We start from the raw sequence: 57,671 nt of genomic DNA, 5'->3' as shown, positions 1-57,671 counted from the left end.
AGTTCCTTGGCTTTGGCTTCCGCACCGACCGCCTCGGCCTTGAAGAAGGGGTTGTCATGCGACGGGGTGATGATTGCAATAAGGTCGGCCGCATAGGCCGGAATAGCGGAACCTGCCGCCAGGAAGGCCGCAAAAGCGGCCACGGTCATTCTGCGTGTCAGTTTCATCAGTTACTCTCCTCCCAGGTTGAATGGTGACCGGAGCCGCCTCACCGGCTCCGGTATGTGCCGCCCGCATCAGGTAATGCGACGGATGCTGTCGGTGATCTCTTGTGGTTCGAAGACGCGCTTCCAGTCGTCGCGCATCAGCATCGGCTTGCCGAATTCAATCGCCTTGTTGCAGGCGTCGGAAAAGACGCCCTCGACTTCGTCGAAGATCACGGCGCCAAGTACGTTCATGTGGCCGAGCAGGAAATCGCGGGCGGCCTCCTTCGGCACGCCGCGAGCAACGCACTCGTCCATCGCCTCACGCATGACGACGAGCAGCGATGCGCAGACCGTTTCCGACAGACCAGGCTCGAGCAGAGCCATCTGCTCGACGGTGACCCGGTGCGAGCGCATGACCGGAGCCCAGATGATCTTGGCGATCTCCTCGCCCCTGGCGTAATCCGCCTCCGGCCCTTGCATCAGCGCGGAAACGATGTGCTGCTTGGCAGCGACGCCGCCGAAATGATCCTTGCGCGCGGCAGGCTCGGTCTCGTCGTTAAAGATCGGCGGATGGCAGGGATGCGTCACGAAATAGGTAAGATCGTCGCGCCTCGGCAAATGACCGGCAAAGGGGGCCGCGGCGTCGAGAACCATGACTATCGTGCCCGCCTTCAGCCTGTCGGCGATCGCCGCCGCGACCTTGCCGATGACTGTGTCCGGCACGGCGAGGATGACCACATCCGCGCCGTCGAGCGCCTTCTCGGCCGAGACGGTCGCTAGCCCAAGCTCGTGTGCAAGGCGAGCCTTGCCGGCCTCGCTCACCTCCACGTGGCGCACATCGAAACGCGAGCCTTTGAGGTTCTTGGCCAGGCGGCAGCCCATTTTTCCGCCGGCGCCGAACAGGGCAATCGAAGTCATTCGCGTCTCCTTCAGATATCGTTGAGCCACGGATAGCCGAACTGGTATGATGAGTCAATGAGCATAACAGCAGAACGGTCACTGGGGAGGAGCGGGAGGAAAACAGCGGCGGCGCAATCCCGGGCTAGCGCGTACCGAAACTGGCTCAGAACTCAAGGACGGCGGAAATCATGGTGCCCAGGGTCTCTTGCCTGATCCTGTCAACATCAAAAAAATGTGATAAGAACTTCGCATCCGAACAGAGGACGGCCAAGAGGATTGGAAATGAGAGAAACCATGTTCCAGCGACGGGACCTGATCGAGGAGACTGCATCCCTTCGCGCACGAATTCTCGATAAACTCTCGCAACTGCCGTGGGACGGCCTCCGGTTCGGGCACGCCATTCCGGGGCTTTCGCTCTATCGCGTAGTCGAGCCGGCCGGCCCCTTTTCCGCTGTCTATGAACCGAGCCTGTCGCTGATCATCAAGGGAAGCAAGCGTGTCCATGTCGGCAACGAGACGCTCATCTACGATGAGTCCTGCTTCTTCCTGACCGCGATCGGCCTGCCCATGACCGGCCAGATCTGCGAGGCGAGCGAGCGCGAGCCTTACGTGGCTGCGATGCTGCGCCTCGACCTGGAGAAACTGCGGCGAATCATCGCCGATAACGATATACACCAGACCGATCTGTCCGAGCGCGACCTTGGCGTCGTTGTCGGCGCCGCCAAGCCGGAACTGTTCGACGCGCTTTTGCGACTGATTTCCCTTACGGACTCGCCGGCGGACATCCCGTTTCTGGCCAATCATATCCAGAATGAGATCCTCTATCGACTGCTTACCGGCGAGCAAGGCGCACGGCTGCGGCGCTTCGCACTCGCTGGCACGAACAGCAACCGGGTAGCAAAGGCGGTCGCCTGGCTGAAGGAAAACTATGCCCGGCCGCTACGCGTCGAAGAACTGGCGGAGGTCGCGAATATGGGGGTATCGACGCTGCACCACCATTTCCGCGCGATGACCGCGATGAGCCCGCTGCAGTTCCAAAAGCACTTGCGGCTGCATCACGCACGGGAACTGATGCTTTCGGAGTCGCTCGACGCGGCAACGGCCGCGCTGCGCGTCGGCTACGAGAGCCCGACACAGTTCAGCCGGGAATATCGACGCGCGTTCGGCCATCCACCGGTGCGCGACATCAGGGAAATCTTGAATTCCAACGATACGACGAGGCGTGATTCCGTGGGTTAGCGCCGGCGCTGCCGAACACAGGAAAGCGGCAGTCGGGCGGCCGTCACGACTCTGCGATGTTCACAATCGCGTCATATCGACAGGAATAGGCAATAATCCGACAGGATTGAATCTACCGGGCTGCCGAATGGTCTTCTAAGCTGCGGTCGCAGTCTGGCGAATGGCTGCGGCGCGTGAAGCGGCATGTCCGGAACGCGCATCCGACACCACGCGCCTCAAACGCGAGGAGAGCATCATGGTAACTGTTACGATCAACGGCGTCGAACATGCGGTCGAAGCCGAGGCGGATATGCCGCTTCTTTGGGTGATCCGCGATCTTGTCGGACTGACCGGTACGAAGTTCGGCTGCGGCATGGCGCAGTGCGGCGCCTGCACCGTTTATGTCGACGGCGCGCCGGTACGGTCCTGTCAGACCCTTGTCGGCGACATTGAGGGCGCACAGGTGACCACCGTCGAGGGGCTGAAAGGCGAGGTCGCGGAAACGGTCCAGGCCGTCTGGGCCGATCTTGACGTCCCTCAGTGCGGCTACTGTCAGTCGGGACAGATCATGTCGGCGACAGACCTCTTGACGAACAATCCGAAGCCCAGCGACGCGGATATCGACACGGCGATGTCCGGCAATCTCTGTCGTTGCGCCACCTATCAGCGAATCCGTGCCGGCATTCACGAAGCCGCTAAGCGCCTGGAGGCCTAAGTCATGATCCCCAAACTGATGCAATCGATTGCCCTTCCCGCCACACGGGTCCAGGCGTCCCGGCGGCAGTTCCTGCTCGGAGCGCTCGCCGCCGGCACCGGAATAGCAGTCGGCTTTCACCTCCTGTCCGCATCGCCGGCGTCCGCCACCGAGACAACGGCGGCGAAGGGCGAGCATTCCTTTTCGCCCTACCTTACGATCGACGGCGACGGAAAAGTGACCATCCTCTCGTCACAGTTCGAGATGGGCCAGGGTTCCTATAACGGTGTCGCCACTTTGGTGGCAGAAGAACTCGACGCGGACTGGTCGGCGATCGACGTGAAGGGGGCCGCTGGCAATATCAAGGCCTACGGCAACATCGCCTTCGGCGGCACCATGCAGGGAACCGGAGGCTCGACCTCCATGGCGACCTCATGGGAACGTTATCGCAAGGCGGGCGCTGCGGCCCGCGCCATGCTTGTCGCCGCTGCTGCGTCCGAATGGGGCGTCGATGCGGCGGAGATCACCGTGGAGAGCGGCATTCTCGCCCATCCTTCCGGCAAGAGCGGCGGCTTCGGCGATTTTGCCGCCAAGGCGGCGGCGATGCCGGTACCGACTGATGTGGCGCTTAAGCAGCCCGGCGACTGGAAGCTAATTGGTAATGCCGGGCTGAAGCGTTTCGACAGCGCCCGCAAGGCGAACGGGACCGAGCAATACACGATCGATGTCAAACTTCCCGGCATGCTGACGGCGGTGATGATCCATCCACCCCTGTTCGGTGCGAAGGCGAAATCCTTCGATGCCTCGGCGGCACGCGCCGTCAAGGGCGTCGTCGACGTGGTCGAAACGCCGCGCGGCATCGCCGTGATAGGCGAGCATATGTGGGCAGCGACCAAGGGGCGCGAAGCGGTCACCGTCGAGTGGGACGAGGCGGCGGCGGAAAAGCGCGGAACGCCTCAGTTGATGTCCATGTATCGCGATCTTGCAAAGAAAACCCCGGCCGCGGTCGCGCGCAACGACGGTGACGCCGAGGCTGCCTTCGCAAGCTCTGCAAAGGTCATCGAGGCAGGGTTCGAGTTCCCTTATCTGGCGCATGCCGCCATGGAACCGCTGAACGCAGTCGCCCGCATGAACGACGACGGCACGCTCGAGGTCTGGGGCGGGCATCAACTCCCGGACGTATACCAGATGCTCGCCGGCGAGGCCGCCGGCGTGACCCCGGAAAAGGTGCGCCTGCACGTGATGAAAACCGGTGGCAGCTTTGGCCGGCGGGCCGTCTTCGACGGCGATGTCGTCGTCGAGGCGGTGCACGCGGCGCGGGCGATCAATTTCCGCGCGCCGGTCAAGGTGCAGTGGACGCGGGAGGACGACATGCGCGCGGGCCGCTATCGCCCGGCCTATGCGCATAGTCTCAAGGCCGGCATCGACGAGAACGGCAAGCTTGTGGCGTGGAGCAATCACGTGGTCGGCCAGTCCATCATGGCGAAGACTGCATGGGAAGGAATGGTCAAGAATGGGGTCGACCCGACCTCCGTCGAGGGGGCAAACAACCTGCCCTATGCCATTCCAAACCAGACGGTCGGCCTGACGTCCACGGAGGTGGGCGTTCCCGTTCTATGGTGGCGCTCGGTCGGCTCGACGCACACGGCCTTTGCAGCCGAAGTCTTCATGGATGAAGTTGCGGAGGCGGCAGGACGAGATCCGATAGAATTTCGTCTCTCCATGCTCGAGCCGGAATCCCGCCACGCAACCGTCCTCAAGCTCGCGGCAGAAAAGGCAGAGTGGAAAAAGCCGCTGCCCGAAGGCCGGTTCCGGGGTGTCGCCATCGCCGAGAGCTTCGGCTCTGTGGTGGCGCAGATCGCCGAGATTTCGACCGACGGGAATGGCCAGATCAGGGTCGAACGCGTCGTCGCTGCGGTGGATTGCGGTCTGGCGATCAACCCGGACCAGGTCCGCGCCCAGGTAGAGGGCGGGATCGGCTTCGGGCTGAGCGCGATACTCGCCGAAGAAATCACGCTCACCGACGGCCGGGTCGATCAGGGCAACTTCGACATGTATACGCCGCTGAGGATCGATGCGATGCCGAAGGTCGAGGTTCACATCGTCGCCTCTGCCAACCCGCCTTCCGGCATCGGCGAGCCCGGCGTTCCGCCCATCGGCCCTGCAGTTGCCAATGCCGCCTACAGGGCGCTCGGCAAGCGCATCCGCGTCATGCCGTTCGCGAGATCGCTCAACGCATAATTCGCGTCCCCGGCCGGCCGCATGGCCGCCCGGGGATCGAGCCGAATGCGCCTTATCAAGCGCAGATCGCAGGGTCCTTCACCTTTGCGCCGATAGAAAAGGCGAGCAGCGCGGAGACGAGCATCGATCCCCCAGCGACAAACATCGGAAGCTCGTAGAACCCGGTCGCGTCCTTAACCACGCCAGTGATGTACGGAGTGGCGAAACCGGCGATATTGCCGATCGTATTGATCAGCGCGATTCCGCCCGTCGCGCCCGCTAGAACTCGGAAACTCGCCGGATTCAGCGAAAGCCAAGTCAAACATGTATGGGCGCGATATCAACGCGATAGTGCAACGGCTGGAATCAATGCATCCTAGTCCGCGCAAAGTGACATAGCTCGCCATATTGAAAGCGGCCGCAAAATCGGCATTAGAAGCGCGCAAGTAACGCGGAAAATTGAACAGCCTTCTCATCCCGCACCGAGGGGGTCCGGTCTTCCCGAGTGCAGTCGACCGCGGCAATCTTAATGGAGCAAAATAGACCGACGCTAGTGCAAGGTCTGCGGGAATTCATGATCCGCCTTCTCCAGAAGGACCATCCTACGTGGTGTTCTGAAAACTGAAGGAGCATCGTACAACGGCGCATCCAGGGGGATATCTAGAAACCGCTTTGCGGGCGGCTCCGCATCGCGCGTAGTATATTTCCATAGGCGTTTAAGGGCACGCTTCGCTTTGCCTATCGGTCTGCGGATCAGGATGAAAAGGATAGCAGAACCAAGCAAAGCGTCGCATCCTAGTATGGCCGCTAAGGACTTCAGAAGGGGCACGAGTTTTCGGGCCTCGAGAAAATTGAAGATGGCATAGACATGGGCTGAGAGCAGTGCATTGCGCACGACGATATCAGGCAACGGTCCGGTTCGTGCGATGCATCTCCTGGTGACTTCGATCGCGGCCTTCGCCATTCTTTCCCGGTTGGACGACATGCTACCGGCATGGATGCGGTAACCGACCAGACCTAGAGGAACTACCTCTACGTTGAAGTGCCGGGCGATCCTGATCTCCAGGTCAAAGTCTTCACAACCCTCAAGATTTTGCGCTGCATAGGAAGGATCGTATCCGCCTATTTTTTCGATGACTCGCCGGCGAACCATAAGACCGCTTCCGTTGCCAACGAATTTAAAAGCCAAGTGGCGTGCAAAAATATACCCACGGGCATGGACAGCGGGACCAGAGCCGAAGCATCGTCCATGAGCATCAATCAGACGGTAAAGGGCGTAAACGGCCCCCCATTCCGGCGGTAGTTCATGTAGGGCGCTCAATTGCCGGTCGATATAAGTGGGATGCCAAATATCGTCTGCATCGAGAAATGCGATATACTCAGCGCTTGTCTCTTTGATGCCCCGATTTCTTGCAGCGGCAACGCCGTGGTTTGAAGTTGATATAACCTTTACACGTCCATCCGAGGCGGTGAAAGCACGACAAATTGTGGGTGTGCTGTCGGTCGATCCGTCATCAACGATCATGATTTCTAGATTCTGGTGCGTTTGCTCCGCGACGCTTTTCAGGGTCTCGCTAATATAAAGTTCGGCATTGTATGCAGGAATTACCACGGCCACGCGGATATTATCAAGGTTGTGGTCTTCACCCATTTCATGACCCTCACTAAGGGCGCAAACTCATAAACCGCGTTTCTTGCATGGTAAGATGGTGATTCAATGAGGCTTTTATTTGGAGGCCTCGCGTGACCCGTCGTCGTGGGCGATTATTCAGCCCCTGTTGCCGAACAAGAGCCGCGGCGTGCCGCGGGTCGATGACCGACGGGTGATCAACGGCGTTTTGCGGCGGTTCCGCACTGGTTCACCTTGGGCGGACGTGCCGGAGCGATATGGACTTTACAGCAATTCCACAACGGTTTTGTACGATGGAGGAAGGCGGGTGTTTGGTTGTTTGGGATCTGTCTCGCGCCCGATTGCAAAGGCCCTCGAGGGCGCCGTCGTCATGATCGACAGTTCCTGTGTCCGCGCTCATCAGCATACGGCCACGGGAAAAAGGCGGATCGAGAGGATGTCGCGAAATATGTTCCCACCAGCAAGGCGTGGAAATGACTAAGCGCGATGTCAGGCGTGGCCAAGCTACGCCATATCGCGGACGATTTCACATCGAAATAAGCAATCACGCGCTCGCCGCCACTTGACCTCGAAGCAGAGTAGGGCGACGTCCTCACCGGATACACTCAACCGGGATGGCCACCGAGATTGATCCTGTTTGTCATCAGCGCGGCAACCTTTTGGCGATGGCTGATGACGACCACAGTCTTCTCTTTGTATTCATCCAGGATGCGGGTGAGCACGCGCATCTCTGTTTCTTCATCCAGCGCGTTCGTGGCTTCATCCAGAAAGAGTGTATTCTTGCGCCCGACCAGGGCGCGGGCAAGGCCAATACGTTGCCTCTGGCCAACAGACAGTTTGACCGCTTCGTCACCCAGCCATTCCTCATAGCCGTAAGAGAGTTCATCGATGAATTCAGCGGCGCCCGCCAGCTCCGCAGCCCATCGCACATCCTCATCGGGGAAGTCCCTGTAGAAAAGGATGTTCTCGCGAACGGTTCCCTCCATCAGCTCCACATCCTGCCCCGCAATTGCCAACTGCTGAAGCCAGCTGCTGCGTTGGATGTTCTGGAGACTCGTACCGTCGACGACAATGCTTCCTGAGGTGGGCTCAGCCAGGCGAAGGATCAAATTCATGATGGTCGTTTTGCCAGCGCCGCTCGGCCCGACAAGCGCGGTTTTTTCACCAGACTTGATGAAGAAGCTGATGCTCTCAATCGCGGGGCGTGGGGTGTCGGGGTAGCGGAAGGTCACGTTCTTGAACTCTATCGCGCGCTCCACCCCGCGCGAGGGAAAACCCCTCGTGTTCAAATGCCGTTCGCCCGGCTGTGCCAGCAGAGTGAAAACACGCTGAAGCGGAGTTTCCATCTCATGAAGGTGCAGGATTTGTTGGTCGAGCTCGTTGATATGCGGCTGAAGGCGATAGAGGAGCACTGTGGCCGAAAGGGCGGCGGGAAAATCCACCGCGAGGAAACTGGAAAAGAGCATAATGCCCAGGAGAACGCCGAAAATGAGAGCTTCGCTGAGAATGGACGTAATCGCACCCAGTTGCTCCGACCGTCTCAACTTTCGTGCAACCTCATGCGACAGGTTGGCGAACAGAGAACGCTGCTTGTCCTCAAGGCCAAAACTTCGAACGGCCTTCAGCGTTAGTAGCGTGGTCCAGCTCAGTTGGGTCAGGTCCTCGAGGGAGCCACTGAGGGCCTTGCCCAGCCGCCTGTAGGAAGTGGCGAACAGCCTCATCGTCGCATTGTGAACGACCCCGAAGGCGAGGCCGACCAGGGCAATTGGCCAGGCAATGCCCAGCATGCCGATGCCGAATATCACGATTGTACCTATATTCACGCCGAGGCGAACCAGGCTCGCATGGGCGCCGGCGACGGTGTAGGACTCGGTGGAAAGGATCGTAATCAGCTCGCCCCTGTCATGCCGGCCAATGTCCTGGAACGCCAGATCCAGTATTTTATCGTAGAGTTTTCCACGAATTCGCTCGCTGATGTGGTGGGCGACGAAACTTCCGATCAGGCCATTCGCAAGGCCCAGCAGCAGCCGCAATACGATGGCTCCCGCGAGAATGCCGATGACGACCCCCTTTGGCAGGCTAACATCGAAATCGCTAATTATCCTAGGTAGCCAAGCTAGGGGCTGATCAACTGTGGGGGCATCCTGGGCGATGAGGAATATGAGGCTGATGAGCAAGGTAATTCCGACCATCTCCGCAAGGCCAGACAGGATACCAGTCGCCACCATCAATCCGGTAACGAGATAAAGGGACGGAATAAACTCACGCAGCTGGTGCACTATCCCGAAGACTACGCGATGGCGGCGCTTGCCATCTCTCCCAAACGTCAGTGCATCCGCTTTGCTCATCTTCGCCAAAGCCCCGGTTGAGAACCAGAGTTAGATTTGATGGCATCAGGACTCATTTCGCGGCTTGAAGAATACGGGATGCCCATTTCAGGAGTCGGAAATGCGGTCTGGCTTACCAGTTTTTGCCGGAAGACGCATCGGCCAATCGCCTTCAGACTGCGCCAGCCGACGCGGATCCCATGCTTTGCTAAACGAGCCGGGTGGTTGGCAACCATGAGCGGGACCAGCTTCGTGATCTGCTTATGATCTCGAGCCCGGAATGCTATTTGGAAGTACCAGCGGGCTGTAAAAAAGCTCGCCTCGTCGATGAGCGATGCAAGTTCCGGCCTGCGCGCCCGAATAGGCGATACGACCATGTCGTATGACCGCACCATGCTACAGGCATTGCTGGACAAGTTGCCGTTGCTAAAGCGGTAGCCGGTCAGATAGTCGGGCACCAGCTCGAAAGGCAGCCGTTCCGCCAGAGCGAGATATAGCTTCAGGTCCTCGCAACCCTCCGCCCCGCGCTCGCGCAAAGAGGGGTCATAACCGCCGCAGGCGATTAAATCGACACGGGGCATTAGCGGCGTGCTGCCATTTCCGATGAAATTATGCCTTAGCAGTTCTTCAAAAACCTGTCCTCTAGAGAAATTTGGGCCGGAATAGCCAACGACAATGCTGTCCTCGTCAATTGCCGCATACCAGTTATAAACGACGCCATGGCCTTCCGCCATTTGCAGCATCACCTGCACCTGGCGCTCGATCTTGCAATGATCCCAAAGGTCATCTGCATCGACGGGGGCGATATATTGTCCCTTCGCCAGAGCGATCCCGGCATTGCGCGCCTTGGCTACGCCCCCATTGGCCCGCCGGTGGATGAGGATGCGCGCATCAGCCTTGGCATGCTTTTGCGCCAACTCGAATGTACTGTCTTTCGAGCCATCATCGACAACAATGATCTCAAGATTGCGATAGGTTTGATTCCGGACGCTGATCAGGGTCTCCTCGAGCGTCCTTGCCGCGTTGTACGCTGGAATGATGACGCTAACGAGAGGACCGTTCCGAACAATACCAGGTTCAACCGACAAACGCGCCTCCCAACCCGAGGAGAGTTGCGAATTCCGCCAACGGCCGGTCGCCCCTTACTTCAAGGCGGGGAAGGCTTAGGCGGTTGTCTTGCAAGGAGACCTTCGCCTGCCGTGTCGTAAACGCGATCTCGTATCCGCATTTCTCCAGCGTGGAGGGCACTCGGAAGTCCGCAATGCCGTAAGGGAGAGCTATCGAATTTACCGCTGCTCCCAGTTTCCGTTCGAGGATGCATCGGGATTCCAGGGCCTCTATCGCCAGCATGTCCCCCCCTAGGGAGCTTGCCGGTCTATGGGTGGCCAAGTGAGAGCCGAAAGAAACGCCCTTTGAGTGTAGCGCCCTTATCTGATCCCAGTCCATTAGCTTAGCCGGTTCCCCGTAGGTCCGATCCCAATCCGAATGCCCGCCAACCTTTGCCGTTACAACGAACACATCGGCAGAAAAATCATTATCTTCGAGGATTGGGTAGGCATCGGTCGCAAAATCTGCGTAAGCATCGTCGAAGGTAACGAGAACTGGCCGCCCTCGTACCGGCTTGCCGTCTTTCAGAAGGGCGCCAAGCTGAACTGAATTCAACCCGTAGAACCCCTGACGATGAAGGAACTGCAATTGCTTGCGGAAATCTTCAGCGGTTGTGCGGTACCGAAGGAGGGTGGCCGGGCCCTCCTCGGCGATACGATGATACATCAGAACAGGTATTTCGGTCGTAGTCTCGGTTTCCCAAGCTGCGGCTCGTCCCATACCTCCGGGCCCCCATACGATAAACTTCGCCACGGTGGGCTGAAGAGGGCGGCCGTATTCTTCACGGGAGACAGATGTTCTCTTGGCCTCGCCTTTTCGGAAAAGGTGTATTGCGTAGAGCTCGGTCTCAATCGTCTTTTCCAGAGCCAACCCAGGGACGCTCTCGAATGTTTGCTTGATTGTCGCAACGCCGAAGGGGCGGGACCAATCAAAGCCGGTGCGGTCCGGCTCATCGCCGCGAAGGTGAGCATGCGCAGTGAGGATATATCCGTTTGGTTTAAGCGCCGCGGCCATCTTTTCGCAAACCAAAGTGAGTTGTGAAATGTCGTCCATGGATCGCCCTTCCAAATAATCAAACAGGGCAGCGACAGGAACGATCCAATCATCAATGCATTCGAGGACCTCGCCCTCATCCGCAACCATCAGTCCGGTTCTCAAGCCATGCAAGGTCACCTCCGCCAGAAATGCTTCATAGCCGGCGACATTTGGAAAGATCGGCAAGAGTGCGGCCAGCGATGGCAAATCCGTTGCGCCTCCCGCATTGACCGAAGCAACCCAGGCAAGCATTCGGACCTGGCTGATTTCCGGGCCGAGGTGATGTGGATCCGCCGCAGCGGAAGCGTCGCCTTGCCGCAAGCTGGCTGCGCGGGTTATGACAGCAACCGCGTCGCGGACCAATTTCATGGGATCCCTTGACAAGGATCCGCTCCTCATCCGGTAATTGGCCAGGCACTTGGGCACGGGACGAAACTTTGCACCGCAGAAGGCCATGCGAAGCCAGAGGTCCCACTCCTCGCAGGTGGCCAACCGTGTATCCATTCCACCAAGCTCGTCGAACAGAGAGCGAGGGAAGACAGCGGTGTGGATCGCCAAGGCGCAATAGGATGAAAATTCCCTCTTGGCCGCATCCCCCGTCAGGTCAGGCGCTTTCTCGACCGGCAGCGCCACGCCTGCCGCGGTCACCCTGCGGTAAAAGCAATGCGCTATGATGGGGCTATGGCCGCCAGAGGCGTGGGGAAGCATGCAATCGACGAAATCGGACTCGATCCAATCATCGGCATCGAGCATGCAGAGGAAAGGCGCCTCAGCCATTGAAGCGGCGTGGTTTCGCGCGGCAGCAGCTCCCGCGTTGTCCTGCCTGAAGACGGCAATACGCGCATCCGCTGCGCTGAGTCTCTTCGCAACCTCGAATGTGTCGTCGATGGAGCCATCGTCAACGATGACGGCCTGCCAGTTGGCAAAGGTTTGATCACGCAGGCTACCGATGCATTGTGCCAATGTGCCGGATGCATTGTAAGCCGGAATCAGAAATGTAATTGCGGGGAGCGTCATCTCTGGTACCTCGGCTCGTTCCAACGGCGAAGCAGACGGTGGACGCCATATAGGCAACCTGCGAGCTCCGATTTCAGGCTGCCGGATTCGTCGCCCTACGGGGCAAATCGCGCTCGGTCTATTATCGAAGCCTAGGGTAGTGCCTCCGAGCTACCTCTCCGGCGAAAAGACGTATTAGTGGTACGATCGCAAAGACATAGCGTCGCCACAACCTTTTCGGATCCGACGCAAGCCGGTGTAGCCATTCAATCCCTGCCCGGCGCATCCAAGCGGGCGCGCGCTTCTTGCTTCCTATGAGAAATTCTAAACTAGCGCCTACGCAGAAGCCGATGCCCTGCGCTTCGGGATGAGTTAACATCGCATGTGCAATCTTCTCCGACTGCGGTGAACCAATCGCGATAAAGATGAAGCGTGCCCCCTCCCGTATGGCGAAATCCACACAGTCCTCTAAGGCTGCAGGGTCCGACCCTACCGCATCGGGAGGTACAAGACCCCGAAAACAAACGCCCGGATACGCCAGCTCAAGAGCGCGAACAATGGTCGCATTCGCCGCGATCAACGTGATACGGTCGCCATTTTGGATCACCGAGCTGAAAAGAACGGCTGTAAGGTCTGAACCGGTCACAAGAGGCAAATCCAGCGATAGAATCTTTGCCAACCTTGCGATCGGCTGACTATCGCAAAGTGATAACCAAGCATGATCATAGCACGGAGCGAGCATCGTGTTTTTATTCAGCCTTACGACATGGTCGACATTGGGTGTAACTACGTAGCGAAAGCGCGCGTCGGAGCCGCAGTTGTTGACGAGATCCACGACTGTTTTTTTGGCTATACAGTCAAACGGCGCGCCCAAAAAATAATGCCTTCGCCTTGCGTCGTATACCTCCACAGGGGACAAGAGAGCTGAACCCGCCATCGACGTTCCTCGTTCTCCTCGCGATAGGTGGCTGCAAAGTCAGGTCTATTTTCCAAACACTTCGCGTGATCTGTTTTGGTACGTCGAATTTTAACATTTCAATACCGTGGCTCAATCAGCCGGGACGACATCAATTGACGTAGGCAAGAGTGCCCTTTTTGCTGTATTTACGACAAATATTATCCACCCTTGCACGAAGGAGGTATTTACAAGTCCTGAGAGATATATTGACCGCCTGCATTGTTATTGTGTCATGCTCGAAATGTTATCGTTAGCAAGGAGGGCAAATGCTGAGCACCTTTTTGTGCTACGCAGTCTTCGGCGTGTCTGCGGCCCTTTCAATACCGAGTGCACTTTACGCGATGGAGTGCCTGATCGGCAGTCTGCCGCTACGAACGAGGCGTCTCGCCGGACTGGGACGGAAAGGCGACGCCGCTGTATCCGTCCTAGTGCCTGCACACAACGAAGAAAATGGCATCGCAACGACCCTCGCCAGTATCGGTCGTCAGTTGGGCGACCGAGATCGGTTGGTCGTGGTGGCCGATAACTGTTCAGACCGAACCGCTGCGGTCGCACGGGCGGCAGGAGCGGAAGTTATTGAACGGTTTGACGCGCAGCGCCGAGGCAAAGGTTTTGCACTCGACGCAGGCCTTCGTTACCTGGAGAAGGCGCCGCCAGACATTGTGATGTTGGTAGATGCGGACTGCGATCTTGGAGCGAACGCGCTGGAGAGCCTTGTTGCAGCGGTTGTTGACAGCGGCAGGCCGGCTCAGTCGCGGAACCTGATGACAGCGCCTGCTGCAGCTGGGCTCAATTTTTCGGTCGCCGAATTTGCGTTCCTCGTCAAAAACTATGTGAGACCGCTCGGACTCACCCGTTTGGGCCTACCGTGCCAAGCTACCGGCACGGGGTTTGCGATCCCTTGGCAGGCTTTACGCTGTGTGGATGTCGCTCATGCAAGCCGAGTTGAAGATATGAAGCTCGGACTGGATCTCGCGAGCGCTGGATACGCGCCACGGTTCTGTGAGCACGCGCTTGTTACCAGCCAATTTCCTTTTTCTAAGGAGGGAGCTAACTCGCAACGCCGTCGCTGGGAAGGAGGCCATCTGGACATGATTCGAACGGAGTTGCGATCTCTGGTGGATCCTCTGATACTTCGAAATCTGGCCCGCCTCGCGCTTACGTTGGACCTGATGGTGCCGCCTTTGACACTGCTCGGGCTTCTCCTCGTATCAATGATGCTCGTAGCTGGAGTGATCGCCGCAGCGGATGTGTCGGTGTGGCCCTTGGTGATCGGTGCAACAAACCTGCTTCTGGTATTACTCGCAACAGTGGTTGCCTGGCTTGTCCATGGGCGCAAGGCACTCCCTGCGAGCGCAATAGGTAAGATTCCACGTTACGTCTTGTGGAAACTAAAACTCTATCCGACTGCCTTGCTTGGCGGCACCAAGGAAGGCTGGATCAGGACTGACCGCAAGAAAAAGATCTCAGGAGAAAACCGAACGTAGGCAGTTGGGCGTCAACCTGCTTTCGATCGGACCGTCGGCGTAGACAGAAGGCTCACAGTCAGCGCTTCCAGAACGGGGCCGTGCATTGCCACGCGCCAGGATCGACACCGTTGTGTCATCCCATGCAGGGGCTGCGTGGGAACATGGCCATCAGGGGACATATTTCATGATGTGCCTCCCGAAAATCGGATCGCTCTAAACTGGAATTTTCCGATTATGCTCCCGGTATTGGGCAAAAAGAGTTCCATTAAGACGTCGAAGTTCACGGAGGCACATATCGCCTTCATTCTGCGCTAAGCGGAGGAAGGCACACCTATAGCTGAGGTCTGCCGGAAGGCAGGGATATCGGATGCCACGTTCTACAACTGGCGCAAGCGCTATAGTGGGATGATGCCATCCGAGGTGAAGCGCAGTAAGCAGTGTTTTGACCCCACCTTCCGGTTCAGGTTTGATCGTTGATGGTCGGGCCAAAGAGGGCTTCGACATATGACGATCACAGAGTTTATGCATAGCACCAAGGCCGGATCGCGGCGAGATGTCGGTCTGCGCGGATGCTCGCCGCCATGGGGAAGAGGAAGCTCGCCGAGGCAATCCGCTATGCGCTCTCGCGCTGGGACGGGTTGCCCCGCTTCATCGACGACGGTCTGGCCGACGTCCTCAGCAGGATCGTCAACGGCCATCCGAACAGCCAACTCGATGACCTGCTGCCTGGGCTTAGGCTGCAAGCACGACGCCCAAGGCCGTGGCCTGAGAGCGCCGCTTATTCGAGCCGAATTATGACGGCCGTCACCTGGGTCGCAGACGTTACTCCTATAACGTGTGCGCATTCTTCCCGGCGAGGCGATGATGCTGTAGAGTGATCGAACGTGCACCACACCATCCCACCCGGAGGCCTGTATGGCTGAGGTCTTGCTGTTCCACCACGCACAGGGGCTGACCCCGGGTGTGCGCGCGTTCGCCGACGACGTGCGGGCCAGCGGTCACATCGTGCACACGCCGGACCTGTTCGACGGACGCACGTTCCAGAGTATCGATGAGGGTCTCGCCTATATCGGTGAAATCGGATTCGACGAAATGCGGGAGCGCGGCGTCCGCGTCGCCGACGAACTGCCTCCCGAGCTCGTCTACGCCGGGTTCTCGTTCGGTGTGCTGCCGGCACAGAAGCTGGCACAGACACGGCCCGGAGCCCGCGGAGCCCTGCTCTTCCACTCTTGCCTGCCGATCAGTGGCGAGTGGGCCTTCGGCCCCTGGCCGGACGGCGTCGCGGTCCAAATCCACGGTATGGACAACGACCCGATCTTCGTCGGCGAGGGCGACATCGACGCCGCCCGCGAGATTGTCGAGAAGGTCGAGGACGCGGAGCTTTTCCTGTACCCCGGCGATCAGCACTACTTCGCCGACAGCTCGCTCCCGTCGTACGACGCCGATGCGACCGCGCTACTCACCATCCGAGTGCTTGAGTTCCTGGACCGCGTCTGATCATGTCGGCGTCTTGGCTTGCGCTCAGTCCCGAAAGATGGTCCCGCAACAGCGCCTGCGAAGCACATGCGTCAGTCCGACGAGGAAAAAACGGGCGTCGCCGACCTGACGCTCACAAGCCGATGCTGCAGGCTCTAAGGCCCCGTCCGCCGCCGACAGCTTGTCGATGAGGTCCGCAAGGACTCGCGAAGGCTGGAGGTCAATGCCAATCGAACTACCGCCTTTACAACATTATAGCGGCATATTTAGTGCCATCAGACATCAGATGATGGCTCAGCCTTATTCACTCCTTCCAAACTCGTCGGAGATGCGAATGATGTCGTCCTCGCCGAGATAGGAACCGGTCTGTATCTCAATAACTTCGAGCACTGTTCTGCCGGGATTTGCAAGCCGATGCGCTTCGCCAAGCGGAATACAGACTGATTCATTCTCCCGCAGCAGTTGCACATTTTCGCCAACGGTCACTTCTGCAGTTCCTTTGACGACGATCCAATGCTCGGAATGATGATGGTGCCGCTGGAGTGACAGCCTCTTTCCTTGTGTGACAAAGATGCGTCTTACTTGAAAACGGTCGCCATTTAAGACGGTCGTACAACCGCCCCAGGGCCGATAAGTAGTCGGATGCGTTTCGGTAAGCTTCGCGGTAGCAGGCATGGATGCAAGGATTCTCACAACCTTGCCGACGTCTTGGCTATCCCTAAGACGACCGACATAAACGGCATCCTCGCTGGCGATTACGGCAACGCCTTCAAGCCCATGTACGGCGAGATGTGCGCCATGGGTCATAATCAACGAGCTTTTGGTATTTGTTAACGTTGTGTTTGCGGAAGCGACATTGTCGTTCTTATCGTGTGTGCTCGCCTTCCAGACCGAATCCCAGCTCCCAAGGTCGGACCATTCGAAAACAGAAGGCACAACCACTGCCCTCGATGTCTTTTCCATGATCGCGTAATCGATAGATATGTCGGGGCATTTTCCGAAGGCGTCACCGTCAAGACGCACGAAATCGAGATCGCTTACCGCTTTCGATACCGCCAAATTCGTAGCCTTTAGTACCTCCGGGGCATGCTCGGCAAGCTCATTTAGCAATGTCGATATTGAGAACATAAACATGCCGGAATTCCAATAAAAGCCGCCCGTTGACAACATCTCGAGCGCTCTTTGGAAAGCCGGCTTTTCAACAAAACGACGGACGGAATAGGCTCCACTCGAAAGCGCTGCGCCGACCTCGATGTAGCCATAGCCAGTTGCCGGCTCGGTAGGCGTAATACCGAACGTCACCAATTTCCCGTTTGCAGCCTCCACGCGCGCGATTGAATTTGCCTCGAGATAAGACTGGTCGACGGTGATCTCGTGATCGGAGGCTAATACGTGAATGATACATTCTTCACCGAAGAGGTGCGATGCCACGGCGGCAGCCGCGGCAACTGCCGCGGCTGTGTTACGCGCCATTGGTTCAAGTACAATCGTGCTCAAACCAACACCTATCTTGCGTGCCTGTTCTGCTGCAAGGAAGCGGAACTCTTCATTGGTAACAACGACGGCGGCTTCGTAGATGTCCGAGTTGGAGATGCGCAAAAGCGTCTTTTGGAAGAGCGTTCGATCGCCAATAAGCTGGATGAATTGCTTCGGCGACGCTGAACGAGAGAGCGGCCATAGCCGTGTACCCTTGCCGCCTGCCATTATCACCGGAACAATTTTCCCGGGCAAGTAAAGGGCTTCCTGGTGAGCAGGAGGTTCCATGCTACATGCCTGTTGCCCAAAGCCTCAGCCGGGTAAGTCCAGCATTCAACAATTCCAATGCGGCGGTCTCAGTCGCAGCCTCGGCGTAGCAGCGCAGCTCGGGCGCATTGCCTGAAGGCCGGAAATGGATAGTGCGTCCTTCCGCCAACGTAACGCGAATACCGTCGATGTCGTTCGTTGATGTGACCTGACCGATTTCCCGTAAAAAGGCTGACAGATTAGCACCAGAAGCACGGAGATAGCTCAGCAAGCCCGCGCTGGTCTCGACAGGGAAATTTTCCAGACGGTCCGCAACAGCGACAGGCAATTGGTACGACTGCGCGATAACTGAAAGCGGTCTTTTTTGCGCTTTCACTAGCGAGAGTACGGCGAGAATCGGCAGGATGCAGTCGCGGGTAGGCAGTGCCTCCAGGCGATATCCGCCAACGTCAAAAGCATCGCCGGTTAGCACTCCGCCATTGGCCTCGAAGCCTAAAACCCGATCCTTGGAAGCAGCCAGAGCCTCTTCCATTCCAACGATTACGAAGGGAGAACCGACCTTGGTCCGCGTGACGGTGAAGAGGCCTAGCGCTTCGATCCCCGAATTGGATGTGACGGGCGTAACAATCGTCTTTGCACCGAGGAATTGAGCAGTCATTACTCCTATAAGGTCGCCGCGAAGCGGCGTGCCCGTTTCGTCCGTGATGAGTGGTCTGTCGCCGTCACCATCTGCGGAAACGATCGCGTCAACCCTATGCGAGAAAGCCCACGTTTTAAGAAGCATGATTGTCTTATGTGAGATGGCTTCGGTATCAACAGGTATGAATACTTCTGAACGCGCGAGAGGCAGAACATGCGCCCCATATTTTGAAAGGAGCGCCGCGATCAGATCACGAGCAACGCTGCTGTGTTGATAGATGCCGATCTTAAGACCCGCCAGCGCGCCATCGCCAAGCAGCTTTGCATTCCGCTGGCGAAAGAGATTAAGGCATCTATCCGAATGATCTTCGGCCGAGACCCTGCGCCCGACTGGTGCGTCATCGGTGGCTGAGATGATAGCCGCCAAGTCGGCTATTGCCGCTTCATCCGCTTTGTCAATTTCACCGTCGGCACCATAAAATTTAATTCCGTTGCGGTCAGCCGGAATGTGCGAGCCGGTCACCATCAAGCTGGCAACTTTCAATTTTGAGCCGTAGAACGCCAGTGCAGGCGTGGGAACCGTGCCGCAGTCAAGTATCCTGAAGCAAAGTCTTTCCAAAACAGAGCCACAGATATTCTTGATCTCAGGACTCGATTCGCGGAGATCCCCACCGATCAAAACCGGATCCCCCGCCTGAGCTTTTCCGGTCTCAAGCAGGTACCGACCGAATGCTGTCGCATAGGTTTTAGCGCCAATTTCGACCAGATCAACGGTCGGCCCGCGAAGGCCGCTGGTACCAAATTTCATAGCGTTCAACTGCTTGGTCACGAGCGTTTGCGTCATATGCCGCACTTCACGTGCTTCTGTCTCAAGAGTTACAGTAAAGTCATCCTGAGTATAATCTGAACCTTGGAGGTCTCTCTGCCGCCCATATTCTCAGATTGTCTACAAAACTACTCCGGGAAATATAAGAAGCTTAAGTAAAATAGTCGTTTGGTCGCCCCAGATCGCCGTATGGCCTTTAAGATTATACGTCTAAAGAACTATAGGGCGGCTCCGGGCAGCGTACCGTCGGAGCATCCGCCGCGGCGGGCACAGCGAATCTAACTGGAGGTAGGTTCGGCGGGCGGGTTGAAAACGGCGCGGGCCGCGCGCGTTGTGTCGCCTCACGCCGACGAATACGAGCCTTAGCGAGCCCCTGGCGCCACTGCGGTTCCTCAAAAGCATGTCGTCCCGGCTCGTCTAGGCCTGCAGCCGTGCTGTCGCTCCTCACAATCTCGAAGAACCAGGCGCCGCCCATCATGAACAAAAATCATACATGTATGGCAGCCCTAGTGGCCCCAAAGGACTGCTCTTGAAGTGTCTTAGTAGTTTCCAGCAGATCAGTGCGCCCTGTAGGACGTATCTTGCGACGGCCGCCGACGACATTGAGAGGACTGCCGCTCTAGCCACGACGGCAGTCAAGCCTCTCCGGAATGCGCCAACACACTCATGCTTCCGCAAAAGGGGCCGAACATGAGTCTATGCCCTAGCAGCGCGATTGATCCAGTGCGCGTACTGGCTCATCCGAACGGAGAAGCCTATCTCACCTTTCCTTACCCCCGCTCGTGCCGGTAGGATGAATCCGGGTTGATCGGGCTCGGGGCATGGTCGATCAACGTCAAGTGTAATGTCGTGACTGCTTGGGGCTCCAATCGGCAGACTAGACACCGACGGCGAAACAATCGGCCTGCGCACCCAACTCCACAACACCGAAGACGGCGGCTGATCAACCGGTCATCTGGAACAGCTACATGAGCGTTGGTCTCAACCACATTCTGCTCACTCGTTTTAATTTACCCTCGCGCGGCGTGGAGAGCTTGATCCGGGCCAAGGATGGGTGGCTGCGCGACCGCATCGATCTCTTCGAGCAATACTGTCTGCCATCCGTGTCCGCCCAGACGAACCAGAACTTCAACTGGATTGTTTACTTCGACCCAGCAAGCCCGGAATGGTTGAAAAACTGGATCGCTGGTCATGCCAAGGCCGGATTGTACACGCCGATCTTCCGGGAGTCGGTGTCCCGTGAGGAAATGATTGGCGATATCCGGGGCGTAATCGAGCACGAAGGCAAAGTGCTCGTCACCACTAACCTGGACAATGACGACGGCATCGCGAGCGATTTCGTAGATAGGGTGCAGTCGGTCGTCACCCCTCACGAACGCGTGGCCATCTATGTTGTGAACGGACTGATCAGGCGAGCGGACCGAGTGTACTTGCACCGCGACATCAGAAACGCTTTCAACTCGGTGAGAGAGTCGTGGTCTTCGCCTGTCACCAGTTGGTCCGCGTGGCATACCGAGTTGGGCGAGCACATGCCTGTTGTCGAGATCGACGGTCAACCCGGCTGGCTGCAAGTCGTGCACGGCTCGAATGTCAGCAACCGTGTGAAGGGTCGGCTCGTTTCCCCTATGTTTTTTAAAAATCGCTTCGGTCGACTGCTTGATGGCGTCCATGAGCCCCGTAAATTGGATCTCGGGCGCGACCGTTTGGTGTCGCTGCCGGCCCGCTTCGTCCTCGAGTCCGCCAGGGCGCTGGCAAAGCGCGTCGTACTGAGAATTCTCGGCCGGGAAGGTCTCGGCAGCGTCAAAGCTCTCTGGAGATCGCGACTGGGATTGTGGCAATCGTGAGCATGGAGTTCCATGTCATCATCGTCAGCGGGTCGGCTATCTACAGGAGCAATGCCTAGAGAGCGTGTCGCATTCAATCGGCATCTCCGACAGCATTGAAGTAGTGTCTGCAATCTGTGGCGGAGAAGGAATTGCAGATGTCGCCGAGGGCATCGGCAATGGAGTCGGAACTGCGAGCGGCCCGCTTGCGCTGGAGCGCCTTGAGCGTCGAGCAGGTAATCGCGATCGGATTGAGATCAGGCGATAGAGCGGCAGGAAGTAAATTTAAGACATTCGAAACCAACAAATTTCGAATATTTAGTGGATAACATCTTTTCGGCAGAAATTATGAGCGAATCTAGGGATCATATAGGTAACTCTAGAACAGAAATTATACTCTGCACTCGAAATAGCGCAAAATTTCTAGATAAATTTCTGGAATCAATTGCATCTCAGACCAACGATGATTTCCATCTCGTTGTCAGCGATGACTGCTCCACGGATGAGACGATTGATATAGTCAAGGCGCATCAGACGCGCTTTCGCCATCCTGTCCAACTGACCTGCCGCACGCAACCGTCAGGCGGCGCGAGAAATCATTACGCCGAACTGCTCCTTCGCTCTAAGGCTGATTATGTGTTCATCGCGGATCATGACGATATTTGGCTGCCACACAAGATAGAGAACGGCCTTTCGCGCCTACGCAGACTGGAGTCCATTCATGGCGTGAATAAACCGATCCTAGCGCACGGCGATCTTAGGGTGATAGACGGCGCGGACCGCATTACTCATCCCTCATTCTGGGCATTCAAGGCTATTGACCCCGCCTACGGCCTGCATATCGAGACCGCCCTGATGCACGCTTCGGTAGTGGGCTGCACAGTCGGTGTGAACCGGGCACTCCTCGCACGCATTGGAGAGATCCCACCTGCAGCCATCATGCATGATTGGTGGATCAATCTCATTGCTGCCGCGATGGGTATCGTTGACTACGATTCCGAACCACACATTCTTTATCGCATTTATGGGCAGAACGCGTCGCAGCCTAAACGCGCATCGTTAGGCAGAGCTCTTTCAAATTGGAATAATCTCCGGGAAGGACGCCTCTGGATCAAGCGCCGGCTCGATCAAGGGAAAGCATTCCGCGAGGCTTATCGTGACGAATGCCCGGCGGAAGTGCGTCGCGCGCTGGACAGCTTCTTACTGATGGCACAGGCGGGACCGATACGTAGACGCTACCTGTTTAGCAGGAGTCGTTTCAGATCGCCGGACAGATGGCGCAATGTGGCCGCGCTAATCTTCATTTGAATGGGGTTATTATTTGGAGCGGTTAGCGGCAGATCGCATCATGATGATGCCGCACAGGACCAGACACATAGTCCGGGATGCGTGTCGCTGATCGCCTCGATCTTCTTGCCGATCGGGTTGAATCGGCGCTCAGCAATTTGCAACGACGATACCGTAGCCGAACACGGGAAAGCCAGCGGCGGCCGATATAAATCTTAAATACCGCGACGTGCTTTAATCATCGGCACACCGCAGGGCCGCGCACGACGGCCATCGGCTCGAGTCAACCCTGGGCAGCAAGATGTCCTGACGACGTGGCTGAAGCGCTCCGACATTTGCCGCCACGAGCATTACTTCGAAATCAATTCGGCAGCGGCAAATCCCCTTCTGCATTCGTATGGAGCGAAGCGGAGGCTGTATAAACCCCAGGGCGAATAGGTCAGTTCAGCAGCATCATCTGAAAGGTTCAAGATGATCTTGTATTCGCCGTCATCGGTTCGAATCTGGCAGCCTTCAAAAGGGTGCGGCAAGCCCGGCGCAAGTTGCGTTTCCGAGCCACGAACTGATCTTAGAAGAAATGACGGTCGACGACCGCCCCTCCCAACATCCATGAGGATGTCGCTTATCTCGTCGATCTGCGAATGGAGGACTGCCAGTTCAGATGCCAGCTCTGGCGGCGTGGCATCATATGAAAATTCGGGAGAAAACTTGAAGCTAAAGTAGATGAGTCCAGTTGCCCCGTGGATGATCGATGACCATGCCTGGGCGCGGAATTCTGATGGAGTCGTTTCTCGACCAACCTGTCCATTAAATTGCGTCAGTGCGATAAAGGAGAACTGCGGTTTGCCGGCGCTCCAACGTGACATTCGATCGATGGCATGGCCCTGATGCGTGGACGTGTAGCCATCAAGTTCCAGAGTTAACGCATCGCCCGAGGCGATCGGATAGCAATCATGGCTTAGCCAATCGATATACCGGCTGTCGGCATAGTCAGACATTATCTTATCGAGATATACATTGTTGACATGGGCGCCGACGTGGTTGATCCACAGAGGCTTTCCACTAACAGACCAATCGCGGGCGATCACATCGATTTCGTCGGGCCGCAACCAGACTTCTTCGTAGGTGATATCCTTTCCACCGGGTTTCGGGTTTGAAGGTTCGTCCATCAACGCAAGGGCCAGCAATCTTGGCTCGTGCAGGTCCTGCTCGAAGGCGGCGCGATCAATGACCAAAAAACTCGGTTTCGGAGCCGAATAGCTGATTCCGACCGGCTCGCGCACCATGTATAGGTCTTGCTTGTTCGCCTCTTTTGTCCACAGGCCAACATCCCCGCCGCCATTCACCGCGAAAAGCGTGTTGATACCGCGCGCTTTCCACAGGGCCATTTTCTCAGCAGGTTGCTGCCAGACGCCTTTGATGAAGGTTGGGGGTCCGTTTCCATCGGAAGACTTCGCTTGCGCCGTCCGCGCACAAGCGTTGCTCAATGCCGATGCGAAGCCGATGACTGGCAGCCGGGATGCCAAGCGCAGTAAATGACGGCGACTGATCCCCTTCACGCGGCTTCTCCTGGTGTGCGATTTCGAGCAATGCCACAGATAGATCATACCGGTATCTTCCGCCGGGTAAGATTCCCTAGTTATGAGTATCTTCTTACGCCAAAAGGACTGACGAGCCCGCGCGCGATTCTAGGCGATGAGTACTGCAGGCCGGGTTGACCTGTGTAGCACCAGGAAACTAGCGCCTACTGAAAGCCTTCGAAGTGCCAGCGGGTGGCTGACGGCACTCGCGGCGGTCTCCCCGCGCCGCAAGTCAAGGACGGCGGGATCATCGAATTCGCTGGCATCGTGGGATTGCCGCAATTGCTGGAGGAGTGAATGGCTATCAAGCTAGTATCCACTCAGATGCACGTTGCTGGTAAGCTATTTTGGCGGGCCACGGCCACGGCATCTCGTGCCCTGCTGCAGCGCCGCGGCCTTCACACCGGCTCTTTCATTCTGTCGTGTCAGGCCGCAGTTGCTCGCTCCCTCGAGCAAAGAACTTCGTTTTGAAGCCCAGATAAGTGAGCGGTGCGGTGGGTGACCCGATCATCGCGATCGTTGTTGTTTCGACAACGAATCTCAAAGCATGCGGCTTTGCCGGGCAATGCGACATGACACCGGACAGATAGGCACATCAATGGCTAGGCGCGCTGTTTTCCGTGGACTTCGGCAGCCAAGAGGTCGATCGCAGCGAACACATCCATCGGCTCCCAGTTTGAAGGATTGCGATAGCTTGGATAAGCGTCCAGCGCGGCTGCTGCGAGTTGATCGACGGAGGGCCTGGCTGTCGAGCGACGAACCAGTGCAGCCTTCGCGCCGCTGCCCGTCCGGTCTTCAGTCAATCCCCATCCGGCGTAGAATGGCACCGCGTAGCAGCGCACAGGTACTTCACGCAGCAAGGCGTCGAAACCGACCTGACTGGATACAGTCCAGACCTCATCGACGACATCGAGAATGGAAGCGACCGATACTTTGTCGACTAGCAGAACGACGCCGGCGGTCCTTGCTGCGCGCTCCGTGATATAACCCTTGCGATAACCCGCCATCACGTCCGGGTGGGTGCGTACCACGCATTGCGCGCCGCTCGCGAGCGCGTCAGTCAGCATCCGGTCGAAAGAGTGACGACTCCCAAGCGCCCGTTCGACGGAGACATCGCCGAGAACCTGATCGACGAGGAGGATTCGCCGCCGGTTGCTTGCCTCGATCGAGGGCTGGCGATGCGGCAGATTGTTGTATTTCGACAGCTTGTATCGAACCATCCGTTCGCGGATGTGCTTTCCCGAAATGTCCTGAGCACCGCCTGCGGCTTGCGCGATCAAGAGTTCCAGGCGCGAGGGCGTGCTGGCGTCAACAGGCAGTGCCAGATCGTCAACGACAATCGAGAGGGACGGCGCGCCGTCCTTGCCGAGCCCGACCGAGCGCAGAAAGCCATCCTCCAGATGCCAATGGGGCAGCCGTCGCAAACGGGCAATTGCCATCGCGCTCTTTGCGGGAAGACGCCCGCCCCAGGAAACGATGCCCTCGATCCCGGGCGCAAGCGTCGAGGTGAGTGGTTGATCACCGAAATAGTGATCGAGCCATGGCAAGGCCTGACGGACGAAGAACGTCGCGCCGAGACTGGCTCCCCGCCTTGGCCACCAGGCTTTGCCGGCCACCTGGGGCAAATGATCCATAGCTCGCAACAGGCTTGCACCTCATCCTCGAGCGTCTCTACGCCGATCGCCCAACCAACTTAGGGCCAAAAATCAGTTTGGGCGGGAAAATGCAATCGCCAATGCGTGGAACCGCCCGTTTCGCTTCACAACCAACTTGGCCACGATTAGCTGTCAGCCGTGCTCCTCGAGCTCGAGGAGAAAGTATGTAGTCGGCCCGTAGGCCGTGTCATTGGAGAGTCGGAATGACACACTTCCTGTTCCACTCTCGACCGGCGGATAAACGGTGCCGTCGAGGCCGATGGGCGATATTCTCCAAGTGGCGGCTGTCCTGGAGAGCGTTAAATCGGCATAGTTCTTCCGGATCAGGACCGGAAGGCTGCCGAAATCCTCGATGATTCTCTCTTCGCTATCACGAAAGACCATCCCGGTATTTTGGGCGTCGGTGGCGAAGATCAGCAGCATGCGCCGGCTCTGCGAGAGCGGGGCTCCCACGTCGAGCGTCGATAGAGCGACAAGACCGTCTCCGTCTGTCTGCTCGATGCGCAGGACACCAAGATCGATGGGTTGCCGCAGCGAGGAGAATGCCGCCGCCTCTGTCGAGCGCGTTAAGACCCGCAACTGTCCGGCGTGGCGGTCCAGCAGGATTTCCCCGGTATCGCTCTGGTAAAACCCTCTTGCGACGTCGGTGCGATTTTCCGGGTCGATCACGCCGCCTTCACGCAGCGTGGCCAGAACATCCTCACTGTCTTGGACACGCGGCTGCATGACGCCGATTTCACCGTCGAAGAGGTCGGCATGCTGCAGTCCGATGCGCCCGACCAGAGCAAGGTCTGTCAGCCGCTCCGGCTCGCGCGCCTGCATGTCCTCGCCCAGATCCTCCTCGCCGCGAACCGCAAAGGGGATCGTAATGCCGGAAATCGCCACATCACCGCGTCGATAGAGGAGTGCGGCGAGTGTTTCGCCTGCCCGCGCTACCGGATCAAGGGCGATTGCATAAGGAAGCATCGCGTTCTTGTGGGGGTAAGGTTCGCCATAGCTGAGCACGATCGGACCATGGCCGTGCCGGCAGAGCACGTCGAAGCCCTGAAGTGCCGCATAGGCCGGCATAACGAGCCCGCCCTCGTAGCGATAACGGTTCCAGAAGAGATGATCGTATTCGCTGACGATAAATGGCTTTTCGAGCCAGCGCGCGGCAGCGATCATCCGCATGTAATTGGCACCATCAGCGATCGAACTCACCTGCAGGAGTGCGCTGCCGGGAGAATAGCCGCCCACCCAATCATGGTAGGTGTTCATGGTGACGGCCTCGAGGTCGCTCCGGCTAAGCGCAGTCTGCATCGTCGGCCAGTTGTTATAGGTACTGATCAGTCCCTTATACCCGAGATCCCGCAACGCCTCTGTCAGCCGCTCGGCGGACGCGCGTTCGATCTCCGCGAAGAACGCCTGAACATCTCGCATCCGTGGACTGTCGGAATAGCGCTCGGCAGGAAGCTTCACCGAACCCCTTTCGAGCCGCTCGTCGTCATCGAGATCTCCCCAACTCTTCATCAGCATCTCGGTGGACCGATAGCGCTTTGCAAGCCAATTGTTAAAGGGGGCGGCAAGCCGCGCGTCATAGGAAGGTTCGCCCGCGCGCTCATGCACGACGCTGTCGAACTCGATGCCGTTCTCGTTTGCGAGGATCACAAGCGCCAATGCGTCGTCCCGGATTGGCGCAACACCGGTATAGGGATTGACCCGGGAGAGGAACGTCTCTTGCAGCGTTCTCCAGTGTTGGAATGCCTTTTCGTCCAGATGCAGCGCGAGCTTGAGATTGCCGTTGGCTTCCCAACGGTCGTCGTAGCCGCCATACGCGCCGCGGGGCGACGACAATCCCTCGATAATCCAATAGATGCCATTCCGCTTCAGGGCTGAGAGCAGATAGTGAATGCGATCAAGCGTCTGAGGATCGAAGTCGAAATCGGCCTGCCTGCCGAACATCAGGCTCGCGTCAACGAAGTGCAGCCGTGCGATGTTGTATCCGTGAAGAGCAAGCTGGCGAGCGTAGCGGTCCGCATCGTCGTGATCCGGAAACCCGCCTGACGCGGGACTCCAGGCAAGCGAGGCACATAGCATTCTGACCGGCGTTTCAGGCGAGCTCGCGAATCCCAGGCGTCCGTGCGTGCCGGCAACAAGGCGATGTTCCGCATCGATCGGCCCGTTTGGAAGAAAAGACGAAAAATCGAGCGGGCTTCCGGCACGGACTTCGAGCGAGACCTCCCGAACCGGCACCCATTGATCTGATCCGCTTGCGGGCGGAGCCGAACAGCCGAAAAATAGCGTTGCTGCGGCAAGCAATGAACCTATGTTCATGCAGGCTTTCCGAAGATTCTGCTTTCGATCGGTTCGGCGGGCCGTCTGCGCCTTCTCAGCAATCCGATGGGCAGAGCGGCGGCATGGAAGAACCAGGCAACGACCGTATAGAGCCCCATGCTCAGGCTGCGCTTCTTGGCGCTGACCAGCAGGATGACACCGACGAGCACCGCGCAGATTGCGGCAATTGCCGTGGCCTTGTCCGGCAGGAACACGATCAACAGAAGGGAAAATAGCCACCAAAGATAGACGAGGCCCCAAAGCTTCAGTTCGGGCAGCTCGCGAATGACTTGCAGGAAATAAGGCTTGCCGACAGAGGCGCGCAAGAGCTCTCCGATCCCGTAGAGGTATTTGCTCTTCCAGCGGCGAACCAGGAGCCGGTAGGAATTGACCGTGTGACCGAAGTGCTGGACGAAGCGACGGTCGAGGCGATAAAGCCCCCAACCGGCGCTTCTCAGGCGGATACCGAGGTCGAACTCCTCGTAGCCGTGGAGGTTACGGTCGGAAAGATAACCCACTTCTTCGATTGCACTGCGTCTGTACAGCCCGCCGCCATTCATACGATCGACGGGCCCTGTACGATTTTCCGGCGCATTGCGCTTGGTGCGGCGCGCGAATTCGAGATTGGAAACGAGCATCTCCTCTACATGCCCGGTCACGCCAGCAATGGAAGGATTGTCGGCAAGGAATGCGACGGCCGTGTCGAGAAAGCTGCCGTCCAGCAGCATGTCTCCGTCAATGATGCAGATGTACTCGTAGCGGGAATATTGGAACCCAAGCTGCGGCCCGATACCGCAGCTCGGAAGCGCCGGCGGGGCAATTTGCGCAATAATGACAGGATACTGTGAGGCGATCTCGACCGTGCGGTCTGATGATCCGCTGTCGGCGACAATGATCTCGCCCTGTCTGCCCTGAAGCGCGGAAAGTGCGCTCTCTATCGTTGCGGCAATCCGCTGCTCTTCATTCAAGGTCTTGATGATAACGGATATAGTCAAAAGAGCCCCCAATATCGGCAGGGAAGGCGCGCAGTTATTCCATCCCAGAAATCGGCGCGGCCAGCCACGCATCCGAGTCCCTGCCGTTCTACCTTCGATAGTTTGCGTTTTGGTTTACCCAGGCCATCGCATGGCGAAAGCGATGGCGACTGTATGTAACGAACCAACCGGCAACAACGCCGCACGCTCCTCCGATCGCCTTGACAGCGATGTCGACGAGGCGTGCATGCCGGTCCGTTGACAGCATCTGCAGCAATTCGAGCCCGATCGCGGTTGCCATGACGACGGCCAGAACGAGCAAGAACCGCCTTGGATAGGCCGTCGCGAACAGGAGCCCCAGGAGCCCGAAGGCACCGAACCGTTCCACATGCACCCAAGCGCCCATGCGCGGACGCATATCGAGCGGCGACAGCGTCGAATAGGCGATAAGGCCAAGCAGGAGCCATGCAAGGATGGACGCTGCGAGCTTGAAGTTCATCGATGACTTGCCTTCCTGCATCTCGCGGTCTCGCGGCTCGTCGTTCCCGCACATAAGTCAGGCGAGCCAGCCGGCGGCAGAGTTATTTCGTGAGCGCTCCATAGACCTCGAGCGTTTTCAGCGCGACGCCTGTCCAGCTGTGGGTTAATTCGACATGCTCGATCTGCGAAAGAACTTCGTCTTCGCTCGGGGGATTCGCGATCTTCAGGTCGATGGCTGCCGCGAGGGCGTCGATGTCGCCAAGGGGAAAATAGTCTTCGGCTGGCAAACCGAGCTCGCGGTTTGCGACGATGTCGCTCGCCAGAACCGGCAGACCATAGGCTAGCGCCTCTAAAAGAGCGATCGGCATGCCTTCATGGCTTGAGGGAAGGACGAAGAGCGCTGCGTTGGCGAAGAGTTCCGCTAGCCTGTCGCCCGATTGGAACCCGGTCAGAACGACGCCAGGGACGCTGCCGGCGATCGCCCTGACCTGTTGGGCATACGGCGTCTCGAATTCCGCGCCCCCGGCAAGCACCAGCCTGAATTCGGAATTGCCGAGTTTGGCAAATGCCTGGATCAAATCAATCTGCCGCTTTTCCGGCACCAGCCGCGCAGCAAGAAGAATGTATCGGCGTCGCTTCAGTCCGAACTCCGCCAGAATGCCGGTTGCTCCGACAGAAGAAGGAACGGCAACCCCGTTTGGCACGAAGGCGACGGGCACATTGTAGCGCTCGCCCATCGTCTCAACGATCTCCTTCGAAATCGCTATGCGACCATGAGAAAGGCGCATGCCAAAGCGTTCGCCGAGCTTCAGCATGTTCTTGGCGAAGGTGTTCCATTTCTGCCGGTCGTAATCATAGCCGTGATGGGTAACGACGACCTTCATGCGCAGAAGACGGGCGAAGGGCACCAGGAGTGCCGGCCCGACTGCATGAATATGAAGGATATCGGGTCGACGCAAGGCGGCGAAACACACGCCGATGAAGGTGTGGACGATAGCTTCCAGTGCCATCAGCCGCGGCGCCCAGAGAGGAAAGACACGAATACCGTTCCACGAATGCGACGATCGATTCTTAAGATAGCGGCGGCGGCCGACGATTTCGACGTCCCAGCCATGCCCGCTCAGCCTGCCGGCAAGCATTTCGACGTGCTTTTCCACTCCGCCCTGCACGTTTGGAATGCCGCGCAGGCCGAGCATGATTACCCGGCGGCGGCCCGTCCTGTTCATGGTTCGCAAGCGCGAGGCCAAACCATCAAGCTGTTCTGAGGACAATGGCTCGCCGACGAGCGCCGCTGGCGTTGCCTCCAGTGCCGCCGAGCCGGCCGGAGCTTGGGCCGGCATTTCGGACAGCCGATACCCACCGCCGTCGCGTGGGCGATGATCTTGCAAGAGTCCAGACTTTGTGCTCATGGTTGTCCGCCCCGGGAAGTTCCCTTGGACACCTTTTACGAGCAGAACACTTACTATCTCCGCAAATAGATCGCTAAATTTCTAAGAGACTGGTCGAAAATCAAACGCCCCGGTGCTGGCTTCGGCGGAAGGACCGCACGCCGAAGTTCAGGCAGCGCCGAGGGCGGAGTAGAGGTCGAGCGTCCTTGTGCGATAGGCGGCCGCGGAAAATTCGCTTGCAATCCAGGATCGTCCCGCCGCGCCCATGCGAGCGCGAGCCGTTGGCGAAAAAGCCGCCATCTCGCGCAACGCCCTGGCGAGATCCTCCACCTGTCCCGAGGCCGCCAAAAGACCGGTTTCGCCTTCCCGCACCATCTCCGGAATGCCGCCGATGGCAGCGCCAATGACGGGCCGTTGCAGGGCGTAGCATTCGAGGATGCTGATCGGCGCATTCTCGTACCATTCCGACGGAAGAACGAGGGCACGGGCCTCGCCGATAAGGCGATGCAGCTTTTCCCCGGAGAGATAGCCCGCGAAGGTGACATCGGCCCGAACTTCCCCGGCCAGTTCCCGAAGGCTTGCCTCTTCCGGGCCGGTCCCGGCGACGATCAGCCGCTGCCCCGAAAGGGCGACCGCCCTGATCAAGGTTGCAAGCCCCTTTTCTGGAGCGAGGCGGCCGGCGAAGACGAAATAATCCCCCTCTTTCCAATCGGTGCGATAGGCGGAGACGTCCACGAAATTGGGTATGTGGATCATCTTTTCGCGCGGCCAGCCCCATTCGGCGAGCTTTTCCAAATAGAAGCGGCTTGGCACGACCAGGCGCTCCAGCTTATCGCGATAAAGGCCAAGCAAACGGTGCAGCATCGTCTCCGCGAGCACGACGGCGCTCAGGGGCACCGAGTCCTTGATGCAGCGATGACGAAGAACGTTATGGATTTTTCCGCCGCGACAGTCCTCGCAGACCTTTCCGTCACGGAGCATCTTATAGGAGGGGCAAGCGAGCTTGAGATCGTGAACCGTCATGACCACCGGAATGCCGGCGGATTTCAGGGTCGAGAAAATCGCCGGCGAGAGATGGTGGTAGACGTTGTGGGCGTGCGCCACCGACGGCCGCACGCGCTCGATCAGCTTGCCGACCTTACGCTGGGCTTCGACGGAATAGATGACGCTCGCCGCCTGCGCGACTTTCCGCAGAAGACCGGTCTGCCGGCCATACTCGATCTCGGAGACGAAGTAGTCAGACCATGGCGTATGCTCGTTGCTGTCGTGCTGCATGGCAAACGGCACGACATCCCAACCGATCTCCCCGAACATGCTCATATGATCGAAGAAGACCGCCTCCGCTCCGCCGCGGCGATAGAAGTAATTGTTGATCGCGAGCAGGCGCTTTCCGGTATCTTCGAGCTTCGGCACGCGGGGGGCCTCCTACCAGTTGAGCCTATCGAGCGCATGATCGACGGGGAGCACGCAGCATCCCTTCTCGACCGCGTAGCGCACGAGATGCTCGAAGGTTTTCGGCGTGCAGCCGTAGGGTGTCGGCCGCGGGGCGATGTCGTGCGTGAAGAAGATCAGCCAGCCGGGCTGCGCCGCGACGTCGTCGATCCAGCGGGTGAGCGCCCATGCATCCTGCTCAGGCTGGCGGATCTCCACGGCCCTGAGCATCAGCGGATCCACCGATCCGCGGTTGATGGCCTCGCCGCCCGCACGGCACGTCCGGTAACGCCGGCGTAATTCGGCGCGCGCAAGCGGCCAGGCGGCATTGTAAGGAAAGGCGAAATTGGTCGCCGGCGGCGAGACGCCGACGCTCTTCAGGTAGTCTGCATTGCGGTCGAGATCCCCGCCAAGACGGCCGAAATCGCGTATCCTGCGATGCGAGTAGGTATGGCAGCCGATCTCGTGTCCCCGCGCCAGAAGCTCGCCGCACCCCTCGGACGTGATCAGCGTCCGGTCGCGCTCCACCTGGCCGGCAAGACCGCCGGCGATGTAGAAAGTCCCCCGCGCGCCGTGTTTCTCCAGAATGGCCGCGCCGTCGTGAAGCGCGCTATCGGGAACGTCGTCGAAGGTGAAGGAGACGAGCGGTACATCCGTTTCCAGGCGCCGCCGCGCCCGCGCGAGCTTCCAGATCGCCCGGTTCGCCAGCCTGTCGATGAGCGCGCCGATCTTGCTTTCCTCATTAAGCATGAGCCACACGATTCCTTTTTAGCGAGACAGAAGCGGCCGCCAGCACGGCGCTCGATTGCAGGTGCAAGATTGTCTTCCGCATCGGATGACGCAGGCTGTAACCGAGCATGCCAAAGAAAAGCAGCAGCGCCAGGATCTGGTTCACCCGGTTGGAATTTCCAGCAGAGGGATCGAGCACCGCCTCCCCCGTCCGGTCGAGGAAGGCTGTGACGGAGACCGAGAGGAATGTAAACATCGTCGTGAAGCGGAGTGTGCCTACGCTTAGCCTCAGAGCGTCCCGCGCACTGGTCTGTATAGAGGCGGCCCTGCTCATTCTCCAGCAGCCTCTATGCGGCAGCAGGCTGTTGGCCGCGAAGATATCTCCACAGCCCGAGCGCCACCGCCATGGCTACGCCCGCGATCAGCCCTAACACGGCACCCCCGATAAGCAGGATGATGGTGCGAGGCGGCCAACTGCGTGAATTCGGCGGTACCGCCCGCGAGATGACCCGGATATTGGTGGTGTCGATCTGCTGGCGCTCCGTGATCTGCTGGGTGCGCGCAAGATGTGTTTCGTAGATCGCCGCCTTGGTGCGAGCGTCGCGTTCCAGGTCGCGCAGGTGAACCTGCGCCTCATTGTCGGCGAAGACGTTCGACGTCTCATCGTTTGCCTTGGCCCGCAGAGCATCGAGCGCGGAGCGTTCACGATCGTAGTCGGCCTTTGCACGCTCCGATATGCGGCGGGCTTCCTGGTTGATGGCGGCTTCGAGGGTCGCGCGTTCGGAGCGGGCGGCAGCGAGGCGCGGATGCTTTTCCCCGTAGGTGAGCTGCATCGAGCCTATCTGCTGCTGCAGGGCATTATATTGCTGGCGCAAGCTCGTCATGTTGGCGGACTCGAACACCGAGGCGCTGGCAGTCTGGCCCTGCGCAATGGCCGCGCTCATCTGCTTATAGCGGGTTTCCGCCTGGATGAAGCGTTGCTGGGCCTCGAGAACCTGGGTGTTGAGTTCGCTGGAAAGCTGATTGCTCACCAGTTCGCCGTTGTTGCTCGACTGCAACCCGTTCGCCCGCCTGAAATCCTCGACCCTCTTTTCGGCCTCGGTCACGTTGCGGCGTAACTCATCGAGGCGCGCATTCAGGTTCTGCGCCACACGGCCGGCGCTCTCGGCAGAAGATTGGAAAAGCTCCGCTTCAAAGGCGTCGACGATCGCGTCGGAGATGGTGACGGCCTTTGCCGGATCCTCGCTCCAGACGTTGAGAACCACCACGAACGAACGCTCTTCCCGGCGCGCCTCGACCCTCTCCGTCAATGCGCGCATGGCTGCCAGTTCGTTGTCAGCCTTGCCGTCCGGCGACGAGAACAGCGCCGTCAGCAGAGCCAGTGGCGTCGGTTTGACGAATTCGGCATCGTTCGCGAGCTGCAGACCGTCGACCACGCGTTTCAGAACGTTGCGCGATGTCAGAATCCGGAGTTTGCTTTCGACCTCGAGCAGTTGCGCGTCACGCTGCGGGTTGGTCGTAAAGACGTCATCGCTGACGACGTTAAGATTGGAAGGATCCACGACGAGGTCAGTGTAGACGGTATAGCGCTGAGAAGCTGCCAACGCATAGGCGAGCGCGCCGGCGACGCAAACGATGAAGGCGATGATCATCCAGCGAATGCCGTCGCGCAGCCATAGGATGACATCATCAATTCCGATGCTTGCGAGCGCATGCAGCCCCGGAAGGATCTCGGCGAGGCCGCCGGACTTCGGCTGAGGTGCGGGAACAGGCCGGACAATATCCGGGTCGCGGGCGGAAATCCTCTCTCCAACCGTTACGGGCCGCGCTTCTTCGTCTATCGTCGGCACAAGGTCGAGCAGCGAACCGCCGCTGGAGCGACGGCGTGTCTGCAGGCGCAATCCTTGGTCCTCAGGCTCGCTCCGCCGATACATCCTATTGTCCCCATGCATGCCCTCGAAGCCACCGAAGAGCATTGCCCCTGCGTTCGCCGCACTGATCGTTAAGAATTAGGATTGCAGAGTGAATATTCCGTTAAGCCGCCCGGCGGGCGGTAACCTTCTTTGACCTCTTAAAAATCCGTCAGCAGCCTGCTCCAGCTTTCCGATGCGAGCCCGCCGATATAGATGTCGCCCAGCAAGGCCGCGTCCCTGAGGTCAGCATGGCGGGTAACCATGCAGAAATAGCCGCGGTGCCGGAAGGTGAGCCACCGCTGGCGCGATATGGCGTTGATCAGGAAAGATTGCGCCATGCCTACAGCGACAGCAAAGCCTTCCGCATCGAGGCTGGCGAACATCTCGGCTGTGACGTCGACCTCGCGCCCCTCCTCGCAAAGGATGTTGAGCACAGTGGCGATGCCTTTGGGCTTCCCGAAGAAGAGGAATGCGCCGATCGTGCGGTCATCATCGCCGACCACCATCCTGCACTGGAGCGTTCCCAGGCTCCGGTTCAGCGCGGCAACCTCGACGAGCCAGTCGAATTCCGCCTTCGACCATACGGGTCGGATGGAGAAGCGCTCGAGCATGGGCGTCGCACAGTGCAGAAATTCGGCGAGATTCCCGGCCCTTGTCCGGCACGCGGCCGCAGTGACCGATCGCTTTGAGGGCTTCAGCCGGCGCAGTGCTCGGTCGACCAGCCCGAGCGCGCCGACGACGATGCGCGACCCAACGATGGGGATCCGTCGAGCGGCGAGAAGGGCCGCGGTCGCGAGAGGCAAAAAGGAGCGCTGCCATTCCAGACTCTGGATCGGCAGAACGAAGCCGCCGCCGGCCGCCCAATGGTCGGCGCTCACGGGCGAAGCATTGTCCGAAAAGCACATGTCCTGGCGAGCGGCCCGCATGATGCGGGCAAGACGTGCCGCGCCGGCCGCCCCGGCCTTGCCGTCCGCCATGAAGGCGCAAAGTAGGCGCGCCATCGTCGCGCGGCCGTGTACGGTGAACTCCATCGGCAGCGACAGGATGGCACTGTCTATACCGCCGGCACCGTTCTCATGCACGATGCTGCCCTGTTCCGGAGCATAGCAAGGGCTGCCAAAGAAGATGGTTTCGAGATAGCCGCAGAGATCCTTTCCCGCCTCGCTATCGCGCTTGCGGAAGACCCTGTTGAACAGCCTTCCGATGGCGGGAATGTCGCTGCGCGTCATCGGGCGAGCCGCCGGCCGCCGCGGATCAATTTCCACCGTCGAAGGCGGCCCGACCTCCCGCAACTCAGCCTTCATGAGCCCTGCCCGCCGGCAGATCGAGTTCAGCCAGTTCCCGGTCGCGTCGCACGTAACGCAGGAAAACGCCCCATGCGGCCACCACCATCGCGATTTCGATCAGATAGAACGACACGAATGTGCCGGCCGGCGGAGCGTACCAGCTCGCCCAGGCGGCAAGGCCTGCCCCGACAATGCTCCCGAGCCCCATGACGGCCGCGCGGGCCGCGTGGTAGCCAGAAGCGCCGAGCGCTTCCACTGCTACCGACCAGACCGCAAGCGGCACGACGACCCAGCACAGGATCCTGACAAAGCCGACGAGAGAAATGTATTCCCGACCGAAGAGATAGGGCAGGATCGGGGCGAGCACAAAGACGGTCACCGCCGCTGCGAGGCTGATGACGATCGCAGCGGCGAGCACGCGCAGAACCAGCTGCAAGGCGTGGTGCAAGCCTGCAGCCGAGACCCTGGCGGAACCCGGATAGATCAGGCGGTTGAGCGCCTCGACCGAAAGATAGCTGCTCTCCAGCATCCGTCGCGCGACACTGTAGCTCGAGACGATCTCAGCCGTGGTGACGAGGCTCAGCACCAGCAGGTCGGCGTTCTGCCGCAGCGCGCGCAGGATGAACGGAATGCTGAAATAGAGGCCCTGCGGCAATTCCTCCCGCAGGATGCAATAACGGGGTTCGCCCAGCCCGCCGATAGCCCGCATGCAGACCGCTGCCAAAAGCACGTGACATACGAACTGCCATATGGCCCAAGACGCGATGGTCGAAACGCCAAAGACGATGCAGGCGAGCGCGGCCGCAACCGTCCGCGCCACGGCAAAGGCGACGACGACCTTGTTCGCGGACGAGAAATCGGAGTGGGCGATGAAGATCTGCTCGATCAGAACGATGATCCGCACCAGGACGATGTTGGTGATCAGCATCAGCGCGATCACTACGAAATTCGTGACCGGATCCGGCGACAGCGTAAAGAAGATCGGCAGGACGCCGGCGCCGATCAGGACCAGCACGAGTCCGCTTGCCGCCGTCAAAAGAATATTGTGCCCGAGCATTTGCGGATAGATGGCATGATCGCGGGCAACGCGGCGCACGAGGGATTCCATGGCTCCGAGGCCGCACAGGTGGACCGCTATGTTGGCGACGGCCGTAATGGCGACGAAGGCGCTGAATTCATGAACGCCGAGCCAGCGGGCGAGAATGGAGAAGGTGAGGAGCTGCGCCACGGACCCGAGGACCAGACTACCGCTGGAGGCCATATAGGAGAGGACCATCGGCAGAAATGGTTTGTACCCGCGCGAGTCCGTTATGCCTTCCGATGCCATCCGCTCTGCCCTGACAATTCGACGGTAGAGGTGCTCGGCATCGGGCGGCTCGTCATTTCGCCGCCCCGCTCCCGCCGATTGCGGCGCAAATTAGCACGCAGAAATGATTGCGCGGTTAACGTGCCCGTTTCAATTGCATTTCAGCTTCCGTTTACCTGGGTGCGCTAGTATCCGCACCGATCACCGCCTTATCCGACAATCTAAGGAGCGTTCGTGCTGCAGGACGATAATCATTTTAACGGCAGCCCGGCTGACGACCACTCGCCCCGGCTTCATCGGTTCATGGGTGTTGAGCTTGAGCTGGCGCCCGACGTGCTTGTGCCGCGGCAAGAAACCGAACTCCTCGGGCGAAGCGCGGTCGCGATCCTTCGCGATCACATCGGACAAGCGACAGTAATCGACATGTGCTGTGGCTCCGGCAACCTCGCTCTGGCGATCGCCACCGAAATTCCGCTAGCGCGGGTCTGGGGCGCGGACCTGACTGATAGTACGGTGGCTCTTGCCCGCAGAAACATTGAGCGTCTCGGTCTTGGCGAGCGTGTCTTCATCCGGCAGGGCGACCTATTTGCGGCCCTCGAAGGCGAAAATTTCGTGGGTTCGGCCGACGTGATCGTCTGCAATCCGCCGTATATCTCGACGTCCCGCCTTGAAAGCGACAGCGCCCATCTTCTGAAGAGCGAACCGCGCGCAGCCTTCGACGGCGGTCCTTACGGCATCTCGATCCACCAGCGGTTGATCCGCGAGGCCGTTACGTTCCTGAAGCCGGGTGGCTGGCTCCTCTTCGAATTCGGAGAGGGACAGGACCGTCAGGCGGCAGCCCTTCTCGCCCGAACGAAGGCCTACGAGACCGTGGCTTTTGCTCATGACGCTGCCGGCGAACCGCGCGTCGCCCTGGTACGAAAACTCGGTGGCGAAGCGCCGGCGACAGACGGAAGCGAGGGCGAGAGGCGCAACCGATGAGCGACATCCGTCCGCTTACGGCGGGAGACATTCCGGCCGTTGCCGGGCTGTTCCAGAAAATATTCCGCAACAGCAACGCAGAGCCGCCCATTGCTCTCGTCGACTATCTTCGCCGACTGTATCTGGAAGCGCCAGGCTGCGACCGGGAAATCGCCCCTGTCGTTCACGTCAACGGCGATGGTCGCATCTCCGGTTTCGTCGGCGTGAATGCATTGCCAATGACTTACAAGGGCAGGCGGCTTCGTGCTGCGATTTGCGGATCTCTCATGGTTGAGGGCCGCGAGAGCGACCCGCTGGCCGGCGCGAGACTCCTCAAAGCTTTCCTCGCGGGCCCGCAGGACCTCTCCTTCAGCGAAACGGCGAGCGAAGTATCCGCACAGATGTGGACGAAGCTGCGCGGCGTCGCGCTGCCGCAATACAGTCTCGACTGGGTGCGCATTATCCGGCCTGCAGCCTTCGCACTCGACCTCGTCGCGAGCCGGCTTCGCCTGACCCGCGCACTCAGCCCTTTGGCGCGCACCTTCGATCGGCGATATCTGACGAAGATGGGTCCCGGCGAATTGCGTTGGTCGGGCGTGCCGGAAAACCGCTCTGCTTACGCCGCGCTGCAAGTGCGCGATATCGACCGCCATGCATTTGCCGCTCTTTTCGGGCCGCTGACGGCGCAATTTGCCCTGCAACCGGACTGGGCGGAGGGCCAACTCGACCATGTCCTGGCCGATGCAGCCGATAAACCGGAATACGGCGAACCGGTCTTTGCTGCGGTGACGACGCGCGGCGGCGCGCCGATTGGAGCGTTTTTCTATCACGCGAAACCCGGCGGCATCGCGCGCGTCCTTCAGATCGTCGCCCGGCCCGGACAGGCCGGTCCGGTGATCGATTGTCTTATCGAACATGCCGCCGCACGAGGGGCGGCAGCATTGCGCGGCAGAACCCAGCCTGCTCTGCTCGAAGCGATGATGGGTCGTCGCATTGCTTTCTTTCATGCGGCCTCGACCGTCGTTCACTCGCGCGACGAGGAGCTCGTCGAAGCCTTCCGCAATTCGCAAGGCTTCATGAATGGATTGGCGGGAGAACATTGGAGCCGTCTGATCGGCGGCCGCTTCGACTAAGAGGCGTTTGCGTTTCACTCAGCCGCACGGGAATGCTAGACAGTAGGTCCGATCAACCGCCGATTTCTGCGACCGCGTCCACGAGTTGCGGTCCAAGGTGCAGATAACGTGTGGCCTTTCGTTTCGCGGCGATATCGGCCCAGACACGCTCGACCTCAAGCGCCGTCAGATTTGCTGCACGGCCGACCTCTTCGGCACTCAAGCCTTTGTTGAGACCATAGAGGCAGAGATCCATGCGGTCGTATGGCAGGGAGAAATAGAACTCCTCCTGCGTCTGCTCCAGCGAATAGGTATCGGTGGTCGGCGGCCGGCGCCGAATCTCTTCGGGTACGCCAAGAAAAGCGGCGAGCGCATAGACCTGTGATTTGTAGAGATGGGCGATCGGCTTGACGTCTGCTGCGCCGTCACCGTTCTTGACGAAAAATCCCTGATCATATTCGAGCCTGTTCGGCGTGCCGAGAACCGCGAAGTTCAACCGATCGGCATGATAGTATTCCAGTTGCTTGCGCATGCGCTGCTTCATGTTCGTCGCGGCAACGATGCCGAGGTAGACGGTGGGCGGCATGCGCATCTTTGTCTGATGGCCCTCGGGATCTTGAACCACCAGCGAGGAGATATTGTAGCCGTCGCCTTGAAGCGCGTTGGCGATGACGATCTTCGAGGCCCAACCCGGCCCGTAGTCGGGAACGAGTTGACGAATGAAGGCGTCGCGACGCTCGTAACAACCCATGGCTTTAAGCGTCGGACCGATGTCATCGACGATCGCATCGACACCGAAGATTTCCGCCACCAGCCGACCGAGACGAAGGCTCTCGGGGTCGGAGTCGTTTTCCGGCATGAACAGGCAGAAGACGTTCCTGGCTCCGACGGCGCGAACGGCGAGCGCCACCGAGACACTGGAGTCGATCCCCCCCGAAAGGCCGAGCACGAGGCCGCGCTTGCGCATGCCGCGCAATTGCTCGCGCAAGCCCGCAACGATACGGTCGGTCTCTGCGGCGCTATCGATATGAAGGCTATCGGAAGAGAAGATGGACGGGTGCTGGTCCGGGCGAATATTCATTCTGCGGGCTCCAATGTTTCCGCCGCGAGCCTGCGGCTGACTTTGCCTGTATCCGTTTTCGGAAGCTCGGTGCGGAATTCAACGATCTTCGGCACCATGAAATCTTCAAGATGGCGCACACAATGGCGAATGATGTCCTGCTGGCTCAATGAAGGATCCGAAAGCACGATGAGCGCGCCGATCGCATGGCCGAGCACCGGATCGGGAACGCCGATAACCACAGCTTCGGCGATTCCGGGGTGGGCGTGCAGGACGGTCTCGACCTCCTTTGGCGCCACCTTCTCCCCGCGCGTCTTGATGATGTCGTCCTTGCGACCGACGAAATAGAGAAAGCCTTCCTCATCGGTGCGGAAGAGGTCGCCGGTATAAAGCACTTTCTCCCACGGGTTCGGACCCGGGCGCAGCATAAGCTCGGTCGCCGCTGCATTGCGCCAATAGCCTTGCATGACATGCGGGCCGCGGATGACGAGTTCGCCCGGTACGCCGGGCGGCACCCGGTTTCCTTCGTCGTCGACCACGAAGGCCTCGGTGTTCGGAATGGCGATCCCGACCGATCCAGGACGCCGATCGAGTTGGTCCGGCGGCAGGTAGGTGCAGCGCTTGCATTCCGTCAGTCCGTACATCGAATAAAGCCGTACTGACGGGAAGAGCTCTCGGAGCCGCGCGATATGCGCTGGCGGCAGGGCGGCGGCGGTGTTGGAGATATAACGTAGGCTCGGCAGAAAGCCGGGCTCGATATCGCGCATCTGCAAAATCATGGCTGCCATGGTAGGCACCAGCGGAAAGCCGGTCACGCCTTCAGCGCGGATCCGTTCGAAGATCGCATGGGGAAATGCGAAGGATTTTTCGAGAACGAGCGTCGCACCGAGCCGAATCGCCATCAGCAGCTGATAAAGGCCGTAGTCGAAGGCGAGCGGCAGCACGTTGAGAATGATGTCGTCCGATGTGTTGCAAAGATAGGTGGTGATCGACTCCGCCGCCGCGTCGATGTTGCGGTGGGTCATCATTACCCCCTTTGGGCGACCCGTCGAACCGGACGTATAGATCAGCATGGCGAGATCGACATCGATGCCGCCATGGCGCACCGGAGAGGGTTCAACCGCGAGGCATTCATCGAAAGAAGCCGCGCCGCCAGGCACGCTGCCGTTTGCGGACGCAGTCGAGGCGACGAAAAGCGGTTCTCCTGAAGATAGAGCCCGCGCCTCGGTGACGATGGGCATCAGTTTGGCCTGCGTCAGGAGCGCCCTCGCCTCGCAGTCGGAGACAATATAGGCGAGCTTGTCGGCCTTGGTGGAGGCGTTGATCGGGCTGAAAGTCGCGCCGGCCTTGAGAATTGCGAAGATCGAGACCGCCGCTTCCCAACAATTGTCCATGAAGACCAGAACCCGATCGTTCCGCTTCACGCCGTTTGCAGCAAGCGCGGCCGCAAGCCGCGTCGAAAGATCATCCAGTTCGTCGTAACACAACCGTTTCCGGTCGGTGACCAACGCCGTCTTTGCCCGTTGGGCCGCAGCGTTCCTGATGAGGAATTGCTCAAACCGCATGGTCCTGGTGCCCCCGCCCCGTTGCCCGTTTACGCCGTGACCGGCATTGCGGCCTTTGCCGCGATAAAGGCCGAAATACGCGCAACCGAATCCAGGTTCTGAGGAACGATGTCGGAATCGGCCATCGCTAGGCCGAAGTTGTCCTCAATGAAGGCGACGAGTTCGAGCACGCCGGTCGAATCGATGATGTCGTTCTCTATCAGCGATGCCATATCGGCGAGTTCGTGAGACGTGTCGCCGAAGAGAAAATTCTCTGTGATGAAGGCCTTGACCTTGTCCCTGATCGTTTCCGTCATGTCTTTTCCTTTCTTCGTCTCGTTCAGGCTGCTTCCGCTTCTCGGATGCTGGCGCTGGTGAATGTTTGCAGCCAAAGCTGCGTCGACAGGATGCCGACGAAAGCCGCGTTGTCGCGAAAGCCTGAAGCGGGGCGCGACCGGCACTTTTCGTAAAGCTTGGCGACCGCCTTCGCGCTGAAAAGGCCGCCGGCATCGATGCTTTCCTCGCCCAAGGCAGCGAGGACATAATCGAGTTCGCCTGGACCGCTGAAGGAATGACTGTCGGGTGCACGATAGGGCTGCTTGGTTCGCTTGCCGATGCTGGGGGGCAGGAGATCTGTCGTCGCCTCGCGCAGAATGTGTTTTTCGACCAGGCCCTTGAGCTTCATTTCCGGCGGCAGGCTGGCGGCAAATTCCACCAGACGATGGTCTAGGAACGGAAAGCGCCCCTCAATGCCGTGCGCCATTGCCATTCGGTCGCCCTGGCTCGAAAGAATATAGCCGGGCAGCAGGAAACGGCTTTCGAGATATTGCGCCTGATGCAAGGGATGCCAGCGATCGAAATCCTGCGGAAGACGGCTGACAAGCTCGGCGGTTGCGTCATAGTCCTTGAGTTCAGCGCGCAGATCGCCAGAGAAGAACATTTTCGCCGCGGCCGTGCCTTTGAGACGCGGCCTGTGGGAAAAGAGCGGATCGTCAAGGGCATCGTTACCCGCGCCGAAAAACGCCGCCAGATACTCAGCCGACTGCTGTTTAAGACTCGGCAAGTAGGGGTAGAGTTTGCGGAAGAGATGCGGCCTCATGCGCGAGCCCGGCTGACGGCCGCAGAAGCGGCGCACGCGCGATTCCTTGAAGATGTCGTACCCGGCGAAGACTTCGTCCGCGCCCTCGCCCGTCAGCACCACCTTAAGCCCCGCCTCACGCACCAGGCCCGACAATTGGTATAGTGGAGCGGGCGCCGTTCTGAGAATCGGCCTTTCGGTAAATCGTATGACTTCGGGGAAGGCCCTTGCGATGTCGCCGGCGCCGCAGGCAACGGCACTATGATGCGTGCCGAGCGCTGCGGCCATCTCCTGCTGGAAGGCGCTTTCATCATGTTCCGCACTGTCGAAGGTCACGGAAAACGTCCGAAGACCTTGCGGCGTCATGCCGGCTGCCAAAGCTGAGACGATCGAGGAATCCAGCCCACCCGAGAGATACGCCCCGACAGGCACATCGGCTCGCATGCGGATACGGGTTGCATCCGTCAAGAGCGCACGCAATTCCTCGGCTGCGCCCCTTTCATCCGTGTAGCGGGGCGGCGAATCCCGATCCGGGTACTGAAGGTTCCAATAAGGCCTCGCGACGATCCCGCTCTCGTCGGCAATCATCAAATGGGCGGGCTCAAGCTCATGAATGTTCCGGAAGGGCGTGCGGGGTGCAATCGGCGCCCAGAGTGTGAAAATCTGATCAAGCGCGATCGGGTCGATTTCGGCGGAAACGCCGGGAACTTGGAGGAGCGCTTTGACCTCGGAGGCGAAATAGAGTGTTCCGCCATGCTGCGTATAGAACAGCGGCCGTACGCCCATGCGGTCTCGCGCCAACATCAGACGCCGGCGTCGGGCATCCCAAATCGCAAAGGCAAAGTCACCGTTGAGCATGGAGACGCAGTCCTCGCCCATCGTGTCATAAAGGTGCAGGATGACCTCCGTGTCGCTCAAGGTCCTGAAACGGCGGCCCTTGGCGCGAAGCTGCTCGCGCAACTCGACATAGTTGAAGATCTCGCCGTTGAAGGCGATTGTCAGCTCACCGCTCGCATCGGACATGGGCTGCTGGCCATCGCCGAGCCCGACGATCGATAGTCTCACGTGGCCGAGTCCGATAAGGGGCGCGGTGAAGAGCCCCTGCTCGTCAGGCCCGCGATGAGCTATCGCGGCCGTCATTTTTTCGAGAAGGGGTCTTCCGTCCCGATTTGAACCAAAGTAACCACCAAAACCGCACATGCCAAATCGTTCTCACGCCCCGCAATCACATTCAGAGTATAGACTGAATGCCAACGACAGGAAGTTAAGCGCCAAAGGTTTTTTGTAAAAATGGTAAATTAGTCAGTTGAACACCAGAAAAAAGACGCCGTTCAGCTCACGATAGTAAACTACCTCGTGAAATATACTTATATAAGATTTATAGAAAAATTTATTTAAATGCCGTTGGTAAGTACAATCATTGGGTAACGACGAGCAAAAGGAACACGAGATGTCGTTTGAGTCGAGCAGTCGGGACTTTCCGCCAACGGCTGAAGATTTGTGCATGGGCGGGAAATTTTCTCTTTGTTAACGAAAAGCATTCAACGTCCATGCGCTTGAAGTGCAAGAACCCTCGGAGCGCATGATGGGCTACGATTGGAGCGGCGAACGGACGCGCCGCGTGAAGATGATGAGATATGGCGTCGCCATTGTCCTGGCGATCGGGCTGATTGCCGGTGCGGCCTCGTTGACGATGCAGGCTATTTAGGCTGCGCAAGTCGCAGAGTGATCTCCCAGAACGCACAACCTTCCGATCTAAACTTCTAACTCGAATTGAGTAAGTGCTAAACCTTGACGAGTGGCCCCGCCAGGAGTGAAATCCTGCGTGAGGCGCAAGCCTAGAGGCCGCCGGAATTGCCGCATCTGCAACGGCGGCCTCACCAGCTCCAGGGGCGATAGGTGGACCCCCGCCGCATTATCGATCAGCAGCCGCGCGGGTTCACCTATTGGCGTCAAGGGGCGAACCGCCGCAAGAACACCGGAGGCAGTCCAAGCGCCAGCCTGCTCACCCGAAAGCCTTTTCATCGACAGCCATTCAAGAGATCGCGCGGGAACTAAGATTGCCTCTCCCGTGTTCCTGACGCAGCCGCGAGGAGGGTCAGATGCAGCCGAAATTTATCGCGACGGATGTGTTTCTGCGCTTCGAAAGGGAGTGGCAGCACATGCGTCACGCGGAACGCCACCTGGAGATCGAAGCCGTCAGGGCGAATGATCGGCGTTCCGACAGCACGACGGGGCCGGATTCGGCCGCACCCACGCAGAGCTCGCAAAAGAGCTAGCGCTTCCGTCATACTTCCGGCTGCACTTCCATCAGAGATGCATTTGGTCAAACGTCTCAACCTTTCCGCTGATCCAAAACAGATCGTCCCCGTTCGTTGTCCTCTCAGCACCGAGCAAACGCGAGCGCGGTGGCGTCTGCCCCATGTGGCGACGCAAACATCTCAAGCTGTGCTGCCATTGGTGTTCAGTATTCCTCGGCCCTGGGATGTTAGTCGAGTGCGAAGAAGGCATCACGATAGAAATCCAATGAGACTCTGGCACCGAGAATGAAGCTGGGAGATCAAAACATCAGAACAAATGACCGGAAAATCTGTCGATAAAGGCAACCCGCCTCACTGACCGCCTTCCTTCCGATCGAAATACCTGCAAATTGCCCAGGCGGATCTAAGTGACGGGAAAGACCATAGGAGTAGAACGTTGAGTATATCGCGTTCGGACAAAGAGGAGCGGAGGCTCGAGCTCACCAGCCGGATCGTCGCCGCCTATCTGAGCCGCAATGTCGTTCCTGCCGGCGATCTGTCCAAACTTATCCAGCAGACCTATGCTTCACTGAACGGCACATCTCAGCCAGACAAGGCCGAACCCGCCGTCGAAGAACAGCGCCCTGCCGTCCCGGTTAGGAAGTCCGTAACGGCCGATTTCATCATTTGCCTGGAGGATGGCAAGAAGTTCAAATCCCTGAGGCGGCACCTGATTGCGAAGTATGGTCTCACACCGGAGCAATATCGTGAGAAGTGGGGTCTTCCCGCTGACTACCCGATGATTGCTCCAAACTATGCTCAACAACGCTCGCAGCTCGCACGCGCGTCCGGCTTGGGCAAGAGACGGGCGACATCAGAGCCAGAGCCGGCACCTCCCGCTCGCACGAAAATCGGTCTGAAGTTTCGGGAGTCGCTTGGGCGATCGGAATGAATGCTTACATGGTTGCAAATCTAAAGGCGAGGTTGGCCCGTTTTGAACGCGGACCGATTGTGCGCCGGGCGATCCGCGGACGAAGAGGCAAAGGCGCCAAGGACCTTCGGATTTTGAGGTTCCGGTTCGGAAGATCACACGTCTATCGGCGCGCCCGATACGCTGACAAACCTTCGCACCACTTGTGACCGTCAGCCAGCGCAATCAGGCTTGATCAAACGACGGAAGACCTTTCTCGCAAATCAGCTTGTCGAGTGTGTTGTGGCCGGCCTGCATGATGTCCATGTCGTATATGTGACTGATGGCCGCCAATTCCTTCATCAGATCGCCGACGATCAGGTCAACGCGCCGGGGAGTGCTCGCTTCATCTTGCATTATGGCTGCCTCGAGTTGCTCAAACGGTCCTCCCAGAGCACGGTAGAGCTCCCGGGCCGACATCAGAAGGTTCCGCTGGCGCTGTGCAAGATCACTCATTGAAGCTTCTCCGGCGCAGGCCGCCAGAAGTTTAACAGCTTTGTTTTGAAATTCGCTCATCAATACAAACTCAGATCAAAATCGACGTGCTCAACTAGATATCCCCTAAGTTTGAACGTCGGTTTAATCTCAATCAGCCATGTTGTTGGCGCGGCAGAAGAGCGGCTGGTCGCCGACAGGCTGCCCTGCCGCTAGTCATCTTCGCGGCTGTGCCGCCGATAAAGTCGGTATCCAGCGATGCCTTGCATCGTCATCCTTTGAACTTATATTGCACTGCAACAATAATCAGTCTGTCTGGCCGGACTTTTCCAGGGCTGCAGGCTTCCTACACGAAGGGCCCCGCTCGTTGCGCCTGACCGATGGAGTCATCTCATGATAAATTCAACGTACAATATAGACGCCTCCGCCACGTGCCTGGGCCACATCGATATAGGCGACGCTGTCCGGCGATCTCGCGAAGCGGTGGGATATAGCGTCGAGGACCTCGCATTAACCTGCGGTCTGACTGGCGCCGAAATCACAAGGATTGAACTGGGTGATGATGTCGATCCAGGCAGGCTCAGGCGCATCGCCGCTGCACTTCGAGTGCCAACCTCCACGTTCCTGCTCAACTAGCCACTTTTTCGATCTTTTCGCCAATACCAAAGCCTATGTCGCTCATGCGCCGAAGGCGGGGAGAATATTCTTGACGACAAGATTGCTGGTCCTTGGCAGGGCTGTAGTCTTCGCAGCAGTGAATAATGCTGATCTCAGGCGCGGCATGGAGTGCCGCTTCCAAGCAACCGGCTAGGTTGGCGCGTAATTCTCGCGGAGGCGACGATGTTTATCCTGATTCTCGGCCTGCTGATCTTTCTCGGCGTCCACTCGGTCCGCATTTTTGCGCCGGCCTGGCGCAACCGGCGCATTGCGGTTATGGGAGATGGGCCCTGGAGAGGGTTCTATTCGCTCACCGCGCTGATCGGTTTCGTGCTTATCGCCTGGGGGTTCTCCATTGCCAGGCCGGATGCTCCCGTCCTTTACGAGCCACCGGTCTGGATGAAGCATATCGCTCTGGCGCTGATGCTTTTCGCCTTCATCAGCCTCATGGTGTTTGCCTTCCCTGCGGGTCGCCTGAAGCCGGCGTTGAAGCATCCAATGCTCGTATCGGTGAAGATCTGGGCTCTTGCGCATCTGCTCGCCAATGGCGATCTCGCCTCGCTTTTGCTCTTCGGTGCGTTTCTTGCCTGGGCGGTAGCCGATCGCATCTCGGTCAAACGCCGGGGCGATGACATACCGGCGCCGGGGCCGGCAAAATGGGACATGATGGCTGCGATCGCAGGCGTCTTGGTTTATGTACTGTTCGTATGGAAACTGCACGAATGGCTGTTTGGCGTTACGTCGCTGCCCTGATCCGCACATCGCAGATTGCGGCGGCAATTGGGTAGCAGGAGGGAAGCCCGGTCAGGTGACACCAGCCTTTCCATCCAGCGGGCATAGGCATAGGCTCCGGGTCCTGAGTTTTCCCCGAGCCTCCCGGAGTCCCAGTCCGATGCGTGACCTGCACCTGCCCGGCCGTTCCGTCGTCATCGGCCGGCACGGCGCCGCCGCCACCTCGCACGTTCTTGCCACACTCGCCGCCATCGAGATCCTGCGCCGCGGCGGCAACGCCGCCGACGCCGCTATCGCGGCCTGCGCCGTGCAATGCGTGGTAGAGCCGGGCTCGACCGGCATCGGCGGCGACAATTTCGTTCTCTTCGCCCCCGCTAGCATCAATCTGGCGGGTACCGACACCACGAAGGGCGGAAAAGTCTATGGCCTGAACGGCTCGGGTCGCGCGCCTAAGGGACTCACCGCCGAGCATCTGCTGAAGCAGGGATTGACAGAGATCCCGCTGACCTCGGTGCATGCCGTCACCATCCCCGGCGCAATCGATTCCTGGAGCAAGCTGAACCAGCGCTTCGGCTCCATGCCGCTGGCCGAGCTGCTGCAGCCCGCCATCCGCCATGCCGAGGAAGGTTTTGCGTTGACCGAGCGCGTCGCCATCGATTGGGCCCGCAACGAAGGCAAGCTGAAGGCGGACGCCAATACCGCGCGCATGTGGTTGAAAAACGGCGGCCGCGCCCCTGAGGTCGGTGAGGTCTTCCGCCAGCCCGAGCATGCGAAGGTCTTCCGCGAGATCGCCGCCAAGGGCCGCGACGGCTTTTACACCGGCTGGGTCGCCGAGGACATGGTGACCTACTTACGCAGCCTGGGCGGCATGCATGCGCTGGAGGATTTCGCCACGCAAGAGGCCTTCTGGGTCGAGCCGATTTCGACGACATATCGCGGAATCGAGCTGCTGGAGATTCCGCCGAACGGCGTCGGCATCACGACATTGCTGATGCTCAACATCCTGAGCGGCTTCGACTTGAGCAAATACGATCCGGTCGGCGTCGAGCGTTTTCATATCGAAGCCGAGGCCACAAGGCTGGCCTTCCAGGCGCGCGATATGTATGTCGCCGACCCCGCCTTTGCCGATGTGCCTGTGCACAAGCTGCTCTCGCGCGGCTTCGCCGATGAGCTGCGCAGCCGCATCGACCTGAAGAAAGCTATGCCGGCCCTAGGCCCGGCTGGCGGCACCACTTATCGCGATACGATCTATATCGGCGTGGTCGACGAGCAGGGCAATGCCTGCTCCTTCATCAACTCGCTGTTCTGGCCCTATGGCACCGGCCTGACCAGCCCGAAGACCGGTGTGCTGCTGCAGAACCGCGGCGCCGGCTTCCGCGTCGATCCCGCGCATCCCAATTGCGTGGCGCCCTGGAAGCGCCCACTGCACACCATCATCCCGGCGATGGCCCTGAAGGACAGCAAGCCTTGGCTCTGCTTCGGCGTGATGGGCGGCGGCTTTCAACCGGTCGGCCAAAGCCATGTGCTGACCAATATGCTCGACTTTGGCATGAATGTGCAGGAGGCCATCGACTGCGCCCGCGGCTTTCACCAGATGGGCCGATTCGAGGCCGAGCGCGGCATCCGCAAGGATGTGCTGAACGGCCTCGCGGCGCTGGGCCACGAGATCAAGATGGCCGAGATGCCCCATGGCGGAGGCCAGGCGATCATGATCGACGCGGCCAGCCGCGTGCTGCAGGCCGGCTCGGATCCGCGCAAGGACGGCTGCGCGCTGGCTTATTGAAGCATGCGTGCTAATAGCCGCTTACCCTCCCATCGCTGGCGCGATGGGCCCCCTCTCCCGCTTCAGCTATCGGATTCACATCACGTGTACAAAAGAAGCGCCACCTTGAGAAAGGTGTAGTCATCTGGGCTCCGCCTTCGATGCCGGCATCTAGGGCGCTTGTGTCGCCCCAATCATGCGGTCCAACCGGTAGTTCCCGACGATACATTATCGATCTTCGTGTGTAGCACAGAAAGGGAACATCTAGCCGGCGACCCGTGGTCCGATGAACTTCTTCTCATATCTGTTACCGACCAGCGTTAACACCTTCACATTGCAGGTACGGCCCGTGCATCAGCGGCTCTGGATAGTTACCCGGCGCTAGGCCGGATCAGAGGTCGTCGGCGTAGGCAACGAAGATTGCGGCACTCGCGCCGACAATTCCGACGCACTGGAGCAAGAAAACAAGCACGTCTGTGGACATCGCGGCATCCTCCGCAAAAATGCACCGTTCCCTCTGATTTAGGGCCTTCTTATGTTCGACGACGCCGTTTAATTATCGGGGTGATGTCGCGACGCAGGAGTTCCGAGACGAAACGTCCGGTATGCTCGGCAGCCCCGATGCCAGATGTTCGAAAAGGTCCTGCCCGGGCGGCGTCAATTCCTCCCCGGAGCCCACGCAGATTGCTAGCCGGCGTGCAGCCCACGCATCGGCAAAGCGGATGGAGGCGATCTTTGCAGACCTGCGGGAGCGCCGCGCTGCCGATTCGGGCACTATGCCGAGCCCGACGCCGCCACCCGCCATATGGCAGATGCCCTCGAAGGTGCGTACCCGCACGCGCATCTTCAACCTGACGCCTATCCTCGCGGCCTGAGCCTCGATGTGATCCTGCAATGCGCCGCCGGACAGCCCTACAAAGTGCTGATGCACGATGTCCGCAAAGGCGACGCCCTCCTGATCTGCAAGCGGATGGTCGCGGCATAACGACCACCAGCCGGTCTATGGCGAAGGGACTGAGTTTCAGGTTGGTGGTGTCGACTGCATCCGAAAGAATGCCGATCTCCGCCAGCCCGTTCGACACGGCTCTAGCGACCTCGAAACTCTGCCGCTCCATCAGTTCGACTCGATCCGCGGATGGGCCGCCATCCAGGTGCCTAGTCGGGTCGGCAGGAACTCGGTGACTGCGACCGTGTTCGCGGCAAGTCGCACGGTCGCGCGAATGCCGCTAGCATACTCGCCGAGCTCGCCGCGCATCTCGGCCATCTGGCGCAGGACCAGGCGAGCGTGGTGTGCCAGCGCTTCACCGGCCGGCGTCGGCAGACGCCGCGGCGGCCGCGCTCGAGCAATTTGACTTCGCCGCTGGCTTCCATATCGCTCAGACGCTCGCTGGCGGCCGCTAACAACAGCCCCACATCCGCCGCCCCGCGGGTGATGCTGCCGGCATCCACAACGGCGCGGAACAGGCGAAGGTCCGTCAGGTCGAAGCGCACGACGCTGAGAATATCCGATAAATAGCCTTCGGACCAGCCGAAGCCTGACTACGGATCATCCGCATTGTGAGCGTCGCAAAACCCATTACGAAAAGGGGCATGATACACTTTTCGCTCCCGTTCGTCGTCACTGTGGCCGCGACCTTCTTTGCCGCAGGCGTCGTCAAAGGTGTCACCGGAATGGGGCTGCCGACTGTTGCTATGGGCGTGCTCGGCGCGCTGATCTCTCCGCTGGCCGCCGCCGGCCTGCTGATCGTCCCATCCTTTGTGACCAACGTTTGGCAGCTTTTTGTAGGTCCGAGCTTCGGTTTGCTCTTGCGCCGGCTTTGGTCGATGATGTTGGCGGTCGTTCTGGGGACGACTGCCGGCTCATCGCTGCTCGCCAGCAGCAATACCACGCTGACGACGAGCGCACTCGGGGTAGCACTTGTCGTCTACGCCGCTTATACACTCTACGCTCGCCAGCTCCGGGTACCGCCGAGGGTGGAGCCATGGCTGTCCCCCGCTATCGGCGGGTTAACCGGTGTGGTCACGGGCGGTACCGGCGTCTTTGTCATCCCCGCAGTGCCCTACCTTCAGGCGCTCGGTCTCGAGAAGGATGATCTGGTTCAGGCGCTTGGCCTGTCTTTCACCATCTCCACGATTGCGCTTGCGGCGGGGCTGGCATGGCGAGGCGTCTTTCAGATCGAGAATCTGGCCATGTCAGCGCTCGCGATCGCTCCAGCGCTGGGCGGCATGTGGGCCGGGCAGGTCATCCGCAGCCGTGTCACTCCATCGACCTTCCGGCGCTGGTTCTTGATCTGTTTACTCCTTCTCGGCGCTGAAATGTTCGCCCGACCGTTTCTCTGAGCGCGGCAATCGGCAGCGATAAGACGACTATCTCGCACCTTTGAGTCGGTGGGACCGAGGGGGTCGCAGCGGATTCGAACTTTTCGTCGCGAGCGCATAATCCCGCTAAGTGGATGAAGTGGCCATTCGCGTTTTCGAATTAGACTTCCGCTCACCCCCATAGTGGCCTGTTTATTCGTCGCCTTGGAAGGACTCGAACCGCAGACGACCGTGAGTGAAAAGCTATGTACTGCCCCGTTTTTTGGCTCGCCGCGCCGGCAGTTCCCCCAATCCCAATCATGCGGTCCAACCGGTAGTCGCAGTCGATGCATTATGCGATCTTCTTAGCACAGAACGGGAACAACCGGCTGGTTCTCGCCGGTATGCCAGCTCCTTTAGACGCGCTACGCGCGAGGAAGGTGAAGAATCGACCCACAGCAGTCATCCGGGCTTGCTCGCCCTACGGCGCAAGTTGGCCCACAGCGGTCGCTGCGTGCCACGCCAAATTTCACTATGCAGCAGCGTGATCAATGTGCAAGGCGCGAAGCACATGGGGCAAATCGTGTCCGAGGCGGCCACAGTCGCGCAGCGGCTCATCTCATTCCGCGCGCACCTGCCGGCGAACCGGCGCGAAGCGACGGTGGCGTCGCGGCTGCCGAGGAGGGCAGCCGATAGGCGTTCGCGGCCCGAAAGCCGTCGAAGAACTCGATCGGAGGCCGCCGGGGCTCGATGGCGTCATCAGCATGATCGGCGGCACCGCGCCGAGCCCCAGATGCTTCATCGCGGTTGCTCGTTCCGTATGATGCCCTTGTAATATGCTCCCCTCTTAGGAAAGGGGTGGTTCACCACCACCTTGGCCCTGAGAGAGTTCTTCTGGGTTGCAGAGGTCATATCGTGGCCGATATTGATCGGTTTCGACGTGACCCCCTGATAGTAACTGCCACCTGCGAGTGTTGGGACCGGTGCGCTGAAGATTGCGGCCGCCAAGATGGCTGTTGGGAATGGGATGGTCGCAAGCTTAGTCATCGTCTTTTATCCTTGATGTGTGCGAATCTTTGGCAGAGGTCCCGGCGCGACTGTGTAACATATCCAATTGGAGCCCAGTGCGGATCCATGCTCTTCCTTCCGAGTCAAGGAAGGCCCAGGGCGGGCCCGTTGATGGACAGGAAGCGCCGGACGGCCGTGCCTTCGGGTCCCTTGTGGAAGCGGCGTACCTCCTGTGGGATACCGGCGTCGGCCTTCGAGACGCGATTGCCGACGACCTTAAGTCCGGTCGGTTGATGCGCGTCACCTTTGCGGACGCGGAGCCCGAGACACCCGCGATCTGGGCGGTTTATCCGACGACTAGGCTCGTTCCGCCCAAGGTTTGCGTTTTTTATCGACAAGCTTGTGAGCGCACTCTCGGAAACCAAGAGCGCAGTCACCTGATGTCCTGGGTCGGCAACCTGCCGCGTGCTCGCGAATGCCCGTTCAGCGCCGGCTCTGCGGGGCCGGCGACGTTTCGATCGCCGCCGGCCCCGGATTTTCTTAGGCTTTGATGAACTCGAGCAGATCCGAATTGATCACATCGGCATGCGTCGTCAGCATGCCGTGCGAATAGCCTTCGTAGATCTTCAGCGTGCCATTTTTCAGAAGCTTGACGGCGAGCCGCGCGGAATTGTCGATCGGCACGATCTGGTCGTCGTCTCCGTGCATGACCAGCGTCGGCACCTCGACCTTCTTGAGGTCCTCGGTGAAGTCGGTTTCGGAGAATGCCTTGATGCCGTCGTAGTGGGCCTTGGCGCTGCCCATCATGCCCTGTCGCCACCAGTTCTGGATCGCTCCGGTCGAGACCTGCGCACCGGGGCGGTTGAATCCATAGAAAGGCCCACTCGGCAGATCGAGGAAGAACTGCGCACGGTTTGCCGCGAGCTGAGCGCGCAGACCATCGAACACCTCGATCGGAAGTCCGCCGGCGTACGCTTCCGTCTTGAGCATGATTGGCGGTACCGCGCCGACCATGACGAGCTTGGCGACACGGCCCGCACCATGGCGAGCGACATAGGCTAGAGCCTCGCCGCCGCCCGTTGAGTGGCCGATATGGATGGCATCGCGCAGATCGAGCTCGGCGGCAAGCGCGGCGACATCCGCTGCATAGTGCGCCATATCATGGCCATCGCCGACCTGAGTCGAGCGACCGTGGCCGCGACGGTCATGGGCAATGACGCGATAACCCTGCCCCAGGAAATAGAGCATCTGCGCGTCCCAATCGTCGGAGGAAAGCGGCCAACCATGGTGAAACACGATCGGCTGGCCGGAGCCCCAGTCCTTGTAGAAGATTTCGACGCCGTCCTCGGTCCTAATGAAATTTTGCGTCATGGAAGCCATTCCTTTGCTTTGGTTCGAGATAGAGACTGCCGCCGCGAAGCCTCCGGGGCTACGACCGCGATCAGGGGGAAAATGCCAGGTTTCGGCGCCGCGTCCGGAAGGGGCGCGGCGCCGAAACCGTGGATCAGAGCGTCGCGCTATAGTTCAGCGGTACCCAATCAAAGTTGTCGCTGTCCGTGCCGACATGGCCGATGCCGGGGAAACGCGTATGCGCGCCGGCAACGAGGTATCCCTCCTTGACCGCCTCAGCGAAGGCAGCATCGCGCGCGCTTGCAGCCGCGGCCGGGTCCTCGTCGAAGCCGATCGTCACGTCCGGCTCGTCAAACTGCACGACATCGCCGTGGGTGATGTCGCCCCAGAACACCACTTTCTGGCCCTTGCTCTCGATGGCGACCGCGCTATGGCCGGGAGTATGGCCGGCACGCAGGATCGTCTTGAAGCCCGGCACCGGCTCGGTCCCGTCGGCAAAGGTCTTCAGCCGGCCGGCGTCGCGGTAAGGCGCAAGCGCCTGCACGGCCATCGAGAAGAAGTCCTTTTTCGCCTCCGGTGCGGCGTCGCGGTTGGCAGAGCTCAGCCAGAAATCGGCATCGCGCTGGTTCAGGTGAACCGTCGCGTTGGGAAAGACGATCTTTTCCCCGGCAACGAGGCCGCCCAGGTGATCCACATGGGCATGGGTGAGGATGATGTCGTCGATCTGCTCCGGCTGGTAGCCGGCGGCGATGAGGTTGGGAACGAGCTTGCCGAGCGTCGGGCCGAAAAAGCCTCCGGCACCGGAATCGATAAGCACCAGCCGGTCATTTGTATTGACCAGAAAGGCATTGATCGACAGCTCGACCGGCGACTCGAGGAATGCCTTGTTGAGCAGCGCCGCGACCTGATCCCACCGGCGTAGAGGGTCTCGGCGGGAAACTTCGCCGTTCCGTCGGAAAGCGCGGTGATCTCGAAGTCGCCCAGCATCATCCGATAGTAGCCTGGAGCCTGGGTCTTGACTGCTGCGCCTTCGCGGCCGCGCCGAGCGGCGCAAGTGTCGTCATCGCTGTGGCGGCCAGCATGAGGGAGAGCGTTCCCTTAAGTACCGATCTGCGAGTGGTCATCGTACTCTCTCCTAGGTTTGCTGGGGACGATTGATCGACAAAAGGTGGCTCACGACGGGCGCTTCTGCACCCTTGTGAAAGCGGCGGACTTCTTGCTGGACATCGGCGTCGGCCTTAGAGACGCGCCGGTGCTGGCGCAGGTGCTCGGCCCAGGATTCAACCATGAACCATTCGACGATCCTCTCCGGATCGGCAGCGTCCTCGGTGACGCCCCAGCCATACGCCCCGTCGCGACGGCGCTCGTTCGAAAGCCTCGCCAGTGCCGTCAGGAAGTCCGGACGCTCGGTTTTGTCGACTTTATACTCGATGAAGATGAGGACGGGACCGCGGTCGTTGTCGACGGGTGCGGCGACCAACGGTTCGGGCCAATGGTTTGAGGCGATAAGATCGGACTCGCCCTTCGGCAGCTTGACGAAATGGAAGAGGAGTCCGGCTGCAGCAAGGCCAATGGCACTGATATTGAGAGTGAGCGGGATGTCCAGTGCCTCAGCGACAGCGCCCCAGGCGAGACTTCCCGCCGTCATCGCACCGTTGAAGACGGTCAGATAGACGGCCAGCGAGCGGCCCCGCACCCAATTAGGCAGGATCGCCTGGGCCGCGCCGTTCAACGTGGTCAGCGCCGTGATCCAGGCAGCGCCGAGCGCAAGAAGTGCCATGATGGCTGCCCATTGCGGCGGGGCGACCGAGAGGATTGCCATGACTGCTGCGGTAACGACTGCGGCCCCCAGCAGAAGCGCGTCGGCGTCGAAACGTGTCCGCAGCCTCGGCAAGATTAGAGCGCCGCCGATGGCTCCAGCGCCGACCGCGCCAAGGAGGATGCCGTAAAAGCCCGCGTCGCCGCCGAGGAGATTGCGGGCGACGAGTGGAAGAAGCGCCCAGACGGCACTGGCGAATGCGAAGAAGACAGCCGCGCGCAACAGCACGACGTGCAGCTCGCGGCTGGCCTTCGCGAAGCGGAGTCCGGCGCGGAAGGCTCCGAAGAAGCGCTCCGAGAGTCCGTCGTCTGGAGTTGCGGGGCGTCTCCACCACATCAGAGCCACGATCACGAAGACATAGCTGATGACGTCGACGCCGTAGGTGACGGCCGCGCCAAACCAAGCGAGCAGCAGGCCACCGACCGCCGGACCGATCGAACGGGAAATGTTGATGCCGAGCGAGTTCAGGGCGACAGCGCTCTTGACGTCCTGTTTCGACACAAGCTCGGGAACGATCGCCTGCCATGTGGGAGCCATCAGCGCCGCGCCGATTCCGCCGACGAAGGTGAGCGCGATCAGCGAGCTGACCGACTGAAGTCCGGTCGCCGACAAGAGCATAAGACAGACGCTGGCGGCCGCAAGGAGAAGCTGGATGACGATCAGCAACTTGCGGCGATCGAGAATGTCGGAAAGCACCCCTGCCGGAATAGCCAGCAGGAAGATCGGAAGCGTCCCGGCAGCCTGCACCATCGCGACGGCGGCGGGCGCAGCCGACAGGTCGGTCACCAGCCAGGCACTGGCGACATCGCGGATGAAACTGCCGGTGTTGCCGACGATCGTCGCGACCCAGAGGACGGCGAAGACCTTCTGGCGCAGCGGCGCAAAGCCACTTGTCGTTGCTGCTGCGTCCGTCATAGCGCACGCATCTTTCCGGAAACGGTGCGCTCGTGCAGATCGTGCCAGGCAACAAGGACGAACGCGCCGGCGAGGCCGAGATGCTCGAAGAAACCGTTGGTCACCATCATGCGCTCCATGCCGGACGGCAGCTCCCAGAAGCGGAACGCCAGGAAGGTCGCCGCCACGGTAAAGCCTGCCAG

Annotated in this window: 45 protein-coding genes and 7 pseudogenes (2 of these 52 running past the window's edge); 19 read left to right on the top strand and 33 right to left on the bottom strand. The window is 59.5% G+C overall.

The features are described 5' to 3' along the window. Positions 1 to 167 carry the 5' portion of a D-ribose ABC transporter substrate-binding protein gene (locus PYH37_RS01355; protein WP_280731667.1) on the bottom strand. It extends 775 nt beyond the left edge of the window, so 167 of the gene's 942 nt are visible here — the first part of the coding sequence; it begins with the start codon at positions 165 to 167; its stop codon lies beyond the left edge, outside the window. A 69-nt stretch (positions 168 to 236) separates the two neighbouring features. Continuing rightward, complete coding sequence (locus tag PYH37_RS01350; RefSeq protein ID WP_280731666.1) at positions 237 to 1,064, bottom strand: phosphogluconate dehydrogenase C-terminal domain-containing protein; 828 nt, start codon at positions 1,062 to 1,064, stop codon at positions 237 to 239. A gap of 264 nt (positions 1,065 to 1,328) precedes the next feature. On the opposite strand from PYH37_RS01350, the gene PYH37_RS01345 reads away from it, so the two are divergent. The 3 genes from PYH37_RS01345 to PYH37_RS01335 all read left to right on the top strand — a co-directional run bounded on the left by PYH37_RS01345 (position 1,329) and on the right by PYH37_RS01335 (position 5,199). Continuing rightward, entirely contained in the window at positions 1,329 to 2,285 is a 957-nt protein-coding gene (locus PYH37_RS01345; protein WP_280731665.1) for an AraC family transcriptional regulator, read from the top strand. 235 nt (positions 2,286 to 2,520) lie between these two features. Then, complete coding sequence (locus tag PYH37_RS01340) at positions 2,521 to 2,979, top strand: (2Fe-2S)-binding protein (protein WP_280731664.1); 459 nt, start codon at positions 2,521 to 2,523, stop codon at positions 2,977 to 2,979. Between the two features lie 3 nt (positions 2,980 to 2,982). Further along, complete coding sequence (locus tag PYH37_RS01335) at positions 2,983 to 5,199, top strand: xanthine dehydrogenase family protein molybdopterin-binding subunit (protein ID WP_280731663.1); 2,217 nt, start codon at positions 2,983 to 2,985, stop codon at positions 5,197 to 5,199. A 55-nt stretch (positions 5,200 to 5,254) separates the two neighbouring features. Here PYH37_RS01335 and PYH37_RS01330 read toward each other — a convergent pair whose 3' ends face one another. Beyond that, complete coding sequence (locus tag PYH37_RS01330) at positions 5,255 to 5,500, bottom strand: hypothetical protein (RefSeq protein ID WP_425336064.1); 246 nt, start codon at positions 5,498 to 5,500, stop codon at positions 5,255 to 5,257. A 228-nt stretch (positions 5,501 to 5,728) separates the two neighbouring features. Further along, positions 5,729 to 6,829, bottom strand: coding sequence for a glycosyltransferase family 2 protein (locus tag PYH37_RS01325; protein ID WP_280731662.1), 1,101 nt, complete (start codon positions 6,827 to 6,829; stop codon positions 5,729 to 5,731). 79 nt (positions 6,830 to 6,908) lie between these two features. On the opposite strand from PYH37_RS01325, the pseudogene PYH37_RS01320 reads away from it, so the two are divergent. Then, positions 6,909 to 7,232, top strand: a pseudogene (locus PYH37_RS01320) (transposase); the annotation flags it as partial. 181 nt (positions 7,233 to 7,413) lie between these two features. Here the strand turns inward: PYH37_RS01320 and PYH37_RS01315 are convergent. From PYH37_RS01315 to PYH37_RS01300, 5 genes and pseudogenes are all read right to left on the bottom strand, one after another. Continuing rightward, the gene (locus tag PYH37_RS01315; RefSeq protein ID WP_280731661.1) at positions 7,414 to 9,156 is read right to left on the bottom strand and encodes an ABC transporter ATP-binding protein; all 1,743 of its coding nucleotides are present in this window, start codon (positions 9,154 to 9,156) and stop codon (positions 7,414 to 7,416) included. After that, entirely contained in the window at positions 9,153 to 10,223 is a 1,071-nt protein-coding gene (locus PYH37_RS01310; RefSeq protein ID WP_280731660.1) for a glycosyltransferase family 2 protein, read from the bottom strand. Before PYH37_RS01310 ends, PYH37_RS01315 begins: the two co-directional genes overlap by 4 nt. Then, positions 10,213 to 11,295 (bottom strand): annotated as a pseudogene (locus PYH37_RS32335) (polysaccharide deacetylase family protein); the annotation flags it as partial. The gene PYH37_RS01310 and the pseudogene PYH37_RS32335, both read right to left, overlap by 11 nt. A gap of 642 nt (positions 11,296 to 11,937) precedes the next feature. Then, positions 11,938 to 12,294, bottom strand: a pseudogene (locus PYH37_RS32330) (glycosyltransferase family 2 protein); the annotation flags it as partial. A 121-nt stretch (positions 12,295 to 12,415) separates the two neighbouring features. After that, the gene (locus tag PYH37_RS01300; RefSeq protein WP_280731659.1) at positions 12,416 to 13,210 is read right to left on the bottom strand and encodes a WecB/TagA/CpsF family glycosyltransferase; all 795 of its coding nucleotides are present in this window, start codon (positions 13,208 to 13,210) and stop codon (positions 12,416 to 12,418) included. A 287-nt stretch (positions 13,211 to 13,497) separates the two neighbouring features. Here PYH37_RS01300 and PYH37_RS01295 point away from each other — a divergent pair, with 287 nt between their 5' ends. From PYH37_RS01295 to PYH37_RS01280, 4 genes and pseudogenes are all read left to right on the top strand, one after another. Further along, positions 13,498 to 14,718, top strand: a complete 1,221-nt coding sequence (locus tag PYH37_RS01295; RefSeq protein ID WP_280731658.1) for a glycosyltransferase family 2 protein — start codon at positions 13,498 to 13,500, stop codon at positions 14,716 to 14,718. Positions 14,719 to 14,964: 246 nt separating this feature from the next. Next, positions 14,965 to 15,138, top strand: a pseudogene (locus tag PYH37_RS01290) (transposase); the annotation flags it as partial. 149 nt (positions 15,139 to 15,287) lie between these two features. Beyond that, a pseudogene (locus PYH37_RS01285) lies at positions 15,288 to 15,578 on the top strand (transposase domain-containing protein); the annotation flags it as partial. Positions 15,579 to 15,615: 37 nt separating this feature from the next. Next, entirely contained in the window at positions 15,616 to 16,197 is a 582-nt protein-coding gene (locus PYH37_RS01280; protein WP_280731657.1) for a dienelactone hydrolase family protein, read from the top strand. 279 nt (positions 16,198 to 16,476) lie between these two features. Here the strand turns inward: PYH37_RS01280 and PYH37_RS01275 are convergent, their stop codons facing one another. Together PYH37_RS01275 and PYH37_RS01270 are read right to left on the bottom strand one after the other, a co-directional pair. Next, entirely contained in the window at positions 16,477 to 17,907 is a 1,431-nt protein-coding gene (locus tag PYH37_RS01275; RefSeq protein ID WP_280732494.1) for a mannose-1-phosphate guanylyltransferase/mannose-6-phosphate isomerase, read from the bottom strand. Positions 17,908 to 17,941: 34 nt separating this feature from the next. Further along, complete coding sequence (locus PYH37_RS01270; protein WP_280732493.1) at positions 17,942 to 19,366, bottom strand: phosphohexomutase domain-containing protein; 1,425 nt, start codon at positions 19,364 to 19,366, stop codon at positions 17,942 to 17,944. Between the two features lie 986 nt (positions 19,367 to 20,352). Here PYH37_RS01270 and PYH37_RS01265 point away from each other — a divergent pair. Then, a complete protein-coding gene (locus tag PYH37_RS01265) occupies positions 20,353 to 21,228 on the top strand; it encodes a glycosyltransferase (RefSeq protein ID WP_280731656.1) in 876 nt (291 codons plus the stop codon). Positions 21,229 to 21,528: 300 nt separating this feature from the next. Continuing rightward, positions 21,529 to 22,515, top strand: coding sequence for a glycosyltransferase (locus tag PYH37_RS01260; RefSeq protein ID WP_280731655.1), 987 nt, complete (start codon positions 21,529 to 21,531; stop codon positions 22,513 to 22,515). 329 nt (positions 22,516 to 22,844) lie between these two features. On the opposite strand, the gene PYH37_RS01255 is transcribed toward PYH37_RS01260, so the two are convergent. The 12 genes from PYH37_RS01255 to PYH37_RS01200 form a co-directional block, all read right to left on the bottom strand. After that, complete coding sequence (locus tag PYH37_RS01255; protein WP_280731654.1) at positions 22,845 to 24,053, bottom strand: hypothetical protein; 1,209 nt, start codon at positions 24,051 to 24,053, stop codon at positions 22,845 to 22,847. A 623-nt stretch (positions 24,054 to 24,676) separates the two neighbouring features. Then, positions 24,677 to 25,708, bottom strand: coding sequence for a capsular polysaccharide export protein, LipB/KpsS family (locus PYH37_RS01250; RefSeq protein ID WP_280731653.1), 1,032 nt, complete (start codon positions 25,706 to 25,708; stop codon positions 24,677 to 24,679). Positions 25,709 to 25,861: 153 nt separating this feature from the next. Continuing rightward, positions 25,862 to 28,042: a glycoside hydrolase gene (locus tag PYH37_RS01245; protein WP_280731652.1), complete on the bottom strand. Its 2,181-nt coding sequence runs from the start codon at positions 28,040 to 28,042 to the stop codon at positions 25,862 to 25,864. Then, a complete protein-coding gene (locus tag PYH37_RS01240; protein ID WP_280731651.1) occupies positions 28,039 to 29,037 on the bottom strand; it encodes a glycosyltransferase family 2 protein in 999 nt (332 codons plus the stop codon). The genes PYH37_RS01245 and PYH37_RS01240 overlap by 4 nt, the downstream gene beginning before the upstream one ends. 88 nt (positions 29,038 to 29,125) lie before the next feature. Then, positions 29,126 to 29,515, bottom strand: a complete 390-nt coding sequence (locus PYH37_RS01235) for a VanZ family protein (protein WP_280731650.1) — start codon at positions 29,513 to 29,515, stop codon at positions 29,126 to 29,128. An 82-nt stretch (positions 29,516 to 29,597) separates the two neighbouring features. Continuing rightward, complete coding sequence (locus PYH37_RS01230; protein ID WP_280732492.1) at positions 29,598 to 30,722, bottom strand: glycosyltransferase family 4 protein; 1,125 nt, start codon at positions 30,720 to 30,722, stop codon at positions 29,598 to 29,600. Positions 30,723 to 31,052: 330 nt separating this feature from the next. Then, positions 31,053 to 32,297 (bottom strand): glycosyltransferase family 4 protein, encoded by a 1,245-nt coding sequence (locus tag PYH37_RS01225; RefSeq protein WP_280731649.1) that lies wholly within the window; start codon positions 32,295 to 32,297, stop codon positions 31,053 to 31,055. A gap of 12 nt (positions 32,298 to 32,309) precedes the next feature. Further along, positions 32,310 to 33,065, bottom strand: a complete 756-nt coding sequence (locus tag PYH37_RS01220) for a polysaccharide deacetylase family protein (RefSeq protein ID WP_280731648.1) — start codon at positions 33,063 to 33,065, stop codon at positions 32,310 to 32,312. Further along, on the bottom strand, positions 33,058 to 33,378 hold the full coding sequence (locus PYH37_RS01215) for a hypothetical protein (RefSeq protein WP_280731647.1): 321 nt from the start codon (positions 33,376 to 33,378) through the stop codon (positions 33,058 to 33,060). Before PYH37_RS01215 ends, PYH37_RS01220 begins: the two co-directional genes overlap by 8 nt. Before the next feature lie 13 nt (positions 33,379 to 33,391). Continuing rightward, the gene (locus tag PYH37_RS01210) at positions 33,392 to 34,978 is read right to left on the bottom strand and encodes a GumC family protein (RefSeq protein ID WP_280731646.1); all 1,587 of its coding nucleotides are present in this window, start codon (positions 34,976 to 34,978) and stop codon (positions 33,392 to 33,394) included. Between the two features lie 137 nt (positions 34,979 to 35,115). After that, the gene (locus PYH37_RS01205) at positions 35,116 to 36,186 is read right to left on the bottom strand and encodes a GNAT family N-acetyltransferase (RefSeq protein ID WP_280732491.1); all 1,071 of its coding nucleotides are present in this window, start codon (positions 36,184 to 36,186) and stop codon (positions 35,116 to 35,118) included. Positions 36,187 to 36,250: 64 nt separating this feature from the next. Further along, complete coding sequence (locus PYH37_RS01200; protein ID WP_280731645.1) at positions 36,251 to 37,570, bottom strand: lipopolysaccharide biosynthesis protein; 1,320 nt, start codon at positions 37,568 to 37,570, stop codon at positions 36,251 to 36,253. Between the two features lie 213 nt (positions 37,571 to 37,783). Here PYH37_RS01200 and PYH37_RS01195 point away from each other — a divergent pair, with 213 nt between their 5' ends. Further along, positions 37,784 to 38,530, top strand: coding sequence for a N5-glutamine methyltransferase family protein (locus tag PYH37_RS01195; protein ID WP_280731644.1), 747 nt, complete (start codon positions 37,784 to 37,786; stop codon positions 38,528 to 38,530). Continuing rightward, positions 38,527 to 39,642: a hypothetical protein gene (locus PYH37_RS01190; protein ID WP_280731643.1), complete on the top strand. Its 1,116-nt coding sequence runs from the start codon at positions 38,527 to 38,529 to the stop codon at positions 39,640 to 39,642. The genes PYH37_RS01195 and PYH37_RS01190 overlap by 4 nt, the downstream gene beginning before the upstream one ends. A gap of 52 nt (positions 39,643 to 39,694) precedes the next feature. On the opposite strand, the gene nadE is transcribed toward PYH37_RS01190, so the two are convergent. From nadE to asnB, 4 genes are read right to left on the bottom strand one after another with little or no spacing between them, the layout of a single operon-like run. Then, on the bottom strand, positions 39,695 to 40,702 hold the full coding sequence (gene nadE / locus PYH37_RS01185) for an NAD(+) synthase (RefSeq protein WP_280731642.1): 1,008 nt from the start codon (positions 40,700 to 40,702) through the stop codon (positions 39,695 to 39,697). Next, a complete protein-coding gene (locus tag PYH37_RS01180; RefSeq protein WP_280731641.1) occupies positions 40,699 to 42,246 on the bottom strand; it encodes a class I adenylate-forming enzyme family protein in 1,548 nt (515 codons plus the stop codon). Before PYH37_RS01180 ends, nadE begins: the two co-directional genes overlap by 4 nt. A 29-nt stretch (positions 42,247 to 42,275) precedes the next feature. Beyond that, entirely contained in the window at positions 42,276 to 42,542 is a 267-nt protein-coding gene (locus tag PYH37_RS01175) for an acyl carrier protein (protein WP_280731640.1), read from the bottom strand. Between the two features lie 23 nt (positions 42,543 to 42,565). Next, positions 42,566 to 44,503, bottom strand: a complete 1,938-nt coding sequence (gene asnB, locus PYH37_RS01170; protein WP_280731639.1) for an asparagine synthase (glutamine-hydrolyzing) — start codon at positions 44,501 to 44,503, stop codon at positions 42,566 to 42,568. Positions 44,504 to 44,885: 382 nt separating this feature from the next. Here asnB and PYH37_RS01165 point away from each other — a divergent pair, with 382 nt between their 5' ends. The 3 genes from PYH37_RS01165 (at position 44,886) to PYH37_RS01155 (ending at position 46,495) form a co-directional block, all read left to right on the top strand. Next, a complete protein-coding gene (locus tag PYH37_RS01165; RefSeq protein ID WP_280732546.1) occupies positions 44,886 to 45,011 on the top strand; it encodes a hypothetical protein in 126 nt (41 codons plus the stop codon). Positions 45,012 to 45,405: 394 nt separating this feature from the next. Beyond that, on the top strand, positions 45,406 to 45,582 hold the full coding sequence (locus PYH37_RS01160) for a hypothetical protein (protein ID WP_280731638.1): 177 nt from the start codon (positions 45,406 to 45,408) through the stop codon (positions 45,580 to 45,582). A 424-nt stretch (positions 45,583 to 46,006) separates the two neighbouring features. Then, positions 46,007 to 46,495 (top strand): Ros/MucR family transcriptional regulator, encoded by a 489-nt coding sequence (locus PYH37_RS01155; protein ID WP_425336087.1) that lies wholly within the window; start codon positions 46,007 to 46,009, stop codon positions 46,493 to 46,495. Between the two features lie 204 nt (positions 46,496 to 46,699). Here the strand turns inward: PYH37_RS01155 and PYH37_RS01150 are convergent, their stop codons facing one another. Further along, positions 46,700 to 47,029 carry a hypothetical protein gene (locus PYH37_RS01150; RefSeq protein WP_280731636.1) on the bottom strand — a complete coding sequence of 110 codons (330 nt, stop codon included), beginning with the start codon at positions 47,027 to 47,029 and terminating at the stop codon, positions 46,700 to 46,702. 312 nt (positions 47,030 to 47,341) lie between these two features. Between PYH37_RS01150 and PYH37_RS01145 the strand changes: the two genes are divergently transcribed. The 3 genes from PYH37_RS01145 to ggt all read left to right on the top strand — a co-directional run bounded on the left by PYH37_RS01145 (position 47,342) and on the right by ggt (position 50,120). Further along, the gene (locus PYH37_RS01145) at positions 47,342 to 47,584 is read left to right on the top strand and encodes a helix-turn-helix domain-containing protein (protein ID WP_280731635.1); all 243 of its coding nucleotides are present in this window, start codon (positions 47,342 to 47,344) and stop codon (positions 47,582 to 47,584) included. 204 nt (positions 47,585 to 47,788) lie between these two features. Then, the gene (locus PYH37_RS01140) at positions 47,789 to 48,358 is read left to right on the top strand and encodes an NnrU family protein (RefSeq protein ID WP_280731634.1); all 570 of its coding nucleotides are present in this window, start codon (positions 47,789 to 47,791) and stop codon (positions 48,356 to 48,358) included. Positions 48,359 to 48,497: 139 nt separating this feature from the next. Continuing rightward, entirely contained in the window at positions 48,498 to 50,120 is a 1,623-nt protein-coding gene (gene ggt, locus PYH37_RS01135; protein WP_280731633.1) for a gamma-glutamyltransferase, read from the top strand. A gap of 535 nt (positions 50,121 to 50,655) precedes the next feature. Here ggt and PYH37_RS01130 read toward each other — a convergent pair. Then, a pseudogene (locus tag PYH37_RS01130) lies at positions 50,656 to 51,590 on the bottom strand (LysR family transcriptional regulator). 99 nt (positions 51,591 to 51,689) lie between these two features. Here PYH37_RS01130 and PYH37_RS01125 point away from each other — a divergent pair. Further along, on the top strand, positions 51,690 to 52,439 hold the full coding sequence (locus tag PYH37_RS01125) for a sulfite exporter TauE/SafE family protein (protein WP_280731632.1): 750 nt from the start codon (positions 51,690 to 51,692) through the stop codon (positions 52,437 to 52,439). Between the two features lie 1,506 nt (positions 52,440 to 53,945). On the opposite strand, the gene PYH37_RS01120 is transcribed toward PYH37_RS01125, so the two are convergent. From PYH37_RS01120 to PYH37_RS01105, 4 genes and pseudogenes are all read right to left on the bottom strand, one after another. Then, positions 53,946 to 54,785 carry an alpha/beta fold hydrolase gene (locus tag PYH37_RS01120; RefSeq protein WP_425336063.1) on the bottom strand — a complete coding sequence of 280 codons (840 nt, stop codon included), beginning with the start codon at positions 54,783 to 54,785 and terminating at the stop codon, positions 53,946 to 53,948. A gap of 124 nt (positions 54,786 to 54,909) precedes the next feature. Then, positions 54,910 to 55,879: pseudogene (locus tag PYH37_RS01115) on the bottom strand (MBL fold metallo-hydrolase). Positions 55,880 to 55,890: 11 nt separating this feature from the next. Beyond that, positions 55,891 to 57,489, bottom strand: a complete 1,599-nt coding sequence (locus PYH37_RS01110; protein ID WP_280731630.1) for an MFS transporter — start codon at positions 57,487 to 57,489, stop codon at positions 55,891 to 55,893. Continuing rightward, positions 57,486 to 57,671 carry the final stretch of a DoxX family protein gene (locus PYH37_RS01105; RefSeq protein ID WP_280731629.1) on the bottom strand. The gene runs 270 nt beyond the window's last position, so 186 of the gene's 456 nt are visible here — the last part of the coding sequence; its start codon lies off the right edge, out of view — the gene reads right to left on this strand; the stop codon is at positions 57,486 to 57,488. Before PYH37_RS01105 ends, PYH37_RS01110 begins: the two co-directional genes overlap by 4 nt.

Origin of the sequence: Sinorhizobium numidicum (assembly GCF_029892045.1) — a bacterium.
Taxonomy (GTDB): domain Bacteria; phylum Pseudomonadota; class Alphaproteobacteria; order Rhizobiales; family Rhizobiaceae; genus Sinorhizobium; species Sinorhizobium numidicum.
This window is presented reverse-complemented; position numbering and strand designations above follow the sequence as displayed.

What these genes read in the sequence shown, in the direction of transcription:
- PYH37_RS01210 (WP_280731646.1), bottom strand. Translation starts at nt 34,978, where the DNA reads ATGTATCGGCGGAGCGAGCCTGAGGACCAAGGATTGCGCCTGCAGACA.
- nadE (WP_280731642.1), bottom strand. Translation starts at nt 40,702, where the DNA reads ATGAATATTCGCCCGGACCAGCACCCGTCCATCTTCTCTTCCGATAGC.
- PYH37_RS01245 (WP_280731652.1), bottom strand. Translation starts at nt 28,042, where the DNA reads ATGAACATAGGTTCATTGCTTGCCGCAGCAACGCTATTTTTCGGCTGT.
- PYH37_RS01165 (WP_280732546.1), top strand. Translation starts at nt 44,886, where the DNA reads ATGATGGGCTACGATTGGAGCGGCGAACGGACGCGCCGCGTGAAGATG.
- PYH37_RS01190 (WP_280731643.1), top strand. Translation starts at nt 38,527, where the DNA reads ATGAGCGACATCCGTCCGCTTACGGCGGGAGACATTCCGGCCGTTGCC.
- PYH37_RS01315 (WP_280731661.1), bottom strand. Translation starts at nt 9,156, where the DNA reads ATGAGCAAAGCGGATGCACTGACGTTTGGGAGAGATGGCAAGCGCCGC.
- PYH37_RS01145 (WP_280731635.1), top strand. Translation starts at nt 47,342, where the DNA reads ATGATAAATTCAACGTACAATATAGACGCCTCCGCCACGTGCCTGGGC.
- PYH37_RS01160 (WP_280731638.1), top strand. Translation starts at nt 45,406, where the DNA reads ATGCAGCCGAAATTTATCGCGACGGATGTGTTTCTGCGCTTCGAAAGG.
- PYH37_RS01345 (WP_280731665.1), top strand. Translation starts at nt 1,329, where the DNA reads ATGAGAGAAACCATGTTCCAGCGACGGGACCTGATCGAGGAGACTGCA.
- PYH37_RS01230 (WP_280732492.1), bottom strand. Translation starts at nt 30,722, where the DNA reads ATGAACAGGACGGGCCGCCGCCGGGTAATCATGCTCGGCCTGCGCGGC.
- PYH37_RS01270 (WP_280732493.1), bottom strand. Translation starts at nt 19,366, where the DNA reads ATGAAATTTGGTACCAGCGGCCTTCGCGGGCCGACCGTTGATCTGGTC.
- ggt (WP_280731633.1), top strand. Translation starts at nt 48,498, where the DNA reads ATGCGTGACCTGCACCTGCCCGGCCGTTCCGTCGTCATCGGCCGGCAC.
- PYH37_RS01150 (WP_280731636.1), bottom strand. Translation starts at nt 47,029, where the DNA reads ATGAGCGAATTTCAAAACAAAGCTGTTAAACTTCTGGCGGCCTGCGCC.
- PYH37_RS01110 (WP_280731630.1), bottom strand. Translation starts at nt 57,489, where the DNA reads ATGACGGACGCAGCAGCAACGACAAGTGGCTTTGCGCCGCTGCGCCAG.
- PYH37_RS01300 (WP_280731659.1), bottom strand. Translation starts at nt 13,210, where the DNA reads ATGGCGGGTTCAGCTCTCTTGTCCCCTGTGGAGGTATACGACGCAAGG.
- PYH37_RS01340 (WP_280731664.1), top strand. Translation starts at nt 2,521, where the DNA reads ATGGTAACTGTTACGATCAACGGCGTCGAACATGCGGTCGAAGCCGAG.
- PYH37_RS01120 (WP_425336063.1), bottom strand. Translation starts at nt 54,785, where the DNA reads ATGGCTTCCATGACGCAAAATTTCATTAGGACCGAGGACGGCGTCGAA.
- PYH37_RS01180 (WP_280731641.1), bottom strand. Translation starts at nt 42,246, where the DNA reads ATGCGGTTTGAGCAATTCCTCATCAGGAACGCTGCGGCCCAACGGGCA.
- PYH37_RS01200 (WP_280731645.1), bottom strand. Translation starts at nt 37,570, where the DNA reads ATGGCATCGGAAGGCATAACGGACTCGCGCGGGTACAAACCATTTCTG.
- PYH37_RS01235 (WP_280731650.1), bottom strand. Translation starts at nt 29,515, where the DNA reads ATGAACTTCAAGCTCGCAGCGTCCATCCTTGCATGGCTCCTGCTTGGC.
- PYH37_RS01250 (WP_280731653.1), bottom strand. Translation starts at nt 25,708, where the DNA reads ATGGATCATTTGCCCCAGGTGGCCGGCAAAGCCTGGTGGCCAAGGCGG.
- PYH37_RS01265 (WP_280731656.1), top strand. Translation starts at nt 20,353, where the DNA reads ATGAGCGTTGGTCTCAACCACATTCTGCTCACTCGTTTTAATTTACCC.
- PYH37_RS01295 (WP_280731658.1), top strand. Translation starts at nt 13,498, where the DNA reads ATGCTGAGCACCTTTTTGTGCTACGCAGTCTTCGGCGTGTCTGCGGCC.
- PYH37_RS01350 (WP_280731666.1), bottom strand. Translation starts at nt 1,064, where the DNA reads ATGACTTCGATTGCCCTGTTCGGCGCCGGCGGAAAAATGGGCTGCCGC.
- PYH37_RS01325 (WP_280731662.1), bottom strand. Translation starts at nt 6,829, where the DNA reads ATGGGTGAAGACCACAACCTTGATAATATCCGCGTGGCCGTGGTAATT.
- PYH37_RS01220 (WP_280731648.1), bottom strand. Translation starts at nt 33,065, where the DNA reads ATGCTTAATGAGGAAAGCAAGATCGGCGCGCTCATCGACAGGCTGGCG.
- PYH37_RS01125 (WP_280731632.1), top strand. Translation starts at nt 51,690, where the DNA reads ATGATACACTTTTCGCTCCCGTTCGTCGTCACTGTGGCCGCGACCTTC.
- PYH37_RS01215 (WP_280731647.1), bottom strand. Translation starts at nt 33,378, where the DNA reads ATGAGCAGGGCCGCCTCTATACAGACCAGTGCGCGGGACGCTCTGAGG.
- PYH37_RS01205 (WP_280732491.1), bottom strand. Translation starts at nt 36,186, where the DNA reads ATGACGCGCAGCGACATTCCCGCCATCGGAAGGCTGTTCAACAGGGTC.
- PYH37_RS01175 (WP_280731640.1), bottom strand. Translation starts at nt 42,542, where the DNA reads ATGACGGAAACGATCAGGGACAAGGTCAAGGCCTTCATCACAGAGAAT.
- asnB (WP_280731639.1), bottom strand. Translation starts at nt 44,503, where the DNA reads ATGTGCGGTTTTGGTGGTTACTTTGGTTCAAATCGGGACGGAAGACCC.
- PYH37_RS01335 (WP_280731663.1), top strand. Translation starts at nt 2,983, where the DNA reads ATGATCCCCAAACTGATGCAATCGATTGCCCTTCCCGCCACACGGGTC.
- PYH37_RS01280 (WP_280731657.1), top strand. Translation starts at nt 15,616, where the DNA reads ATGGCTGAGGTCTTGCTGTTCCACCACGCACAGGGGCTGACCCCGGGT.
- PYH37_RS01140 (WP_280731634.1), top strand. Translation starts at nt 47,789, where the DNA reads ATGTTTATCCTGATTCTCGGCCTGCTGATCTTTCTCGGCGTCCACTCG.